The following is a 55281-nucleotide window of genomic DNA, read 5'->3' as shown; positions in this document are numbered from 1 at the left end:
TTTGTCTCACGAACACGAACATCCATAGGAGGTAAAAGTCGCGCTTTTCGGCTATCAAAAACTTGTATCTGCTCAAAACGAGTGCTCGGGGGCCCCTGAGCGAATACCATCCAGGAATACAAGATTGCTGCTGCAGTGAGTAAAAATTTTCGCATAGTTAGTCGATATGATGGGTAATATAAGCTTTTTCTTTGGAACTCGACCCGAAGTGGAGAACATTTAAAAAACAGCCGGCACCCCTACGGATGCCGGCTGAAGGATAAACTAGCTGAGTTGAACTTTACTGACCTTCTACATACAGATCCCAGTTGAGCTCTGCCTGTGGGTGAGGGAACTGTCGGAAAACGCTCCCCCCGTCGAAAGAGGTGTCGATTTCTTCCATGCGGTCGTAACGCCGTGTATCGATCCAGCGATGTCCCCATGGTTCAGCCCACAAGGAATAGCGGCGCTGATACAGGATTTCATCGATTAGTGCTTCCGTAGAGCTCGCTCCTGTATATTCCCCTATACCTGCGGCAGCACGGATCACATTGATCGCTTCGATCGCTGGACCTGCCTGGCCTAAATTCGCATGAGCCTCCGCTTTTAACAGAATAAGCTCTTCGTTTCGAATAAAAGGTACAGAGGTTTCATTTGTAGGCCAGCGCTGATCCTGGTGCGTACCCGTAAGCGGAGCTGCATCTGTCGTAATGATGACTGGATTTGTTCTTGGAAAAAACTTTTGGCGCACGCGCAAATCTCCTGCTGTCGTATCCCTTAAAACCGATGGATGCACCACAGTAAGGGTATTAATGGCGGCATCCAAGACAAAGAAGAGTGGGTTAAACAGGTCGGGTGCAGCACCATAAGGATGTGTCGGCCCCACCTGCATATCGCCATTCATATTAATAAAAGACCCTTCCAATGCGGTTAACACACCATTCCAGTCTTTTCGATAGGCATTTAAGCGTGCAGCGATCGCACGGTTTATCTGCTGTAAGCCTGCGATAGTATTAAAGCCATCAAAGCCTCGCGTCAAACGAAAGGGAAAGGGACCAGCGCCCGCAGCTTCCAAATCAGTAAAACCCTGATCCAATAAACTTTTCGCATGATCGAGCGCTTCTTCGTAGGACACAAAAGGCCCCGGGTTAAACGGGTCTGCCACATCGATACGAATACCGTTTTCAAACACGAAGTTCGCTGGAATCATAAATTGAAATCCCTGTATCGTCCGTGCAAATCCACGCGCAGAAGCACGCTCTCGATCGTTTAAGATACTAGCGTTAGTGGCCGCACCTGCTAGAACTTCTGCTTGGTTAATTGCCTGATAAGGCGCCGCCCAAGAGCCTCCTCCCGTGGCACCAAAACCAAAATAGGCGCGATCCGGCTGACGCCCCCCCTGCCCTAACCAGTCGGTTTGAAAGCGTGGGTCAGAACCGTTTAAATACCAAATCTCCCTACCGAATGTACCCCAGGAAGTGGTTACATTAAAGACATACGCTCTATGACGTGCCTCTAAACCAGTAATCAAAAACTGCACGGCTTCCCGTGAAGCATCTTCTAACACAACCTCCACGGCAGGATTATTCGGGTCGATTACCTCATCTATTTGAAGGGGATTGCAAGCCCATAGCGTTGTCGCTGCCAAAGCTGCTGCCCCTATGCTATTCATATATCTTTTCATATGCTTCTCTTGCTAAAATTAAAAGTCTATGTTAATGTGGAAAAACACACGACGTGGCGTAGGATAAGGCGTAATATCAACGTTATTCCCGATCGCCTGTGCCCCGAAGGTGGATGTCTCTGGATCATAACCTTCATAATTCGTAAACAGGAAGGCATTATTCACAGAAGTTCCTAAGCGAACTCCAGAAACCGAAGATCCGAAGGTGTTACGAACGATCTCCATAGGAACGGTGTAAAACAAACCAATCTCACGTACTTTTAAGAATGTGGCGTCTTGAACCCAGCGGCCCGCATTATTAAAAGGTGCCGGCGGACGCGGATTCAGCGTATTTGTTTCCGGATTGAAAAGGCCTGGCGTAGTTCCCCCTGAATCCGTCAAGAAGGAGGTAAGGTTAATGTTATCCCCACGGTGACGGTACTCCATCAAGAAAGATAGTTCTAGATTACGCGCAATCGTGAAATTATTCACCCAAGACATGTTGAAACGAGGCTGGGCATCTCCCCAAATGGTAAAGCCTCCTGGAACACTCGGATCCGCTGGCGTACCTACGATCGTAGTCGGAGAGAACCCTTCCGCATACAAGAACGTACCCAAAGCAGCACCAAAACCTCCACTTAAATACGTAGGAATTCCTAATCGTGTCATGTTGAGACGGTTATGCCAGTATAACACGCGGGTATTCCAACGTAAATTCGGTTTGTCCACTACTGTACCGAATAAACCTAACTCCAGACCTTTGTTCTGTAACTCTGCTTCATTACTCGGCGTAGAGTTCACGCCCGTAGAAGGAGCTAAACTTAAATTTTGGATGTTGTTTTGCGTATTTTTAATATAGTAGGTGGCCTCGATCCCAATACGGTTATTAAAGAAGCCTGCATCTACCCCAAACTCTAGCTCGGTAGCAGACTCAGGTAAAATAGCCGTATTCCCAATAGAAGTGGAAACTACCGAGCCTAAAAGGCCCCCGATATTCGTTCCACCAAGGGGCGTGAAAGTAGCCCCAAAACCCACAGGACCAGCGGTCTCGCCATAGGCGATACGTGGTTTTAAGGCTGCAATAACTGGCACATTGAACCACTCAAAATTGGCGATATTAACAGCCAAAGAGGCTCTTGGAAAGGCATAAAACTGATTGGGATCTCCATTTAGAGAAGATTTATCCCAGCGAATCCCTAAGGTTCCGATGATTTTATCGTCCCAGTTGGCCTCCTGCTGCAAGAAAACCCCTGCATCGGCCACTTCAGAGAAAAACTGCTGATTGATCTCCTGAATATTTGCCTGCTGCAAGTTGCGCTGCCCCGGAGCTAAACCCCTACCTCTATTGAACAAGACATCTTGCTGAAAATCTAAGCGAACGATACCTCCCGTGGAATTCATGTTCACATTCCCCAAGTTCCAGTTGTAAATTAACGCCGCCTGCAAATTGGTATTAAAGCTCTCCTGCTTACCCCAAAGGACATCACCTGGATTCGCCTGACCACGCTGAAACTGTAAAAACTCAGGCAGATAAACTAAGGTAGTATTTTGTAGAAAGTCTAAACCACCCGCCACCTGCGCCTTGAGAAAGCTGTTTTTCGTCTGTAAAATATCGATATCCAAACTAAAAGACTGAATAAAGCGATTGACTACGGAATTATTGATCCCATGATCCGTTACCGCTACCGGATTTTCTGCGAAATAGGGATTATCAGGGTAGGTACCATCCGGTCTTCTTCTTAGGTCAAAATAGTTCGGCACATAGGCGATATTATAACCGATAGAGGCTCCAGAGTTATTCTGGTTACCCGTAAACCCACGATCGGTATTACTGCGCACATAATTGGATGAAACGGATAGTCGGATCTTGTCTGAAATCTTCTGATCGATATTCGCACGGATCGAGTAACGCTCGAAACCTGTGTTACGCACATTACCATCTTCGCTCACTATATTTCCGCTTACAAAAAACTTGGTGCGCTCATTTCCGCCAGAAACATTAATCCGCGTATTGGAGAGCAGCGCCGTATTGTTATAGAAGAAATCCTCATAATCGATAAAATTACCCGTACGCTGCGCCTCGCGGAAGCGCTCTAACTCGATAGGTCGTCTACCTTCGGGAAAAAACACATTGATTTTCTCTTCACTCCAGTCGTCCACACCCAGAAGGCGTAAAGGCTGCGAAAACCCGATATCCTGGGATAAAGAAACTGTCGTCCTACCCTCTGCTCCACGCTTGGTAGTAATAATAATTACCCCGGCATTCGCACGCGTTCCATAAATGGCAGCAGCAGAAGGTCCTTTTAACACTTCGATAGACTCGATATCATTTGGGTTTAAATCCGCCAGCCGGTTGGCCCCATCATCCTGATTGGCACCACCAGCACCCGATACCGCTGCACGGCCCGTACGCTGAAAGGAGTTGTTAATGTATACCCCATCCAAGATAATAAGTGGCTGCGAACCTCCACCCAGCGTGGAAATACCCCGTAGCTGAATCGAAAATCCTCCTCCCGGAGCACCCGAGTTCGAACGAATGGTCGCCCCCGCGATCTTCCCGTAAAGCGCTCCATCTGTTGTCTGAAGTGTGGTCGTTCCTGTTAGCTCCTTACTCGAAACCGAAGAAACTGCATTCGCCAAGTTACTTCGTTTGACAGAGGAAGCCAGACCCGTTACCACCACTTCTTCTAAGTTCGTCGCATCCTGAGATAGGCGCACATTTAAAGTCCCCGTAGATGCATTCACATTAAAATTACGGGACACGTAACCTAAAGAAGAAACGATCAGCGTTCCCGAATCATTTCCCGGTACCGTTACAGAAAATCTGCCATCTAAATCCGTAACAGCACCGATACTCGTTCCTCGAAGTAAAATATTTGCCCCGATCAGGGGCTCCCCGGAACGATCATCCGTCACCGTCCCTGTGACTGTGTACTGCGCCATGCTCCAGCCCGTGGCTAAAAGCAGCAGCACCAAGCTCAGTGTGAACCTGTAAAATTTGTGCATAGGTAGTAGTATTAAGTTAAAGAAAAGGGTTACCTACGCGTCGACGAAAAAACCAGACAGCATGCCCGTCACTACCCTAAAAAAGAGCTCCTCGCTGAAAAACACGTCCGTTTAGTTGATCCGTTTTCACGTATACAAGCAATATAAACCAAAATAAATAGATAGCCGTGTAGAAAATGACAAAAGGAAAAAATGTTACTTGAATAAAAACACACATAAAAATAAACTTTTTCATTAATAAATTACACTATTTTACTATTCGGGAAATTTTATTTTGTACACAGCTTAGACAAACCAATACCCAATATTTTATTTTGTTTTTACCCATGATAACCAAACTTATTTTATTCTAAAAAATCTTGTATCCCACAAAAAAAAGCTAATCTTTCTCGAAAGAAGGATTAGCTTTTCAGAACTGCCGCCGCCACCGCCTCGCTCAGCTTTCTAATTCTTCAAGAAGGGTTGCGAACGCGGAATCGGCATAATTTCCTTTTGACGCCCATTCAAGTAAATCACCTGCTCACCATCCCAGTAAGCCCCCTCTTCTAACATAATGCGTACATCCTTTCCCCACTCTTCTACATACACGACTGCATTTAGCTCGATCGCATAGGCTGTCATCGGATATAACGGATAGTCCCCCGCGCCAGGCGTGTCCCCCTGATTGTCCCACATCCCGATCGTCGGCCCAGCAGCATGCCCGTGGTAGCCCATCGGATGGGAATAAATGCTCCCTCGGATGCCTGCAGCCTCCATTTTAGCGCGCGTGGCGCGCAAAATCTCATTCCCCGTCTTCCCATTCTCAAACGACTCGGTCAGGAAATCCTGAACCCGATTCCCCACCTGAAAAGCAGCGCGCAAATACGCCGGAACCTCGTCTTCCCCCGGCTTAAGCACATACGCCAACTGCTGCGTATCGGTACTTAAACGCAGATAGCTTATCCCAAAATCAATATGCAAAAGATCTCCCGGCATGATCACCGATACATCAGGGCGCTGGTCAAAAGTCCTCAAATGTTCCTTGGAGTCCGGATCCGCCCGCTGAATGTCTACCGTAGGCTGAAACCAAGTGTCCAATTTCCGCTCTTTTATCCGCTCCCGATAAAACCAAACCACGTCCTCCGTGGTCGTCACGCCGGGCGTAATCACATTTTCAGATAAACCCTCCGCTATAATTTGATTCGCAATCGACTGAATATGCCTGTACGTCGCCAACTCCGATGGCGTGCGGCGCTCTAACCAACCCACAGCCAGCTTCTCAGCCGAAACGACTCTGTCCTTCAGTCGCTTAGGTAGCTTGTCCATCAGCAAAGCATGCTCTTGGAAAGTCAGCCCATCAGCATGTCCGTAGGTATCTGAAAAGTTCAGCCCGATGCGCTCCGGATTACGCTCCTGAATGAGCGCCGCCAGGCGTGCGTACTGATCTGGCTCTGAATCGGGATCCCAAGCCTTCTTAAATCGCTTGCCTACATCATAGCGTGCCACCGCCAGCGCCTCCACAGTAGAACTCCCCTTCGGCTTGTATAACACTAAAATGGTCCTGCGGCGAGCCGCAAACCACGTCGCGGGCAAAAAGGTCCGAATGACTGGGTCTTCATTGTACTCCCGAGAAATCAGCACCCACATATCGATGCCCGTACGGTCCATTAACTCCGGAAGGACCGTGTCGATGCGCTCCTCTAACCATGCATCTAAAACTCGCGCCTGCGCGCGCTGATCTAAAACAGCGGACTGCATCTGCTGAGCTTGAAGTTGACCACTGATCAAAATCAGCCATAAAACGAAAAAGGGAATATACTTCATATCATTCATCTATAAGGTTGCGTAAAGAAAAGCAGATCAAGAAAAGGTACAAGGAAATTGTGCTAAGCGGTAAGCCTGCCGAAGAAAAAAGGGGTTCGAAACCCTCCTCCCTATGAATACTCCTGCTTTCGGGGCACCTAACGCAAAAAGGGCGGTAAAAAAGCCTCGTCCACTTCCTTACCGCCCATACGCTCCTGCTTAGCAGATCTCACGCTCGCATCTTTTTATACGCATTAATCAAGCCATTCGTAGAAGCATCATGCGTATCCACATCCTCATCGCCTGCCAACTCAGGTAAAATACGTTTGGCCAGCACCTTGCCCAGTTCTACTCCCCACTGATCGAAGCTCAAAATATTCCACAGAACCCCCTGTACGAAGATCTTATGCTCATACATGGCCACGAGCTGCCCCAGCGTATAAGGCGTGATTTTTTTCACCAAAATACTATTCGTAGGCCGCTCCCCATCAAAAACCCGATGTGGGGCGATGTTCCGAATCGTTTCCTCATCTGCTCCGGCAGCACGCATTTCAGCCTCCACAGCGGCCAGATCCTTTCCATTCATAAGGGCCTCCGTCTGCGCGAAGAAATTCGATAGTAGCTTCACATGATGGTCGCCGATAGGATTATGGCTTTGCGCTGGCGCAATGAAATCACAAGGAATCAAGTGCGTCCCCTGGTGAATCAACTGGTAGAAGGCATGCTGCCCGTTCGTCCCCGGTTCGCCCCAGATGATCGGGCCTGTGCTGTAGGAAACGCGCTCCCCAGTTCGTGTTACGTACTTGCCATTGGACTCCATGTTGCCCTGTTGGAAATAGGCAGCAAAACGGTGCAAATACTGGTCATAAGGGAGTATAGCCTCGGACGTGGCGCCAAGGAAATTACAGTTCCAAATCCCAATTAAGGCCATCAGCACCGGAATATTTTGCCCGAAGGGCGCCTCCTGAAAATGCACATCCATGCTGTACGCACCCTGAAGCAGTGCTTCAAAATTAGCAAAACCCACCGTGCAGGCGATAGGCAAGCCAATAGCGGACCATAAAGAGTAGCGTCCGCCTACCCAGTCCCAGAAGCCAAACATGTTTTCAGGAGCGATTCCGAAGGCCTCTACCGCCGCTGCATTCGTGGAAAGCGCCACAAAATGCTTTGCTACGGCCTTTTCATCCTGCGCATGGGTTAAAAACCAGTCCCGCGCCGAGTGGGCATTCGTCATGGTTTCCTGCGTCGTAAAGGTCTTCGAAGCGATAAAAAACAAGGTTGTCTCCGGATTTACCCGCTTCAGCGTCTCTGCTAAATGCGTGCCGTCGACATTAGACACGAAATGCGTCGTAATATGTGGTAACTGATACGGTTTAAGTGCTTCGGTTACCATCACAGGGCCTAAATCTGAGCCCCCGATACCGATATTTACGAGCGTGTCGATGGGCTTACCGGTGTAGCCTAGGTGCCGCTGCTGTTCGATCGCTTCAGCAAAACCCTTCATCTGCCCGAGCACCTGCCGAATATCAGGCATGACATCCTTTCCCTCCACCAGAATAGGGCGGTCGGACTGATTGCGGAGCGCGGTATGAAGAACGGCTCGACCTTCGGTCAAATTGATAGTCTCACCGCTGAACATGGCTTGAATGGCCTCAGCGAGCTTGCACTCCTCTGCCAGAGCTAGCAGCTGCTCCCGCACCGCATCGTTTATCTTGTTTTTACTGTAATCGAAAAGAAGGGACTCGAACGTCAGAGAATAATCGGAAAAACGAGCAGCATCTTGACATAACGTGCGGATACTGAGCTGCCCCGAAGTAGCGGCCAGTTGCTTAAGCGTCTTCCAAGCAGATGTGGTCGTGGGGTCGATAGCATGTAGCATAGAAAATATCTGTTTAATAGGTAGCTCAAAAGTATAAAAACAATGCCCGAAGAACAAAAATTAAATTGGTGTTTAAAAATAAATGCCGATTTTTCAGCACCTTTGCCATTATTTTAAGGAAATAGCTTATATTTAAATAATACAAACTAAACCCCACGCTGCACTTATGAACTCAGACGAGAAGCGTACCCTACTTTTAGTCGATGATGAACCGATAATCGGAATGATCGTAGAGAAGCAATTCAGTGAGGACCACCAGGTTACCATCAAACAAAATGGTGTGGAAGCACTCAGTCATATTATGAAGGGCGAAATCCCTGATGTGATCGTTATAGACCTAAACATGCCGAAAATGGGTGGCATGGAGTTTTTAGGCGAAATTAGAAAATTCCATTACCTCGAAAAAATTCCCGTCATCGTCCTCTCAGGTGAGGATAGTGTGAACGCCCGCATAGAGGCCTTTAACGCTGGGGCTGATGACTTTTTAATCAAGCCCTTTAACCCGAAAGAACTACGCGTGAGAATCAAGCGCTTTTTTGATCGTTATAAATTTCACGAGGTATGAACCCTACCCTGGCCATTATACGCCCGGATCTACTTTTTACGAAAGAAGTACGCAGCCAACTCGCTGAAAACTATCAGCTAGCGGAGGAGTTTAGCATCTTTTCCTTCATCGAAAAGTTGAAGGCGGGTAAGCTCCAAGCAGTCGGCGTATGCTTATTCGGAAAGCTCTCAGACCCTTCTTTTTTAAATACCGTAGAGACAGTTAGTGCTTTTAAATCGCTGCATGCTTTTAAAGTCATCGTGTTTAGCGATATGGTCGCGAAAGAAGATCGTGGAAATGCTGTGCGCCTGGACGTGGACGGTTTGCTTAGCGCAAAGGAATTGAAGAAAAACCATTTTCTCCAAGTCATCAGCCAGGCCCTAAAACGAGAACCCTCTAAACTAAGAGAAGAGCTCACGGACGATACGCAGACACTCGCCTCTTTTGATTACAAAACACCACTAAACAAAAGACTTTTCGATATTTTCTTTTCAGGCTTGGCACTCTTACTGCTCTCCCCTATTCTGCTGACCATCGCTGCCCTGATACGCTTGGAATCGAAAGGCCCTATCTTTTACAAATCCAAGCGTGTGGGTACCGCTTGGAAAGTCATCGACTTTTACAAGTTTCGCTCCATGGTACCCGATGCAGATAAAAAACTGAAAAGCCTCGATCACCTGAACCAATACAAGACGGGAGAGGCGGATCAGACGAAAAATAAATACATCAACAAGCGCTGTGACACCTGCCTCCGCTACGCTATTAGTTGTGAAAAACCCCTCTTTAACGACAGTGGGGACTACATCTGCGAAACCTTTTATCCTGACTTTAAAAAAGAGAGCGATAATACCTTCTTTAAAATCGCAAACGATCCACGCATCACTAAGCTGGGCGCATTTCTGCGGAATAGCAGCATCGATGAGCTACCGCAGCTCATCAATGTCTTTATCGGAGACATGTCAATCGTCGGGAATCGTCCACTCCCCATATACGAGGCTGAAAAGCTAACGACAGACAAGTATTCCAAACGCTTTATGGCACCTTCGGGCATCACGGGCCTTTGGCAGGTCACCAAGCGCGGAAAAGGTGGCCCCATGTCCGAGGAGGAGCGCATTGCACTCGATAATTATTATGCTGATAACTTTAGCTTTTGGTTGGATATGAAAATAATTTTAAAAACCTTTCCTGCCTTGTTTCAGAAGGAAAGCGTCTAAGTCACCTAATTGCAGTCCCTTTATGGATAGAAAATGGTCCTATCTTATCTTTTTTCTCCCCTTATTTTTTGGCCTTCAGGCCAAAGCACAGAACGTCCTGCCCTTTTCTGACCGGGACTCAGGAATAGAAGTATTTAATATCCTAGAAGATCTCGCCCTACAGCTGCCGCCTTTAGATGAACTCTTAGACATGGGCGAAGATTTTAACCCTACCATCAAACGAGAAGAAGCTTTAGCCAGAGCGGAAGAGCAGCGGATAAATGTGCAGAAAAGGTTATGGACTAACCATATTCGGCCCTTTGTCATTCTTTCTCAGGGCAATCAAGGCATTCTCGTTACCGGCTCCGCTGACGTCTTTACGAATACTGTGGCCAGCGGCTTTCTTTATGGCTTAAATGTAAGTATTCCGCTTTACGAATTTACCACAAGGGGAAACCGCATCAAACTGGCCACAGCAGAAAAGGAAGCTGCCCTCCACATGCGGGATGCCATGGCGATAGAAACCAGGCAGGAAATCGCTAAGGCATACTATCAACTCTTGGCTGCCCAGAAAACCATGGTGAATCACCACGAATTTTCGAAAAGCTACCACCAGTGAGCAAGTGGGGGAGCTGAAGCTGCGAGAAAATCAGCTTTCCCTAACCGATTACACGCGCTTGGCTGAAATCAATTCCCTGGCCCGAGACCGCTATTATAATGCCTATGCGGATTTTATGACGGCCTATAAAAATTTAGAAATTTTGCTGGGCATTAAATTGTCTATGTTAAAGCGATAAGCCTTAGATGTTAAAAATTAAAGAGTTATGGTGGGAGATTAAGAAATACTGGTACCTGTTTTTACTTGTACCCGGGATCTTGGCTGCGGTCGTTATTCTGATGACGCGCAATCTCGAAAAAATCTATGACTCCCATACCATTATTTATACCGGCATCTCCACCCGTAAGACCGCTGACCTCACCGAATCCCTTAAGATCGACTATTTTACATCGAATAACTTGATGGATAACATCGTCGAGTTGATTAATAGCCGGCGAACCTCTGAGCTGGTGGCGCTCAAGCTACTCTCCCAGCATCTGAGTATGGATGCTTATGATCCGAAAAGAATGGAGCGGGATACCTTCGAGCAGCTGCAGAATAATATCCCCGATTCTCTACGGAAGCTGATCGCGGTTCCTGGTGATCCTGTTCGCACCCAGCTGCGAATCGAGCGCCTGTTACGCGAAGAAGACCCTCGTATGGGACCGGTCCGCTATGTGCTGGAAAATCACAAGTATTACGGTATTTCGAACATTTCAGGGCGGGTGCGCGTGCTGCGTAAAAGGAGCTCGGATATGATCGAAATCAGCTACTATACAGATGATCCAGGAATCGTGTACCAGACCGTTCAGGCGCTCGCAGATGTGTACCTCAGCCGCTATGGAGACCTGAGGGTCAGTGAAACCAGTGGGGGAATAGACTTTTACATCCAAGAAAGAGATCGTATCTTCCAAAAACTACAAGATTCCGAAGAGCGCTTGAAGGAGTTCGTGAGTGCTAACCGCATCATGAACTTCTATGAGCAAGGAAAAAACCTGGATAATTACATCAACGAGATCGAAAAAGAAGTCATTCGGGCACGACAGGTTTCTGAAGGTGCTGACGCCAGCCTGCGAAAACTCGAGGAGAAATTACGCGTGAACGAGCTACGTGCTTCGACTATCGACTCCCTATCCTATTACCGCACGCAGGTTTCGAATAAGCGCGTCATGCTAAACACGCTCATGACCGAATTAGGCCCTGACAGTTATGAAATCATCGAGCTGAAAAAGGAAATCCGTGAGATATCAGATAAGCTCAGCGATAAAATCGCCAGTCTGTACCGACAGGATTTTGCTGTGGATGGTATTCCGCTCAATCAGATCCTGGGAGAATGGCTGAGCACCTATTTGGAAAAGGAAAGAGAGCTCAGCGCTTTAGAAATTTCCCTGAGCTCGAAACAAGAAATCTCTGACCGCATCGACCGTTTTGCCCCCTTAGGTGCAGAGCTCAAACGTCTGGAGCGGGAAGTGCAAGTAAACGAAAACGAATACCTGGCGATTCTTTCTGGTCTGAATCAGGCACGACTTCAAAGCCAGAACCTAAAGATTTCTCAGACGCAGGAAATTATCGATCCACCTTTTTTCCCAACGCAGGCTAGGGGCTCCAAGCGTAAAATCATGGTGGCTGCCTCCTTTATGTTTGGGCATATCCTTTTGATCGGCTTTTTTGCTGGAAGGCTCCTCCTCGGCGTGAATCTACACGAGCCGCAGCAGGCCGCCAAGCAGACCGGCCTACGCGTGATCGGTGCGTTCCCAGCCCCTGCCAAGGAGCTGCCTACTGCCGTGATGGCACGTCTTTTCGTTAATGAATGGAAGAAGCGACTTAAGCAGCAGCCAGCGGGTAATGGGATGCCTTTCGTGATCGGCATTCATCCGGTGAAAGAAGACAAGCGTCTCCTCCCGCTTTTAGAGGCGATCATCGCACAGACGCGCCTGCATTTTCCACAGGTCCCTGTCTTGCACCCAGAAAGCTTAAGCTCAGGGGAATACGCCTATGGCTTGGAAGCATTCCATGAAGCCTACAGTTGGGCAGACCTGCTGCCCGAGCAGCTCCGCTTCGACTGGTTCGAGCAGACCTGCAGCATCGTTATCTTTCCACCTTATCGGGCAGAAAATGCGAATTTAGACCTCATCGAAAAGGTAGATTGGCACCTCTTTGCGGCGCCAGCCGCGTATACCTGGACACGCAGCGATGTCATCCATAAGGAGTGGCTTGAAGACAGTGGAGCCCTTCAGCCGGAGCTGCTGCTCTACCAAGTGGATGTAAATTTCATTCGAGAAATTATCGGAAATCAAGCCTAAGCATGCAAGTATCGCAGGCCAAGACCCATATCGCGTTTACGGTCGGGGGCATCCTCCTCGCACTAGGCTCCGCCTTCATGATTTTGAAGATGGAAGTGCTCTTCGTGATTTTAGCGACCGTCGGCCTGCTGAGTTTCTTTTTGCTCTACTACATCCTGATGAACCCTTGCGGGGATTTTATCTTTCGCTGAGCCTGGCCTTCGTCGTAAATGGCGCCACCCGCTACCTGACCAGCCTGCCCCTGGGCCTAGGTGTGGATTTCCTGTTGGTAATCGCCCTTATCCTCGCCATCGTCAGCCCACGTCATCCACGCCTGACGCTTCTTAATAATGGCGCGATATATCTGAGCGTCATTTGGTTAGGCTTTGCTGTCCTCGAGCTTTTTAACCCCGAAGCGCCCAGTAAAGAGGCCTGGTTTTATGCTGTGCGGGCAGTCGCCTTCTACCAGCTTTTTACCGTGGTACTCATCCTGCTCTATGTAAAAACCAAAGAAGACATCTACTTTTTCACTCATTTCATCTTGATTTGGTGTGTAGCTGCCGCCTTCTGGGGCTTTAAACAGATTTTTATTGGGTTGGACAACTATGAATGGGCTTGGCTGCTGGAGGGGGCGATTAAAACACATGTGCTTCGGGGCGTCTTGCGTGCCTTTTCCTTCCTCTCCGACTCTGGCCAGTTCGGGGCTACCATGGGCTATGCTGGCATCATGAGTATTATTTTGGCGCTGGGGCCATTTGCGCTGCGCAAGCGCCTGCTTTTCCTGGTCGCCTCGCTGATTTGCTTCTACGCCATGGGACTTAGCGGTACGCGGGGAGCGCTTTTTGTGCCCGCTAGCGCGGCAATGGCCTACCTCGTGGCAACGAAAAACTTCCGCAGCGTGGCTGTGGGCCTGATCGTGCTCGGAGGAATCTTTTTCTTCCTGAAATACACCACGATCGGTAACGACAACTATACCTTGCGCAGAATGCGCTCCGCCCTGAACCCGGAAGACCCCTCGCTGAAAGTCCGCTTGGAGAACCAAAAAAAGTTCAAAGCCTACCTCAAAACCCGTCCTTTCGGCGGTGGAATCGGGACCTCTGGCACCTGGGGGCTGCGCTTTAGCCCGAACACCTTTTTAGCCCAGACTCCTAACGACTCCTGGTATGTGAAAATATGGGCAGAAACTGGCGTGATAGGCCTCACCTTGCACATTGCTATCATTTTATTCTTTATCTTTAAGGGCTTCGCAGTGATTTTTTCCCTGCAGGACCCCGTACTCAAGCACTACCTCATGGCCCTGCATTCAGGCTTTATCGGAATCGCCTTTGCCGCCTATGGCAATCCTATCCTCGGGCAGTTTCCCCTAAATCTTATGCTCTATTTACCTGGCCGCCATCTACATTATCGAGGATATCGACACCAACAGCCATGAAGAAAGCACCACAAACACTTCCGAAGGTCTCCCTGGTGACCGTCAACTTTAACACCACCGCCGTCACGCGCGAGCTCCTGTGCTCCCTGCGTGCGCAGCATTACCCGAACCTGGAAATTATCCTCGTGGATAATGGCTCTAAGGAACCCTGCGCGGTCTTAGCCGAGGAGTTTCCGGAAGTCATCTACGTAGATACTGGCCAGAACCTGGGCTTTGCCGGAGGCAATAACGCAGGCATGGAAAAGGCCACCGGAGACTATTTTCTCTGGTTAAATAATGATACCGAGGTAGCTCCCGACTTTCTTTTCCCCCTCGTGGAGCGCTTCGCGCAAAACCCCACTATCGGCATGGTATCGCCTAAAATTTACTTTTACGATGCGCCGAACACCCTGCAATTCGCCGGCTTTGGCCCCATCAGCAGCATCAGTGGCAGGGGCTTCTCCATCGGACTAGGGGAGCAAGACGAAGGGCAGTTTGAGGAAGCCCGTGCCATCAGCCGCCCCCATGGCGCCGCGATGATGTTTTCACGCGCGCTTTGGGAAAAAATCGGCCCCATGCCGGAGGTGTACTTCCTTTATTACGAAGAAATGGACTATGCCGCCATCGCCAGCCGCGCCGGATTCAGCATCTGGTACGAGCCGAAAAGCCGCGTCTGGCATAAGGAAAGCATGTCCACCGGCAAGCAGTCCCCCCTAAAAGCCTTCTACTATGGCCGTAACCGCTTGCTCTATCTCCGCCGCCATACCCGCGGCTCCAAAAACTGCTGATGTACGCCTTCTACCTCTTGGTAGCCGTACCGAAAAACCTCCTACAGATGCGTAAAAACGGAGAAAAGGAGCAAGCCGCCGCCTACTGGAAGGGCGTCAAATGGAATTTCACCTCAGCCGGTAAAGCGGCTGCTAACTGGCAGTTACCATGAACATCGGAATAGAAGCCCAGCGCATTTTTCGCCCAAAAAAGCACGGAATGGACATCGTCATCTTGGAGGCCCTTCGCGCCATGCAGCGGCGTGAAGATCTGCCTTCCGGGCAAAGGTCTTCGTCCAACCCGATGCCGATCCCTGCTTGCAGACCTACGGGCAGGTCGACGTGCAGCAGCTCGGGCCAGCAAATTACATCAAGTGGGAGCAGCGCCTTTTGCCGCAGGCGGCCAAAGAAACAGGCGTACAGCTCCTCCACACCACGAGCAATACAGGGCCTACGGGGAGTAAAATCCCCCTTATCGTGACCATTCATGATGTTATCTACTTGGAAAAATGGATGCTCAGCGAGGGCTCTTGGTACCAGCGCCTCGGCAACCTATACCGCCGGTGGAATGTCCCGAAAGTGGCCGCGCAGTGCCAGCATATACTAACCGTTAGTGCCTATGAAAAAGAGCGGATCTGCCATTACCTACGCGTACCTGAAGAAAAAGTCAGTACCGTATATAATGCCTGCAGCGCGCACTTTTTCGCCTCCCACCGCCCTGAGCAGATCCAGCAGTTTCTGAAAGAAAAAGGCCTGCCCGAACGCTATGTGCTTTACCTAGGCAATACCGATCCGAAAAAAAATCTAAAAAATGTCTTGCGCGCCCTGGATACCATCGAAAGAGCCGGAAAGCTTAGCTATAAGCTTGTCATGCCTGACCTGGAAGCCGGCTATCTGCGAAAAGAACTGGCCCTTATCGGAAATCCCCGGCTGGCAGATGCCATTCACCTAACGGGCTACCTGCCGAATCGACAGCTCCCCTACCTGTACCAAGGGGCGCTTTGCTTCCTGTACCCCTCGCTTCGGGAAAGTTTCGGTATTCCGATGCTGGAAGCCATGGCCTCTTCCTGTCCGCTGATCTGCAGTGACACCTCCGCCATGCCTGAAATCGCTGGGGATGCGGCGCTGTACGTGAACCCCCATGTTCCCGGTTCCATCGCGGAAGGCTGATGCAGCTGCTGGAGGATGAGGGCATGCGCCAAAGCCTCATCGCCAAAGGAAAAGCAAGGGCCGCGACCTTTTCCTGGGAAAATACCGCCCAAAAGATGATAGACATTTACATGAAATTTGTACCTTAGAGAAAGCCGCCTCGCGTGCGGCGCTCAGCCTATAGCGTAACCTGAAGACCATGAGCCTTTACGACCTTAAAATCAAGATTCAAAACAACTACCTGCTTCCCATCGTGCGCAAGCATCGCAAGCTGGCCGATCTTTACTATTTTCTGTTCTCGAGTGATTTTTCCCGTGAGCACCAGAAGGTGCTGGAGGGCAAATTCCTCCACCTCAGCGCCCTGCGCGCAAACCAGCCGAATGCGTTCCATTTGCGCCGCCAGGTGCACCGCCTCGAAAAAGGGCTGATTATGAAAAACCGCCGCCGTTCCTTCGCGCGCGACTACATCGGCGACACGGTTAAAAATTACATCACGCTGAGTGAAAACCGCCACCTCGGTGGAGACATCGATGAAGGGCTGCTACTCTGGGGGTACAGTGTCTTGACGGCCTACTTCGAAGCCGTAGAGCACGATGCGGAAATCCAAGCGCTCCATGCGCAGTTTGTGGCCTGCGACCACCCCCTTTCCATCCAGCAATCCCCCGTAAAGGCGGCACCCTATAAGCGAAAAGAAGCACACCGCAGCCAGGTTACTTATGAAGATTTTCTAAGTCTGACCAAGCAGCGCCGCTCCGTACGCTACTTCCTGCAGCAGGAGGTTCCGCGTGAACTTTTAGAAAAGGCCATGGCCGCTGCCACCTTCTCCCCCTCGGCCTGTAACCGACAGCCTTTTTATTTTCATGTTTTTACCGAAGAGGAGAAAAAGAACCAAGTCGGTGCCCTGCCGGCAGGTATCCGCCCCTTCTTTAAAAATATTCCCGTGATCATGGTCTTGGTGGGACGGCTCAGCGCCTACCTCAGCGAACGCGACCGCCACGTGATTTACTTGGATGGAGGTCTGGCTTCGATGAGCTTTGTGCTTGCACTCGAAACCCTCGGGCTCAGCTCGGTCACGATCAACTGGCCGGATATCGAATACCTAGAGGGCAAAATGGATGAACTGCTCCCCCTAAAGCCGGATGAGCGACCGCTCATGCTTATCGGCGTGGGCTACGCAGATCCTGAAGGCGGTATTCCATACTCGCAGAAAAAGACTCCGGACCAACTCATGCGTTTTAATGAGCTCCGGTCCTAAGTCGGCGAACATACGACCCGAAGAGTGGTTCGAGCGGGGGCACCTCATGGATAACATGAAGGAGCGCTCCGTGAAGGGAGGCTTACGTACGGTCGGTGCGCAGCTTTTTTCCTTCAGCACGAACTTGCTCACGACGATTTTTCTGGCTCGGCTCCTGCTTCCCGAGGACTACGGGATCGTGGCCATGGTGACCTCCTTTACGGGGTTTATATTGATATTTAAGGACTTAGGCATCGCGCAGGCGGTCATTTCTCAGGATGGTCTTACGCAAAGATTGGTCAGTGAGCTCTTTTGGTTTAACGTGCTCATCAGCATCGTGCTGGCCCTTTTAATCGCCGGAACGGCACCGCTGGTGGTCTGGTTTTATGGAGAAAGTCGCCTGGCACCGATCACCTTTGCCTATGCCGGAATCGCGATTTTAGGGGGCTATCCGTGCAGCATCAGGCACTGCTTAGCCGGCAGATGCAGTTTCAGCGGATTTCATCGATCACGATGCAAGCGGCATTTTTCAGCCTGCTGCCCGCACTCGCTATGGCCTACTTAGGCGCTGGCTACTGGGCACTGGTAGCTATCAGTGCACTGAATAGCCTGATTACCTGTGCCTTGCTCTGGGTAAAGTGCAGCTGGCGGCCTGACTTTCACTGGCCCTCGGCACGCATAAAATCTTTTCTGGGCTTCGGAGCGGGCATCTCCGGGTTTAATATCATCAATTATTTCAGCCGAAACCTGGACAATGTCCTCATCGGAAAGTACTTAGGGTCGGGGCCTTTGGGACTTTATTCGAAGGCCTACCAGCTGCTGATGCTCCCCATCACCCAGCTGCGCGACCCCCTGAATAGCGTAGGCATCCCCGCCATGAGCTCCCTGCGCGCAGAGCCTGGTCGCTATCGGCATTATTACAGCCAGTTTCTGTTTTTCATGGCCTTTTTCTCCATGCCCATCACGCTCTTTCTGCTGGTAAATGCAGAGGCACTTATCCTACTTTCACTGGGAGCACAGTGGGTAGAAGCCATCGGAATCTTCCAGCTGCTGGCCATCACTGCCTTTATACAGCCCGTGGCCTCCACTCGTGGGATGGTCATGATTTCCAGTGGCCTAAGCACCCGGTATTTCTACTGGGGCTTGGCTAATGCCATCGTGGTCACGCTTGCCTTCGTCATCGGAATTCGCTTCGGGCTAAGTGGAATCGCTATCGCGTATGCGATCGCCAACTACCTGATCCTCATTCCTTCGCTGTACTACTGTTTTGCTAAAACACCTGTGACCGTCGGTCAATTTCTACGGAGTATTTTGGCGCCGGCCAGCACCGCCCTTTTTGCGGCAGGCATGAATTATATGGCCCTGCGCAGCCTGGCGGTTGATTCCCTTTGGCTCCAGCTGGGCACTGGGCTACTCAGTTTTGGACTGAGCTACTTGGGGCTTTGGGCCCTTTTGCCGCCCCTGCGGCCCCGACTAAAAGAACTCCTCACCATCGCTAAATCCATTAAGAAAAAACCATGAAAGATGCCTATTTAATCGTCGGAACGAATTTTATCAACAAAGGCGCCGAGGCCATGATGAAAACGGTGGCGCATTTTATCCGCCAGCAGGATCCTGAGGCTTCCCTCCATGTCATTTGCCATGCGGAGGAAAAGGAGATCGCCGAACGACAGGGCTTCGTACCGCATTACGTTTCCAGCTCCGGTCTGCTCCACCTCATCAGCCGCGTGGAGGGCAAGGTGAAGTCCAGCTTGAAGCTAAAAACCAAGCCCTATGCCGACTATAGCCCGATGCAAAGCATCAAAAAAATCAAGCAGCTTCGCATGGTGATCGATGCGAGTGGTTTCGCCTATGGCGATAAACGAGGCTATCAGCAACCACTCGAAACGCAACTGATCATCGATTACTGCAAGCCAAAGGGCATTCCCTATTACTTTATGCCCCAGGCATGGGGAGGGTTTAAGGAGGAGGCGGTGCGCCAAAACTGCCGGCGCATGCTGGAGTCCGCAGATGGCTTTTATGCCCGCGATGATCAGTCCAGGGCCTATGTGGCGGAACTGCTGGAGCGCCCACTCGAGGAAATTCCGCTTATGCCGGACATCGCCTTTCACTTCCCTGTCCCGACCCTTGACCCAGCGACGGTGCTACCAGAATTAGCAACGATAAAGGCCTCTGGCAAGCCTCTTCTGGCCCTTTCGCCGAATATGCGCGTGCTGGAGCGGATGGGAAAGGCCGATGGCCAAAACCCGTATGTGCAGACCTTGTTAGCGCTGATTTCTTCACTCCGAACACAGTACGAGGTGCTGCTGGTGCCCAATGAAATCCGTCCTCCCGGGGCACCACAGAAGGACGATGCCTTCCTCTGCCAGCTGCTGCATGACTTGACTCCTGAGCCGGAAAAGATTTACCGCATAAAAGGGTACCGCAGCGCGGAGGAGATCAAAGCGGTTATCAAAACCTGTCACTATGTGATCGCTTCCCGCTTTCACACGCTGGTCTTTGCGCTGAGCTTAGGCATTCCCTCGCTAGCGATTTCGTGGTCGCACAAGTACCGAGAGCTCTTTAAACTCTTTCAGATGGAAAGTTTCGTGATCGAAGATAAGGAGATGGAGGCCAGTTTCATCTTGAAAAAGGTGGAAGAAGGCTTGGGCCGCCATGCCGAGCTGAGCGATCATATCCGCCGTACGGTAGAAGCACTAAAAAATACGAACCGCCCCGTTTTTGACATCTTTGAGCAGTAAGCGTGGACAGCCGGAGGAAGGGAAACTTTCAGGCTCTTTCTCCGGTTTATTTTGCGACTCCAAGCCCGCCGTGTTATGTTGCGCAAATTAAAGCAGCTCATTTTACCTTTTTTCCAACAGGGTCTTGGCCCTAAAGAGCTGGCGCTTTGTTTAAGCATTACCTTATTCATCAGTACGATCCCGCTAATAGGACCCGTTACGCTGCTGTTGACTTTCTTTATCGTCAAGTTTCGTTTGAATTTGCCTCTGGCAATGGGTTTCAGCTATGTTTTGACTCCTGTTCAACTGCTGGGGATTTTGTTTTTTATTCGTGTTGGCGAGGGGATGATGGGCCTACCTCCACTCCCATTAGACTGGGAAGGCTTACAGGTTTTACTTGGGGAAGGACCTCGAGCCGTTTTTCAAGTGCTTTCCGAGCGCATTTTCGTCGCCCTTGGGGCTTGGTTGCTGATCGCAGCGCCTGTTTCTCTTCTATTTTACTTTTTAGTTTACCAAGGTTCACGCTACTTTCTTCGGCGCAGAATGCATGGCTAAATCAGCAGGTCATTTGGATGCGATTCGACTTCACGAAAATACCTAAGAAAAAATAAGCGCATATGCCCCTACAAGCAGGAAAAGTCGATTTTCCGAGTATCCACTCAGATAGAATTTTATCATTTGACCGAAAAAAGCTGTTGAGTAAACCGTTTTTTTTCTATTTTAGGACATGATTAAAACATTGATTGTGGATGATGAGGTCCACGCCCAAGAATATTTGGCCAGCCTTCTCGAACAGTATGGTGATGACAAGTTTCAACTTATTGGCACCTGTGGTTCTGTAGATGAAGCCATCCCAGTGATCACGAAAAAAAAGCCCGACCTTGTATTTATGGACATCCAGATGCCCGGAAAAACAGGAATCGAGCTGTTCGAAACCATTAAAGACCCAGACTTTTCTGTGGTGTTTACAACTGCCCATAAGGACTATGCCATCGAAACGATTAACAAGGTACGGCCTTTTGACTATCTCTTAAAACCGATTATCGGCAGCAACTTCAAAGCCTGCCTGGAGAAATTTCTTGATTTCGTGGAGCCCAAAAAAGAGGACCAAATCAAGAATGAGAATATTTTATCCATCCACATGGAGAATCAGATTCACTTCGTTCAGACGAAAGAAATCCTCTACCTAAAGGCGAATGGAAGTTACACCGAAGTGCACAGGGAAGGGCATGAGCCGCTCCTCGCCTCCAAAAACCTCGGACAGCTGCTCGAAAAGCTCTCGCCGAAAGATTTTCTGCGCATTCATAACAAGTTTGTGGTAAACATTAATAAGGTCGTAACTTGGGACCGGCAGGATCACTTTTTAAAGCTCATCAACGGGGAAGAGATATCTGTTGCCTACCGCAAGAGTAACGAGTTGCGCCGCATGATGTGAACACCTTACGCTTCTTATCAGGCAGGTTTCAGCCCCCACCTGCGCGTTTCGCACGCTCCCAGGTGGCGGGCTGCGCTTTTTTCAGCCACCGGAAAAAGCCTAAGACCGCCGCATAATTCATTACATAGAAATAATAAGGCACAAAAAAACCCTTGATCGAAACGGGAGCGTTACGCAGCCTATATCCAAGAAAGGCTAAACCATAAAAAGCCAGCTGCCCGATGAAAAACAGCGTGTACCCCCAGCCCGCCCCCTGAACTACCAAAAGTGCATTCGTCACCAAAAGAACAGGCAGTAAAAAGGGCGCCAGTGTCCAGCGAAGCACCCGGTGGGAGACATACTGAAACCATAATTTGAAATCGTGAAAAGGATTTGCCGCCAGCGGCAAACGACTGATGCTTTGCCAGCCACCCGCCGCAATACGAATTTTACGCTTAAGCTCTTCCTCTACATTCGCACTCGCATACTCTGAAGCACGCGCCTCAGGAATATAAAGCACCCGATTGCCTTTTTCGGCGATTTTCATCGTCAGCATAAAATCATCCAAAATCGTATCATCCGGCAAAAACTCGAAGCAGGAGCGGCGATAGGACATCAACTCCCCTGCACCGCCCACTAAGGTGTTCCACTGGGCATCCATTCGCTTCAGAAAAGACTCATACTTCCAGTACACGCCCTCGCCTTTGCTGCTGGCAGCGTCGCCTTCATCCACCAAAATGTATTTTTCACCCGTCACAGCGCCCACCTGGGGGTCTGCGTAGGGGCGCACCAGCGCCTTTATGGCCTCAGGGTTTAAGACCGTGTTCGCATCGCAAAAGACCAAAATCTCTCCTTTCGCATACTCCACAGCTCGCTTCATCGCCGCCAATTTTCCCCTACGCTCGGGAGAAAAGAGCGTTGTCACCTCAGGAAAAGAGGCTGGAATGGCCTCGGAACCATCATCGCTACCATCACAGATGAAAATCAACTCCCGCCTGTCTTCCGGATAATCGAGCGCAAGGGTATTATGTACTTTTGACCGCAGGTCAGGACCTTCGTTAAAACAGGGCACGATGACGCTCACAAAAGGCAGTGGCTCGGGTAAGGGGGCCTCCTCGGGCTTGCCCTTCATTTTCGCCAGTACGGTGATCAGCAGGCCGTACCCCAAATAGGTGTACACTAAAATCGCCAAAGAAAGAAAGAAAAGAAATTCCATAGGAGTAAGATTAGCGGTAAAATAAGGTGTCGATAAGGGACCAGAAATGTGCGACACGTGCCGTCCAGGAGTTTTGAGAAGCTCGGGCATAGCGCGCCTGGATGGCTTCGGGAGACTGGTCGGCGATGGCCTTCGGCAAAGCCTCCAAAAAGGCTTCATGGTCTTCTGCCAAATAAATAGCATCTGCAAAACCAGCAATGTCCACAGAGAAATTCGTGCTCACCACGGCCCTGCCCGCTGCCAGATATTCATTGATTTTTAATGGATAAATGCCTGCGGTTAATGCGGTCTTTTCAAAAGGAATCAGCGCACAGTCCATCTGCTTAAGGTAGGCCGGCAGCTCGGCCAGCTGACGAGGGCCGACAAAGTGCACATTCGGATAATCGGCTAACCGAATGGAGGTATGCAGATGATCTTCGCGAGGCCCTACAAATACCAAGGAGGCCTTCGGAAAGCGCCGGGCGATTTTCTCGAGTAAGGCATAATCTTGGCGCTGACATACATTACCTGTGTAGCCGATAATCGGCCGAGGCAGTCCAGCAAGTGCCGACGGGCAGGGCAAGTCCTCCCGCCAGGCTTTGGCGAAAAGCTCCGTATTACCTCCATTCGCAAACACATGCACCTCGCGGCCAGCACGTGCGGAAAGGTCTTGGGCCAAGGCGCCAGAGGAGGCCAAACTAATGGCGTAATCTCCCCGGATAGCAGCGAGTTCAGCCGCCACCCCATGCTTACGCGTGTAGGCATTAATAGCACCGATGGCATCGCGTGAGTGGTAAACGCTCAAGGCAGGCTGCAGAAATTCTTTGAATGTGGATAAGTAAATTGGATTAAATGAGTTCCACAAAATGAAAGACTTATGCCCCTCCGACGCAAGTGCTGCTTGAATAGAATTCGCCAAGACCCTGTCGTTTCTCCTCTGCGCGAAGCGGTAGAGAGGCCCGGGCGGAAGCCAGTTGACCGGCCACATCAGCGGCGGTGTCAGTGCCTTCAACCGCCCGCCTAAGGCTGCGTCTCCTACCTCGCGGAGTACCTGCTCGCCACGGCTCAGCGCCGCCTGTCTATGGGCCAACTCCGGCTGCCCTTTTTCACGCTGAAAGTCCCGAAAAGTATAGGGATAGTCTACATAATACACCGGCTGCTGCTTGGCAAACTCCTGCGCCAGAGACCAGGAAGCCGAAGAGATCGGGCTGTCCCAGCGCGACATGGAGAGCATGACGATGGGAAGCTGCCGAAGTTGTTCAAGGGACCTCATGCATCCAAGTTTAAATGGTTAAAATCGGCTTTGCGCTTCTTCCAGACTTCCGCTATGGACCACACCCGATCATGGGAAGTGGCCATAAAGTCGGTCTTGGCCTGCTTAAAGCCCAGTAAAGAAAGGACCTGTCTCCCAGCAAAAATCGGGATCCAAGGCAGGGCTTCCCAAAGGATTGGAGGTGCGTGCAAGCCCCTCAGGGCTATCACCCAGCCACCTAAAAAGGCCAACCAAGCCAGCCCAAAAAGCGGTAAAAGTGTGGGAACACCGAGCAGAGACACCAAGGTCCATAAGGCCAGTCCCCCCACTAAAAACACAAAAGGGGGTGTAGCGATCATCAGCGCGAAAAAGGCCCCTCCTCGGTCGCCTTTGCGCCAACAGGCGCATCCTAAACGGATAACATCGCCTACATGATCGAAATAAGACTTTAGCCAGCGTGTCCGCTGCCGCTGCACCTGGGCACCGCTGGTACTTTTTTCATCGAAGATCAAGGCGCGCTCCTGAAAAGCGATGCGCCGGCCACTTTCCACCAGTTGCATCTGCAGCAACTTATCCTCTGCCAGCACCACCCCTTCGGTGGACAGCAGGCGGTCCAGGTAGTTTTGGAAAAAATGACGTTCGATTAGCATTCCTGAGCCGGCGATGGTGGCTGAGCTACCCAGTTTATAGGGCAGGAAACGCTGGTGGTAGGTGTAATACAGCTCTCCCAGCGCATCCAAAGCGGCTATTTTGGTGTCCATGTTTTTAGCCACCCGATTTCCCTGAACCGCCTCGAAGCCAGCAGAAAAGGCTTCCGCTAAGGCTTCCAGCGCCTGAGGATGCGCTAAATTGTCGGGATCCAGCACCAGAACAGCATGATGTTCTGACCGAAAAGCTTGGCTGGCGGCATGGAGGGACTTTAGTTTCGAATCCAAGGGCTCCTCTGGCTCGATGACCGTTAGTCGCGCATCCGAGGCTGGTAAATCTGCGGATACGCAGCGATCGGCGACAAGGTAGATATGAAAATTTTGTTCCCCATACCGCTGCCTACGAAGGGACTCGATCAGCGGAAGTGCCACATGCCCTTCTTTATAGGCCGTGATGACACAGGCGATGCTGGGCGGGGTAGCAGCAGCCGCGACAGCTGTATCGGCCTGAAATTGAAGAGAGGTGAAATTTGACCTTCGGTCAAAATGAGTTTTTCGCACCCGATAGAGGCCCTGCATGAGGGGGTATAAAAAGGCAAAAAACAACCATGGAAGGGCGAAAAGGGTTAAGATTGTGGTACTCATGCTGGGGGCTTTACAGCCTTGAAAGTATAAAATTATTTCGAAAATCCCCTTTATCTGCTTAAAAATATGTGGCGCGCTCGTATATTAAAGGGTATCTTCGACTTTACTCTTTTGATTGAGCAGATATGCAAGAAAAAACCATCACCCTGGTACGTACCAAGGCGCTAGAGAATGTGAATGCCCTACAGGTCAGCAAAGGCAGTCGGCGGCTGGCTTTTGATCGAATGAAACAAGAAATTTCCCTGCAGGCCGGGGAAAGTCTCCGCGTGCATCAGGACTGGTGCAGCAGCCCGGAATACCCTTTTGAGCGTTTAGAAGATGGGGCTACCTATGAGATTCACACTGTGCTGCGCAAACTCATCCGTGCAGCCCTTCTTATTTTCACCTTGGTCGGCCTTTACTTGACCTATAAAACCAAAAATCCACTTTTTCTTCTGCCTACCACACTCATTATCGGCTACCTCATCCTCTACCTGACCATTTGGAAGGACCGTTTTCTTTACCTCAGGCAGGTAAGTACATAAAAAATGTCCGATTCGGGCCTTACACCCCAACCGGACATGCGCTAGTTAGCACTTGAGCCACTACGCTCCAGGAGCCCGCCCAGCAAGTCGCTACTTCTTAGTCCTTAGCTAAAAACTGGCGAAGCACATAATGCAAGATGCCTCCATGGGTGTAATAGGCCACTTCTATCTGAGAATCTAAGCGGCAGCGCACCTGGAAGGTTTTACTTGAACCATCAGCAGCTACAGCCTTCACCTCCAGTACCTTTTGGGGCGAAAGCCCCTCCGCTATACCGGTCACCGTAAAGGATTCTTCACCTGTCAGGCCCAACTTTTCTGCCGACTCTCCCTCCATATATTGTACAGGGAGCACGCCCATCCCCACCAAATTACTGCGGTGGATGCGCTCGTAGGATTCAGCCAGCACCATACGGATACCCAGCAAATTAGTCCCCTTAGCGGCCCAGTCGCGGGAGGATCCGGAACCGTATTCCTTGCCCGCCAAAACAATCAGCGGGGTACCCTGCTCCCGATACTGCATGGCGGCATCATAAACAGGCATTTCCTCACCATCCGGCAAGAGACGGGTAAAGCCTCCCTCCTGCTTGGCTAAGGCATTCTTAATCCGCACATTCGCAAAGGTCCCGCGAGTCATGACCTCATCATTTCCCCTGCGCGATCCGTAGCTATTAAAATCTTTAGGGTCTACGCCGCGCTCTTGTAGGTAGCGACCCGCTGGACTATCTGGCTTAAAAGAGCCTGCTGGAGAGATATGGTCGGTGGTGATAGAGTCCCCTAAAACCAGTAAAACGCGGGCCTCCTCGATGTCCTTTGGCGCAGCCGGCTCCTCGGAGATGCCGTCGAAAAAAGGCGCCTCCTTGATGTAGGTACTGGACTCATCCCACTGATAAACAGCATCTTTAGGGGCATCCAGCGCCTTCCACTGTTCATTTCCTTCGAAAATCTCCCCATAAGAGCGGGCATAGTCCTCTGGACTGAGCACCTTGCGCATCTGCTCGTGGATTTCCTCATTCGAAGGCCAAATATCCTTCAGGTATACCGGTTGTAAGTTCGGATCATACCCGATGGGCTCCTCATTCAGATCGATGTCCACGCGGCCTGCCAGCGCATAGGCCACCACCAGCATGGGCGACATGAGGAAGTTCATCTTTACCTGTGGGTGCACACGTGCCTCAAAGTTCCTGTTGCCAGACAGCACCGAGCTGACCACCAAATCATTTTCCTCCACGGCTTTGGCGATATGCACGGGCAGCGGTCCAGAATTCCCGATACAAGAGGTGCAACCGTAGCCTACCACATGGAAGCGAAGTGCCTCTAAATCATCCAGTAAACCGGATTTTTCAAGGTAATCGGTCACCACCTTAGAACCGGGAGCCAGGGAGGTCTTCACCCAGGGCTTTACATCCAAGCCATGCTCGCGGGCTTTTTTGGCCACCAGGCCGGCCCCTAACATGACGGATGGATTCGATGTATTCGTGCAGGAGGTTATCGCAGCGATCACGACCGAACCATCATATAAGGCGAATTTCTCATTATGTAGCTTGACGATGACTGTTTTAAGCCCATCCTTCACCTTCGTTTCGTATTCCACAGCGGCTGGCGCCTGACTACTCGCGGTAGGCATCTGAGAGCCCCCCTCATCGAGCCAGCGCCCCTCTGCCTTGTCCCGATCGTCGATGGGAATATAGGTACGGCCATAATTAGCAAGCAGCAGCTCTTGAAACTTGTCTTTAAATTCACGCACGAGAATCTTATCCTGTGGACGTTTCGGGCCGGAAACGGTGGGAACGACATCGTCTAGATTCAAGGAAACCACGGTGCTGTAGCGGATTTTCTCCTCATTTTCCCGCCAAAGCATATTGGCCTTGCAGTAGGTTTCGACTAACTCGATCTGCTCAGCACTGCGGTTCGTCTTCTCCATATAGTCTACCGTGCGCTCATCGATAGGGAAAAAGGTCACCGTACAGCCGAATTCTGGACTCATATTCGAAATGGTCGCTCGATCCGGGACGCTGAGGCTGTCTAGGCCAGGCCAAAAACCTCTACGAACTTGCCCACCACGCCATGTTCCCGTAAAAGTTGGGTGATGGTCAGCACCATGTCCGTGGCCGTAGTTCCGAGGGGCAGGCTCCCACTTAATTTAAGGCCCACCACTTCTGGCAAGATAAAATAGATCGGCTGCCCAAGGATCGCGGCCTCGGCTTCGATACCGCCCACACCCCAAGCCACTACGCCGATACCATTGACCATCGGCGTATGGGAGTCAGTGCCCACTAATGTATCGGGAAAGACGGCACCATCACGGGCGATTACCCCCTGCGCGAGGTACTCCAAGTTAACCTGATGACAGATGCCCATGCCGGGAGGCACCACTGAAAAGTTATCAAAAGCCTTTTGCGCCCACTTTAAAAACTGGTAGCGCTCACCATTCCGTTCGTATTCGACATCCACATTCTTTTTATAGCTATAATGGGTGCCAAAATAGTCGACCTGCACCGAATGGTCGATGACCAGGTCCACTGGAATAAGCGGATTGATTTCCTCGGCATTCTTGCCCTTGCGCACCGCTTCCGCACGCAGCGAGGCGATATCCACCACTGCCGGAACGCCCGTAAAATCCTGCATCAGCACGCGGGCGGGCTTAAACGGAATGTCCTTATCGGATGCTTCTGGCGACCAGTTGGCCAGTGTCTTGATATGTTCCTCGGTCACCCCGAAATCGTCAAAATTCCTTAGGGCATTTTCCAGCAGAATACGTATGGAAAAAGGCAATGTCTCGATCGGATAGCCGGCTTCTTGCAGGGCCTCCAAACTCCAGTAGGTAAGCGGGCCATTTTTCGTCTCCAGTTCTCGCTTACTCTTAAAAGGATTTTGTTTCATGATGATATGGTTTAAGGTTGTTCGCTGCTTCAGACTCCCCTCACCCATTTCCCTGCCTTCCACTGTCTAAAAGTCTTTTAAATTAACGATTTAAGTCCAAAAATCATTCCTTTTCTCCTAATCCTTTTCTTTTTCAGTCGAGAAACTTGCTTTTCTCACGAAGCGGGACATACGAATAACCGTGAAGGAGCGGTGCCTACGTCCCTTTCGGGACAAAGGAAACCGAGGAGCTAGCTCAAAAAATTCCCCCCATGCCCCATTTTTTCTTTTCCGTTCTTGATTGAACACGGAAGGAGGCTTTCTTTGAAACAAGGATCTAAAGCCATACACCTTGCTAGCGGGCAGTGGGACTTCCTTCCTTAGGATAAGCTACGTTCCTTTAAACGTAGGGATTTTTAAATTTTTATAGAATGAAATTTGTAGAAAAACTAGATTCAGAAGAAATGCACAGCATTCACGGCGGCACCCTATGGAATATAGGCAGGTTTATGGATTATCTATTCAAAGCTGAAGGCATCAGACAAGCTATCAACGATTTTGTGGATGGCTTTAATGAAACGCCTTGTTCTTGTGAAGAAATAAAAGAAAATTAAATAAGCATGGTAGCAGAAATCATTAAATCTTGGCGTGAATCCCCTTCCCCTACTTCTGAATATCGCCACCTTAGACGGGGGTTAGACTCCTCTTATTTTAAAAATATCGGATTTCACTTGCTTTTAACGGGTTTTTTGATCGGTATACTTTCGCTTACAGGGGGAATCGATAGCGTAGAAGGTCTGACAAGTGAAGAAGAAATTTGGGATACATCCTATATTGTCGTTATCTGTATCGGGTTACTTTGGATTCCTTTGGATGAGTTTCTGCTACGTGCTTATTTGCATGCGCGCAAATTCCTGTGGTATTCAGGTGCTGCGGCAGCCCTCTTTTTTGTCGCAACCATTTTACTGGATGCGTCACTGCAGGAACAGGTACTCGCTGCCGGGCTACTACTTTTTTTAGGGTCTTTGGCAGTTTCAAAACGACTTTACGATTGGACTTTTTACAGTATAATCGGTAGTGCACTCTACTATGCCGGCATACGCCTATTGCTACTCCCCGAACATGAGCTTGGTTTATCCCATGCGGCTATCTCGATTGTAGCGATTCAACTCGTATGCTCTGGAATATTTACAGGCATTACCCATCTTCGCCATGGATTTTGGCTAGCGGTGCTCCATCGTACTGTCGTTCAATTTGTATTTTTATTACTTATGCTTGCATCCTTTTGGATAGCAAATTAGAAAAACTTAAATTTTTATGAAAAATCAAGAAAATGGCATGCTAATGCCTCTGTCCGAGTCGGAGTCCAATACAATAGTGGGAGGAGGCTCAATCTTTCACAGTTTTGGAGTCTTAACAAAAAAAGCGTGGTGCGCTGTAAAAGACGCTTACACGTCGTTTAAAGAAAGTCCTGGTGGTGGACAATCTGGTGTTGTTGGCATGAACACCTATGGAGGAAATTCAATAAAAGAAGCCTGATGTATCGAAGCCCTTTTAACTATAAATTAAAAGGGCTTCTTTTATAACACTGATAAAAGAATTGCTTTGCGTCCAGCCAACTACTTAGGAGAAGCAGCTTCTTCCGCTTTGGCTTTTCGCTTGAATCCCCTTCTAAATGGCCAAGTGTACTCCAGAGCATCTAGACCTGCATTTAGGGAAGTGGCGGACTCATCAAGCTTATTCACTAAACTTTTCATCGTAGCGGCGGTCTCTTCATCGTTGAGTAAAAGACCAGCTGTGTTATCCGATTGTTGCAATTTTTCTGTGATCGCGTTTAAACTTTCGGTCATGCGCTCTAATTGACCAGCGGTCGACTGAAAAGAAGCCATAGTTTCTTTTAATCCTACATACAAGGCATCGTCAGTGGTAAGGTCATGGATCAGATTGCCTTCTTTATTGAGTTCTTTCGAGAAACGATTAAGCTCTACAAGCATTTGATTGGCAGTTCTTGAACTTGATTCAAAATTCAAGAGCATCGTTTTAAAGCTTTCAGCGATTGTCGTATCCATAAGGGTGGATCCGATGATCCCTTCACCTGCCGCTATTTTTCCAGTTAGTGTTTTAAGGTCATTCGTGATGGACACCAAGTTTTGATTATTTTCCTGAAGAGTAACCATCATCTGCTCTGTATCGAGCGGCATTTCAGTCATCAGGCGATCACCATCCTCGATCACACCTGCCGCAGAAGTCCCGCCATAGAGTACAATGATTTTATTTCCAATAAGTCCATCAGAACTAATCGTAGCCTTCGAATCCTTGCGGATAAACTCTTTCGTCTTCGACTCGATGTTCATCTCGATTTCTACCTGAGAATCGCCGTAGAAGTTGATACGCCGTACATTCCCGATTTTAACTCCAGAGAACCAGACATTATTCCCTGGCTGAAGCCCCGCTACATCGTCAAAGACTGCTTTTAAGCGGATACTTTTTACAAACTTCTTTTGCTGGCCGCCAAGCGTCAGTACACCGGCGACGAGGATGGCAATTCCGATAAAAACGAAAATACCTACTATGACATTCTTTTTATTATCGTTTCTCATTATTGAATGAAGTTATAATCATAGAAAGACTTTATGCGAGGGTCAGCCTCGGCATGAAATACCTCATCGAAGGTACCCACTGCACCGAATTGGCCATCCAATAGGACAGCCATCCGGTCTCCTGTTACTTTCGCGCAAGTAAGGTCATGCGTAATGACGATGGAAGAAGTATTAAACTCCTCACGCACCTGGTTGATGAGATGATTGATTTCCATACAAGTAATCGGATCCAGACCAGCGGTAGGCTCGTCATACAGCATGATTTCTGGTTCCAAAACCAACGTCCGCGCGACTCCGATACGCTTTTTTTGACCACCGGACAATTCCGATGGCATCTGATTAGCCGTTTGTGGAAGGCCTACCGAATTCAGCAGGCGATCTATTCGGTAATCAATTTCTTTACGGGTGAGCCCTTTTACGTTACGGGTAAGTGGAAACTCCATGTTTTCACGCACCGTCATACTATCGTAAAGCGCCGAATGCTGGAAGGCAAAGCCAATGCGTAAACGTAACTTGTTTAGGGCACCGAGCTTGAGTCCTTTGATGGACTGGCCGAAGATGGTGATATCGCCAGAGTCGATCGGTAATAAGCCTACCATGATTTTAATCAAAACCGATTTTCCGGTACCTGATTTTCCTAAAACGACCAGGTTTTCTCCTTTATACAAATCCAAATCCACTCCACGGAGAACATGGTTGTCTCCGAAAGATTTGAATAAGTCACGAATTTCAACAACCTTCTCCATATTATAGTGCACGTATGGCGTTTACAATTTGTAGCGCCAACAGCTCCTCGATAAAGATGAGGAACATGGCCATTACTACCGCCGCATTCGCCGCTTTCCCTACCCCTTCTGTTCCTTTCGAAGAGTTGTAGCCCTTATAGCAGCCCACAATCCCGATCGTAAAGCCAAAGACCAAAGATTTTAAAATAGAGGAAAAGATATCCAAAAAGGAAACGGCCTCAAATACCTGTACGAAGAAAGTGGATAAGGAGACCATTTCATTCGCATTTACATTTAAAAAGGCACCCATGAGCGCCACAAAGTCCGTGTACATCACCAAAACCGGAATCATAAAGGTAGCGGCAAGGGTTCGTGTGACCACCAGATACTTGAACGGGTTGATGGCGGATACCTCCATCGCATCGATCTGCTCCGTTACCTTCATGGAGCCTATTTCTGCGCCGATACTTGACCCTACCTTACCCGCAGCGATAAGGGCAGTCACAAGGGGCCCCATGGCACGAATAATCGCGATCGATATAAGTGCCGGCAACCAGGAAGTAGCTCCAAATTCAGAAAGAGAGGGACGAGACTGGTTGGTAAATACGACACCCACGATAAATCCTGTTAGGGAGATAAGCGGTAAACTGCGGTATCCGATTTCATAACACTGGCGAGCGATCTCCTTAAACTCGTACGGCGGCTTCCATACCTCCTGAAAAAATCGCTTCACAAATAAAAAGGCGCTTGCTAAACCAATAAAAAAACGGTCAATCTTTTTACTGATTACAGGCCCCTTAGTAGCTGGCATCTGCCCCATAGTCATTTATTCTCTAAAGCTTGTAAAAACGTGTAGCGGAGCACCCACACGAAGGGGCTGCTACTGAATAGTTGTCACCGAAATATGCAGCTAAACTAACAAATAACATTCCAAAGCATGTGCTGCTGACACGAATGTGGCGAATTCTTTTCCACCCTTTGCACAAAGTTAACTTTTTCAAACGCCTTTCGGATCGGAAAGCGCTATTTTTTTGATTTAGGACAACCTAATTATTTTAGGGAAGGCTAATTTAGTCGTGTCTAAATATTATTTATAGTGCTTTTTATCAATTACTTAGATAAATAGGCTTCATTCCATACATAGGGGCTTCACGCGAGCTATAAAGTAGTTAGGCTGAGGTCGTTTTTTTGCTTCTGAACCCCTGAAAAAAACCCCGTCATGCATTTTCACGCGCAGATTTTCTGGCAGAGTCTCCTCCAATCCTGTTTCTCCCCTCTCCTTTCCGGATTAGGGATTCGAAAAAAAAGTGTATTTTCGGATCCTATATAAGAGTTACAGCATATGCAGAAGTCCCCCACTAAGGCCCGTTGGACAGACAAGCTTCAAGACATTTGGTTCTTCATTCGTGAGCGCTTCGACTTGCATGAAGGCAAAGAAGAAGAGGCCGAAACCATCGACTATATCCGGAAGAATGTGGAGTTCCGAGGCGCCAACCTTTGGATCCTGATATTTGCCATCTTGGTGGCTTCTGTAGGATTAAATGTGAACTCCACCGCAGTCATCATCGGGGCCATGTTAATTTCCCCTCTCATGGGGCCGATTATGGGGATCGGACTGGCGGCGGGTATAAATGATTTCGAGCTTGTAAAAAAGTCTTTTAAAAACTTGAGCATCGCTGTACTCATTAGTATCCTGACCTCTACCCTTTATTTCAGCTTTACCCCGCTCGATGATGCGCAGTCTGAGCTACTGGCAAGAACGGAGCCCACCATCTGGGATGTGCTCATCGCCTTCTTCGGAGGACTAGCGGGAATCGTGGCAGGGTCTCGAAAAGAAAAAAGTAATGCCATTCCCGGCGTGGCCATCGCCACCGCCCTTATGCCGCCACTCTGTACGGCTGGTTTCGGATTGGCCACGGGCAACATGTACTACTTTTTCGGAGCGTTTTACTTGTTTTTCATTAACTCTGTTTTCATCAGCATTTCTACCTACCTCATCGTGCGCTTTATGCACTTCCCTAAAAAGGAGTTTTTAGACCCGAGGAGAGAAAAGCAGGTTCGGCAGTATATCACCTTCTTTGCGCTAGCCACCATCATCCCCAGTGTTTATCTCGCGTACAACATCGTCACCCGAACGTTCTGGGAAAAGGGAGCAAGCACCTTTATCGCTACTGAATTCGATTTCGAACGCACACAGGTGATCAACACGAAGCTGTATTATGCGGCAGACAGCAGCCATATCGAAGTAGTGCTGATTGGAGATAAATTGAGTGAGGACCAACTTACCGCCATTAAAAAGAAAACGGAAGCCTTCGGATTAAAAAATACCTTTGTAAGTATCAAACAAAGTGGAGATGCGGCTGCCGATATGAACGTGCTGCGCTCAGATATTTTAAAAGATCTTTATGATCGCAACATGGCCACCCTCGAAGATAAGGACAAAAAAATAGCCCTCTTGGAAAGAGAGCTGGAAGGGTATGTGGCTACAGCTGGACAGGCCCCCCTCTACTTGCGCGAGGCCCGCGTGCACCATAAAGACCTACAGCGCTTCACCCTCAACCAGGTCTTGCTGGCGAATGCGGAAGGCAAGGTAGATACTTTACTTATGGCCTATGCAGGTTTCCAGAAGCGCCCCAGCCCAGCAGAGCTAGCGCGCTTCCAGGAATGGCTGAAGGTGCGCACGCAGGCAGACACTGTGGCGCTGATCGTCCAGTGATGGAGCAGAAGCGGTGTAAGCCTGCTCCCCACCTGCCTCATGCGCAGGGCAAGTGGGCGTACTTACCAAGTGGTAGCCTGCAGGCGGGCAAACACCCGAATCACGTCACTGATACTGATCTGACCTACTAATTGCCCAGAGGCACTGAGCACAGGGAAGCGGCGCACTTTCTCCACACGAAAAGCCTGAGCAGCCTCGAAAAGCGACATGTCCTGCTGAAGCGTGCGCACTTCACGCGTCATGTAGTTTTCTACCGTACTTGGGTACTGAGGCGTGTTCGAATACTTGCCCCGAATCACTTCCTGCAAGCAATCCCCTTCGGATATCATGCCGATTAATTTCCCCGCATCATCCACGACCGGAGCACCTGAAATTTTCTTTTGGGCGAAGACCTCCACGACCTTTAATACCGGGTCCTCCGGCCGAAAAGTAATCAACTTCGTACTCATACAGGCGCCCACCGTGAGGGCCGCCTCATTTTTTTTGGTTTCTACCACACGTACTCCTTGAAAGCTCTTGACCATAAGACATATTATTTAGATTGTGAAATGGAATTTAAGAAAAATTTTTGGGAATAACAAATCTTAAAGACCTTATTTTCAAGCATTCCCAACCTTTTTTCCCGAATTTTATCTGTATTTTCCCTCTCCCTGTCGTAAACAAAACGGCCACTAAGCCCTTTAAGCGTCACTTTTATGGAAAAAAGCATGCGCCCCAGAGAGAAATGGTGTATTTTTAGAAAAAAACAACGATATGAAGCCACGCTATCTCTTGACGCTGGTTCTGTTCTTAAGCCTAGCAGTGGGCTTTGCGCAGCAAAACACAGCGGAAAAAAATTACGTCAGCACCCACTATACCAAAAAAACCTTTAAAATCCCCATGCGGGACGGGGTGCACCTCCACACTGAGGTCTATGTCCCGAAGGACAAAAGCCGCGCTATCCCGTGGTCATGCAGCGCACCCCTTACAGCGCTGGCCCCTACGGTGAGGCCATGAAAACCAGCCTCGGCCCCTCCGAAACCATGATGAAGGAAGGCTATATTTTTGCCTACCAAGATGTGCGGGGACGCTGGATGTCGGAAGGTACCTATGACAACATGCGGCCTACACGACCTGACCGGAGTTCAAATGAAGTCATCGATGAAAGTACGGATACCTATGATACCATCGAGTTTTTACTTGAGGCTCTCGGCGAAGAGAGCAATGGACGCTTCGGGCAGTGGGGCATCTCTTACCCGGGCTTCTACTCGGCTGCCTCCCTACCCTATGCCCACCCCGCCCTGAAGGCTGTCTCCCCACAGGCACCCATCGGAGACTTCTATTTCGATGACTTCCACCATAATGGCGCCTACTTCCTGAGCTACTGGGTGGCCACCGCAGTGTTTGGCTACCAGCATGAGGGCCCTACCGATAAGCCTGGTATAAAATGGTCGATACTGGCACGAGGGATGCCTACCAGTTTTTTATGGACATGGGCTCACTGAAAAATGCAGACCAGTACTATGGCCCCGATAATTTCTTCTGGACACAGCTGAAGGAAAATCCCGACTACAACAGTTTCTGGCAGGAACGCAGCATCATCCCACACCTGAAAGAAAATATCCGCCCTGCGGTGATGACTGTGGGCGGCTGGTTCGATGCCGAAGACCTCTACGGGCCGCTGACGATTTACAAAACCATCGAAAAACATAACCCCGACACCTATAATACCCTGGTCATGGGCCCTTGGTCGCATGGAGACTGGGCACGCGAGCGCGGCAGACAGCAGGTGGCGAACATTTACTTTGGCGACAGCCTGAGCACGAACTACCAGCGCGAGATCGAGGCCACCTTTTTCCGCCACTTCCTGAAAGAAGAGGGCGATGGCAAAACCGGTCTCCCCGAGGCCTACGTTTTCGATACCGGCAAGCATGGCTGGGCCTCCTTCGAGCAGTGGCCGCCGAAAAATAGTGCTGAAATCAGCTTTTACACCCATGCGAATGGGCGGCTGAGCACTTCGCCTGCGGCAAAGGCACAAAAAGCAGCTTCATCTCGGATCCTTCCAAGCCCGTTCCCTACAGCCAGGACATTAAATTTAATTTCACCCCGAGGAAGTACATGGCCGATGACCAGCGCTTTGCCGCCAGGCGGCCAGACGTGCTCGTCTTCGAAACCGAAGTACTGGAGGAGGACATTACCCTAGTCGGCGAGGTGCTGGCCGAACTGCTTGTAAGCACCGATGCAGGAGATGCCGACTGGATCGTGAAACTGGTAGATGTCTTCCCTGCGGACACCCCCGATCATCCCCATGTACAGGCAGGAGTGCATCTGAGCAACTACCACATGATGGTGCGCTCCGAAGTGATTCGAGGACGCTACCGCGAAGACTTCAGTAGCCCGAAACCTTTCGAGGCGAATGTTCCCACCGAGGTGCCGCTCCTGCTTCAGGACGTTTTCCACACCTTTAAAAAAGGACATAAAATCCAGATCCAGATTCAGAGCACGTGGTTCCCGCTGATCGACCGCAACCCGCAGCGTTATGTGGAGAACATTTTCCAAGCGGAGGATAGCGATTTCATCCCAGCGCTCCATAGCGTGTACCATGAAGGCACGCGGATTAAAACCCGTCGCATGCAGCCCTAAACTGAGGCCCAGAATGACTGCAGTTTTTTCCCTTTTGGGCTAGGCCCAAAGTCCAGGGGCACAAAATGGAAAGGCCCCCTAAACCGCATGGTATAGGGGGCACTTTTTTGCTTCCAGCCGTGTCGGGTTCCTAAAAAATGCGTATCATACCGAAGCATGGGCCACAAAAAAATAAAGTATAAAAAATCCGACTTTCCGCCATCAGTTCAGAAGAAATGCCAATCCTTTTCTCTGTTCTGATGCTTTAAAGGTACGCAGCCCTTCGCAGGCTAATCGGTAACAAAATACTTATGATTCATTGACAGCAGATTTTTTTTCATTTCGCGAAAAACACCTTTTGTCACAGGGGGGCCATTTAAGAAATTTTCCACTAAAAAAGGTGCCTTACAGCACCTGATGAATAACCTCTGTGAGCTCCTTCGGATTGATCGGCTTCGAAACAAAGGCCGCGGCACCCTCCTCGATCGCTTTCGCGGCGATCTCATCATCCCCATAACGGGTGATCAAGATGACTTTGGCCTCGGCCTTCTCGGCACGCATGTGCTGTAAAATCTCGATTCCATTCATATCGGGCAGCCGATAATCCAATATGGCCAAGTCAAAGGTGTTTAAAGCAATCAACTCCTTCGCGTCTTTTCCGTTTTGCGCATCGCGCACCTCATAGCCCTGCTTGGACAAAAAACGTGTCAGCATCTTGCAAAACACCACATCATCTTCAACAATTAATATCTTCGCACTCATCTGATTCCTTTTTTGGTTAATTTAGTGATTCCTGTTCTTTTCTCCAAAGGTCCGGATCGCATGCTGGTCGATCGCATACACAGCCATTACAGACTGTACGAAACCTTTAATCAACTCATCCACCCCTAGCCCCAGCTGGCCGAAGTTACGAATATCGAAGAGCATCAAGCGCTCATCCGCATAGGTCCAGCCATCTTCACCCTTCACCGAGAGATTTGTGCCGTACACCTCCCAAGAGTCCATGCCCTCCGGCAGTGCCTGATTCAGCGGAAAACGCGAGCGCCGGCTATACACGGCCAGCGGGCGTACACCTTCTTCTGTCGCATGCATCATTAAACGCAAGTCAAAAGCAAAACTTCTGCCTTTCGAGTCAGGAATCGTACCGACGTGGTACCATGCATTAGAGGTATCCTGCCCGGGAACATAATTGCTTTGGATCAACTGCTGCACCAAAAAGCGATCTTCCTTATTTATAGCTTTCAGGGCGCGTGCTAATTCTTCCTCCGAAACCACGGTATAGACCCCTTGACCGGCGTTCGAATCGGGAACCTTGATGACCATGGCGCCCCCTAAGGCATGAAAATGCTCTTCTATAGCCTCATACGGCACATCACGGACAGTTTGCGGCGTAAAAATACTCAATCCTTTCGAAGCAAAGGTCTCATTAAAGGCATCATAGGCCTCACTGGCCACCTTTTTATTACGCCCACCGGACAAGCAGGCCTCTATCGGGTTTAGAAGCAGCGTTTTCGCCTGCTCCGGAATCCGCGTCCAAGGTTCCTGAGTCACATACCGGAAGGCTGCGCGGACCTCTTCCCAGCGCTCCTGCTCCCCACGAATATGAAGCTTTCCGTCGATAAACTTCGCAGGAGGATCCTGATCCGCCTTATCGAATTTCGCGATCAAAACATCCTCTCCCATCACATCAGCTATCGTAGCCGCATAACCCAAATTTTCCATCGGGTTTTTATCGTAAAGCACGGCCAGCTTACCCGTTTCCGGATGCGCATCGATCATCGGCTTGAAAGTCTTTTCGATCAACCGACGGTAGCCCCCCTGCTCCACATTTAGATCCAAAAGCGGCATGGACTTTTGGCCCGAAGGGCAAGAGTTGGTCTCTATCAGCGTCAACTTCCGATTGCCTTCATGGTTGATGACATGCATCATATCCGTTCCCGCCCAGCGGAAATACGTAGGCTGATAGCGAAATAAACCTAACAGCGCCTCCTTATCCGTCTGCGGATGGATACGATGATAGCGCTCCGCCATCTGCTCGTGACTCAAGTTGAGAAAATAGGCCACCAGTGGATGGATGTTCGAGTTCAACACCCGCGGATACCAATGGTCCGTAGCCTCGAAATCTCCCTGTTCCACCAGGTGTACATGATTGGAAATACTTAATTTCATCTTTAAATCGCTTTATGCTTGAAAGTTTTCTATAAATTCGATAACGTAATCGCGGTTTTTCCACAGCATCAGCACCCCACTGAGCACCATGCTGGCCACCACGATCTTACGGAAAAACAAGTCCGACATGCGGGCCAAAATCTTCTTGCCCACATACACCGCCAAAATGGAGGACACCCCGATCAGTAAACCGTAGGTAATCACCTCCCCCGTCACGTAACCAAAATAAGCGTAACTGATAATTTTCGTGATATGCAGCACGATTGCATTGGCACTACGCGTACCCAGCAGGCTTTCCTTGCTAATACCATAGTTCAGGTAAGCGGAATTCATCAGGGTCCCACCCCACCGATCAGGCCGGAGAGAAAGGAAACGACTAGCCCCATGGGGCAAAATGCCATGCCTTAATTTGAAATCGAGGCTTTTTTTCCTTCCGATTAAACTGGAAAATGGTTGAAACGAGTAATAAACCGATTAACACCTGCAAGAAATCTGCCGATAAGCTGGCAAACAGGCTCGCACCGAGAATGGAGCCCACGATGGTGGAGGGGAATAGCCAGGCGAAAAGCTTCCAGTCGATGTCCCGCCAGAAAAACAAGACCTTCGAAGTCGAGCTCATCCCGATGCTGATGGCCATCACGGCGCCACCGCCTTCACGCCCACCACTACCGCCACCAGCGGCATTAATAACAAGCTAGCCCCACCTCCTGTTAAGGTACTAAGAATAAAAACAACAAATGCTCCCAAGAGCACGAGAAGGAGTTGGATCATATATTTTCTTACTTAAAACTAATTCCTAAGCAATTAAAAGAAAATAGCATGCCAGTTTTCTGTTTTGCTCCCTTTTCTTAGTATCTTCATTTAAAAATAACACACTTTATGGCATTACACGAGGTAAATGTCGCCCTGCTGGGCCAACTTTGCGAAACTCCGGGCGCTCCCGGCTTTGAAAAACCTATCCGCGACTTGATTTTAAGCGAGTTAAAGGGCCTCGCCGACGAGGTGTACGTCGATAACCTGGGCTCCGTAGTGGCCGTGAAGCGCGCTGCGCAAAACCTTCGGGTAAAAAAGTGATGCTGGCCGCCCACATGGATGAGATCGGCTTTATCGTCACACACATCGACGAACAAGGTTTCGTACGCTTCCACACCTTGGGGGGCTTCGACCCCAAAACACTGACCGCCCAGCGCGTCATCATCCATGGTAAAAAGCCTCTCATCGGCGTTATGGGCTCCAAACCGATTCACGTGATGAGCCCCGAAGAGCGCAACAAACTCCCGAAAACCAGCGATTATTTTATCGATCTCGGCCTATCGAAAGAAGAGGTAGAAGCCTGCATCCAAGTAGGCGATCCCATCACCCGCGAGCGCTCCCTCATCGAAATGGGGCACTGCGTCAACTGTAAATCCATCGATAACCGCGTGGCCGTATATGTGCAGCTGGAGGCTTTGCGCCAGCTAAAAAACCCTTCTGTAGATGTCTATGCCGTATTCACCGTTCAGGAGGAAGTGGGCATCCGCGGCGCCATGGTGGCTGCCCATCACATCAATCCTGATTTTGGAATCGCGCTGGACACGACCATCGCTTTCGACGTCCCCGGTGCGCAGCCGCATGAACAAATTACAGCACTGGGGAAAGGAGCCGCGATCAAAGTCATGGATGCCATGAGCATCTGCGACTACCGCATGGTCAGTTTTATGAAACAGGTGGCCCAAGAGCAGGAAATTCCCTATCAGCTGGAAATCCTCACTGCGGGAGGCACCGATACCGCCGGGGTGCAGCGCATGGGCAAGCAGGGAGCCATCGCCGGAGCGATCTCCATACCCACACGCCACCTCCATCAGGTGATCGAAAGCGCGCATAAGGCAGACATCGTAGGCAGTGTGAACCTCCTGGTGGCGTGCTTGGAGCGCTTGCACACCTATAACTGGGAGCATTGACAGCTAATTTGCGCCGGGGCGCAAAATAAAAAGAGGGCTTCATCAGCCCTCTTTTTATTTCTTATAACCTGTAAAACAGATTGACTCTTGGTCAAGAAAGCTTTTGTAGGCTTTCCTCCAGGGCTTTGATCTTAGCCTCCGCATCTGCCTGTTTTTGTCTTTCGTTCGCCACCACCTGCTCTGGCGCACCTGCTACGAAACGCGCATTGCTCAGTTTTTTCTGAACGGAAGCCAGAAAACCTTTGGTGTACGCCAATTCTTTCTCGATCGTTTCGCGCTCTTTTTCCAGATCGATCTGTTCGCCTAAAGGCAAAAAGCACTCATCAGCCTTCACGACGAAACTGATGGCTCCCTCTACCTCTGAGCCGAATTGAACATCGGTCAGGTTTGCTAATTTCATCAAAATCGCTTTGTAGGCTGTGTAGCGCGTTTCCTGCTGGGTGTTGACCGTAAGCACAAAGGCCTCCTTCGGAGAGATTCCTTTAGCGCTGCGCACATTACGTATCTGCGTGACTACATCGAAAATTTGGGCTGCATCCTGAAGAATCGCTGGATCGAAGGTCTCTTTTTTAGGCCACGAGGCTACGATCAGGGCATCTCCCTCCTCTCGGTCGCGCAGTGCATGCCAAAGCTCCTCGGTGATAAAAGGCATAAAAGGGTGCAGGAGTTTTAACACACGCTCGAAAAAGCCGACTGTCTGCTCATACGTAACCGGGTCGATCGGCTGCTGATAGGGGGGCTTCACCATTTCCAGGTACCAAGAGCAGAAATCATCCCAGACCAACTTATACGTAGTCATTAACGCATCGGAAATGCGGAATTTTTCGAAGTGATCTTCGATTTCCGCGAGGGCTGCCTGGAAACGGTTTTCAAACCAGCTACCTGCTGCGGGGGCCTGCACTTCGGCGGTCTCACTTACCTCCCAGCCTTTTACCAGACGGAACGCATTCCAGATCTTATTCGCAAAATTACGCCCTTGCTCCACCAGTTTTTCATCGAAAGGCAGGTCATTGCCCGCAGGGCTACTGAAAAGCATGCCCGTACGTACGCCATCTGCCCCGTAATCGCGAATGAGCGCGAGAGGGTCCGGAGAATTACCGAGTGACTTCGACATCTTACGGCCCTGCTTATCGCGGACGATACCTGTGAGGTAAACATTTCTAAATGGCTTCTCTCCCGTGTATTCATAGCCTGCCATGATCATACGCGCCACCCAGAAAAATAAAATTTCAGGTGCCGTCACCAGGTCATTCGTAGGGTAGTAGTACTTGAGCTCCTCATTCGGTGCCTCTCCGCCGAAAACGCGCGTGTCGAACACCGATAGTGGCCAGAGCCAAGAGCTGAACCAGGTGTCCAGGACGTCTTCATCCTGCCGCAGGTCTTCCGGGGCAAAAGACTGTCCGTAGGTTTCTTCCGCGATACGGAGCGCCTCCTCTGCTGTTTTGGCCACGACGAATTCCCCATTGGGAAGGTAGTAAGCCGGAATACGGTGCCCCCACCACAGCTGCCTCGAAATACACCAGTCGCGCACATTTTCCATCCAGGCGCGGTACATGTTTTTAAATTTTGGAGGATGCAGCTGGATTACATCCTCCATCACATTTCGGAAAGCTGGCTGCGTGATTTCATCCATTTTCAAGAACCACTGCAGGGAAAGTCGCGGCTCCACCACGGCATCCGTGCGCTCCGAGTGCCCCACATTAGAGGTGTAAGGCTCCACCTGCAGGAGATGCCCTTCCGCCTCCAGCATTTTGGCGATTTTCTTTCGCGCCACGAAGCGATCCTCCCCGACGAGGATTTCCGCTTGTGCGTTCAGGCGGCCATCTTCGGCCAATATATCGATGACGGGCAGCTTATGCCGCAGACCGATTTCATAGTCATTTAAATCATGTGCAGGAGTTACCTTTAGGCAGCCGGTGCCGAACTCCATATCCACATAGCTGTCGGTGATGACAGGAATGCGGCGCTTGATTAGCGGGATATACACCTCTCGACCGTGCAGATGCTGAAAACGGGAATCTTCCGGATGCACGCAGATCGCCGAATCTGCCATAATCGTTTCGGGACGCGTCGTCGCGATGGTCAGAAACTCCTCACTATCTGCCAGCTGGTACCGAATGTGGTACAGATGAGACGCCACCTCTTTGGTAATCACTTCATCATCAGAGAGAGCCGTTTTTCCTGCCGGGTCCCAGTTGACCATCCGCACACCGCGATAGATTTTCCCCTTTCGGTACAGGTCGATAAACACATCGATCACCGCCCCGCTAAGGTCCTCATCCATGGTAAACTTCGTGCGCTCCCAGTCGCAGGAGGCCCCCAGTTTTTTCAGTTGTTCCAGGATAATACCGCCATACTTCTCCTTCCACTCCCAGGCATAGTGTAAAAATTCCTCACGGCTCAGGCTACTTTTTTCGATGCCTCGTTCCTTTAGCATGGCCACCACTTTCGCTTCTGTAGCGATGGAAGCATGATCAGTTCCCGGCACCCAGCAGGCGTTTTTACCCTCCATGCGTGCCTTTCGGACGAGCACATCCTGTAGCGTATTATTCAGCATGTGCCCCATGTGCAGCACACCGGTCACATTAGGAGGTGGGATAACCACAGTATAAGGCTCCCGCTCCGGATCTACAGTGGAGCGAAAAAAACCCTTTTCCTGCCAGTAGGCGTACCACTTGTTCTCCGTTGCTTCCGGTTGGTATTTCGTATCTAAAGCCATGATTCTCTCGTATAAAAACTAATTTCAAAGCGCAAAATTAAGGGAATTAACCATTTTATATGTACTTTCAGGAGCCTTTTCCTCAGGAAAGCCATCCAGATAAGGAATTACACCCCTATACAGCACTTGCCTACGGCGGGAGCTTTGGCCTTCGGCCAAAACCCAATGCCCGTAATCCATAGATTTTCTTAAATTTGCTGTTAAAAGCTATTCTTCATGACTAAATCGACTATAAACCCATTAACAAGCTGGGTAGAAATCCCCAAAAACTCTGATTTTACGATTTACAACCTCCCCTTTGGAGTTTTTAAAAACAAGCGCTTGTCTCCACGCATCGGGATCGCGATCGGGGATAAGATCGTAGATTTAGCCGTCCTGCACGATACCGGTTTTTTTTCCGACCTTAGCCAGCTACCCGCAGATATTTTCCTCCGAGACAGCCTAAATGCTTTCATCGCCTTAGGCAAGCCGGTTACGCGTCGTGTGCGTGAAAAGGTGCAGGAACTACTGTTAGCCGACAATGAAGCCCTGCGCGACCATCAGATTCGTGGGAAGGCGATGGTCAACAGAAAAGAGGCCACCATGCTCCTCCCCGTCCGCATCCAAGACTATACTGATTTTTATTCCAGCATCGAGCACGCTACGAATGTAGGGGCCATGTTTCGGGATCCGGAGAATGCATTACTGCCCAACTGGCGCCATCTTCCTGTCGGCTACCACGGCCGCGCCTCTTCCATCGTGCCTTCGGGTACCGCTATCCACCGTCCAAAAGGGCAGTACAAGGACCCTTCCATGGAAAACCCGGAGTTTGGCCCTAGCCGAAGAATGGATTTCGAACTAGAGCTGGCCTTTATCACCGGTAAAGCCACTAAGTTAGGGGATAGCATAAGCACTGCGGAGGCTGAGGAACATATTTTTGGTTTTGTGCTGTTTAATGACTGGTCCGCGCGTGACATACAGGCTTGGGAATATGTGCCTTTAGGGCCCTTTTTGGGTAAAAATTTTGGTTCCAGCATCAGTCCCTGGGTGGTCACACTCGAAGCGCTGGAGCCTTCCGCGTGGCAGGTCCGGTTCAGGATCCACCCGTTTTGCCCTACTTGCAGTGTGAGGCTCCTCATGGCTTTGACATCCAGCTGGAAGTTTATATCAAACCCAAGGATGCTGCTTCGACGAAGGTGTGCACCTCTAATTTTAAATACATGTACTGGAACATTGCCCAGCAGCTAGCGCACCACACCGTAAATGGATGTAATATCAATGTCGGCGACATGTATGCTTCTGGCACTATTTCCGGGCCTACGCCTGACAGTTATGGCTCCATGTTAGAGTTGTCCTGGAAAGGCACGAAGCCCCTAACACTTAAAGAAGGTGGTGAGCGTAAGTTTTTAGCCGATCATGATACCGTGATCATGAAGGGCTTCGCCCAAAAAGAGGGTATCCGCGTAGGTTTCGGAGAGGTAAGTAGCGAGTTACTTCCCGCCAAGGAGTAGGCAGGCGCTTCGTTTTCTACCAAGTGGGTAGATAGGGAAATAGTCTTTATCTACCCTCTCTCCACTCCCTACGTCTTATCCCGTGGGAGGCCCCTGGATATTCCGGAGCATGCTGCCCCCCTCGATGGGGGTGAAAATTTGCCCTATGAAGAAGTGAGGGGGCCCAATCAAACCGATGGGCCCAACACTCCTAATCATACGACTTCGGTGCAAAGGTCACCTTCGGTCGTTTCCTACTGATGGTAAATATCGTACAAAATGAAGCGATAAAGCAATATCAAAAATAATAAAGTCCGAATAATAGGGGGCTAGACCACCTTCCCTTGTCGTTTCCGAAATTTCCCGGATTTCTTTTAGGGATATCAGCTTTCCATAGTGCTTGGCTACGATGCGCAAGCAGGTAGGACCACAGTCCTTTGTGTCGGGTTGTTTGTAGAAGGGGAAGGAGGTTTTCAAGTTATTTTACAGAATATTGAATAAAAAAAATTTATGAAATGTTAGGCTATTCCATTAATTCTCTCATTGATTTTCAATTTTTAGCCCAACTCTAAACAACCTAATATAATCTTGCTCTTCTTCTTCATTAGGCTTCTCCATCATCCAAAGCTGTCCATCTCGGACCAACATGCTACTTGGCTCAAGACCTTCAGGCACAAAATCGTAGATTCTATTGCCTATGGAGTCCAGAACGGCGATCCTATAAGGGTATTTTAAATTCATCCTAGCATTAAATTCTAATGTTTCTTCTTTAGATTAATTAGAGAATCGCATTTCGAGATCTGCTTCATCATATCCTGGGAAATAGGCTACTAGGAAATACCCGTCAAGTTTTTTAACATTTAAAATTATCCCTGTATTAAACCTTAACCCAAAAAATGTCCAATCCGAAGAGAAACTATCAGCACCTTTGAAATGCCTATATTCTGGCAGATTAATGGGGAAACTTGTGATTAAAGAATAAGGAGGACTATTTTTGTAGACATAGATTACAGGCTCCAACCCAAAAATCACGTAGATTCGGTCATCAGCTAAATGAAATACCGGGTCCCATGCATTTCTAAAAAAACATTTTCCATTTCTGAAAATACTGCTTTCAGGAAATTGAATTATGGGGTCTTTTTCTCCCGTCTCCGAAATATCAACTAAATTAACCCGCGAAAGCGCTTTTCCATTAAAATCATATATCCAAAACGCATTGATACCATAAACCAAAAAACTCATGTCATCCAACAATCTCATAGAACTCAATAATATTCCATAAGAATCTGGAACATCTCCAAATTTTGAAAATGAGTTTATAATTTTTCCATCAAAGTCCGCCAGTACGATCTCTTGAGAATGAGCCCCCCCCCTCTTCTAAAAGCACAGTTTTAGAAATAAGATTCAAGTCATGAACTTTAAGATTGCCTATGTAATCAATTCGTATACTGTCTAATTTTTCAAATAAAATAGTTTCCTTTTCAATTTCACTAGTATTCTTTGTATGCTTCTCTTTCTCACAAGAGAGGAAACATATTGAAAATAAAATAAGAAGTCCAAAATTTTTCATGCAACACAAGAATTAATAATGTCAAAATCACTGGCTACCAAAAATAGGCAGCCAGTTTAAAACAACAAGTCATGTAAAATTACCAACCACTACCAGGACCGCAGTAACCGGTGGTACCACAGCTATCACAACACCAACGTGTGCCTGGATATTGCGAAGCTAATGCCTGAGCAGTTGCTTTATTAATTCCACAAAATCCACCCATTCCACTCCAACCACAAGTACCAGAAGTACCATATCCCCCCGTAATCTTCTTCATCTGACTTCTTCCCAATACCTCATCTGAAGTAAGTCTTAGCATTTCTAAACTTAACTTTTTCATGATTTTTTAGTTTTATTGAAAATTAAAATCTCCAGACATTTGGGTCAGCCGAAGCCTCTGACCATTCATCGCGACTGAATATTTTTTATCACCTAAAGGAGTTCTTTTAAACCAGAATATATTTTAGATCCTCCAAACTGTAAACTTTTGGCAGCTCATATCCATTAGTAAAGATTCCTGCTCGGGATGGGATGCTACTCTTGCTTTGAGATAGCCCTTTGAAAAAGGGATATCCAGTAGCAACAGAATTTTCTTCAAAATCAAAAAGGAATTCTCCATAAAACTTAAGTTTTAAAGCACCTAATTATTCTACCGATTGCTTGAAAAAATCAAAACATATTTAAAATTAATCATTATATTTTTAAATTCCAAATACGCGAAACACTGCAACCCTTTGAAAATCATTAAATTAAATTGCTACACACTAATATATCAGAATTAAATTTTATACMACACGTTTTACCCCCCCCTAATTCAAAATAATCAATACTCTAATTTACTAATTGCATAATTTAAAACTTTTTTCACTCTTTTTTATAAAAAGTAAAAGTACAATTTTATAAAAATCACATTTCTGAATGTAAGTTCACTGAAAATATCCGAAACAAGTGAAATATTGATACGGGTAGTCAGGTGGAGCAATATCCAACTTCGCAGCACTTCTGCGCTCATCCTGCCCAAAAACAGCATGATCTGGGCAAAAAGGACCAGGTAGATAAAGTTAATATCATGGTTTTGGATCCCCACATCGACAATACTCTGGGTCAGGAAAGGAAAAATCAACTGCAAGAGACTGCCTACCAGCAATCCGATGGTCAGTTGTGCAATGAGGTTTTTATAATTGAAGAGGTACTTGAAAAGGAAGCTGAGGGAACGTTGTTCATAATCCTCCCACATCATTTTCCTGAAGGCAGGGGTAGGTTCCAGCAAAAGGGTGATTCCCTCTTTGGTATTTTCATCGGCATTGTTGCCGATCCATCTGGAGATAAATTCTTCTTTGGAATACCGGATAAGGCCATAGGCAGGATCTGAAATATAGACGATATCATTTCTGATTTTATATACCACCACAAAGTGCTGCTTGTCCCAATGGGCAATCAGTGGCAGTGGCGCCTGTTTGAGTTTATCAAAACTAGGCTTGGCCCCGATAGTTTTAAAACCCATGGCTTCAGCAGCATCACTCAGTTTCAATAAGCTGCTTCTTTCCCTTGTCGTTTCCGATATCTCCCGGATTTCCTTTGATGATACCAGTTTGCCATAGTGCTTGGCTATAATGCGTAGGCAGGTGGGACCACAGTCTTTAGCATCGGGTTGTTTATAGAATGGGAAGGATTTCATTGGAAAAAGGAAGTGAACTTCTAAAACTTCATTTTTAAACTTCTCTTATAAAAAGTAATACTTAACATCTATTTCAATTTTACAATGCCAATGATGGGGTTTTGCTCTTCAAATTCTTTAGATGCATATTTTGAATTTTTAACAAAATAAAAAACATTATGAACAGTATCCAATGGACGCAACAGCACTCTATCTCCATCATCATCCAAAATTCCTAATTCAAAATTATATGCTCTTTCGTTTTTTTTATCAAAAATTAACATCATTATCTCATTTCCAGATTTAAAGTAATGAGAAGTGATATAATTGGAAGTATTTACGATGTTACAAATCCAATAAATTTTGTTTCCTTTTTCATCCTTATTAGGTTTAGGAAAGTTGAGTTTTGCAAATGGTTCCAACTTATTGTCAATATACTCAAACAGGGTATCACGAAGTATTGGTTCATTAGTTGTGACAGGAGTGTAAACAAATTTTTTCAAATTATAGCCGCTCCAATAGTGACGGTACCCTAATGTAGAAGCTGACCTTTTCTCTAAAAAAACCTTCCTTAGCATAAGGGTATCCAAAATATCCAATTCTGAATCCATGGTATATAATACTGTTTGATTAAAATATCCTCCATCTACTTTGATGTCATACATTTGGGTGATTGCTTTTAGATTTCCATCAGAGTATTCTAAAAAATCAAAATTTGTTGGTAACTTTCTCTCTATCAAAAGTTCGTGATTTTCCGAAAAAACCATCACTTTTCCACCACTGCCCAAGAAAAAGTTTCCTGTTCTACTGTCCCATGCAAATCCTGTTAGAAACCTATATTCTCCTGGACCATCTCCCTTTTTTCCCAGACTTTTTATATACTTACCATCATCATCAAAAATCAAGACCCTCCCTGTTCCATCAACCACATATAACAAGCCTCCGAAAAAATATACTTCTGATATTCGGCTTATTAAAACTTCCGAATTTGTTTCCAGTTTGACAATCTTTATTGATTTCGAAAGCATATCCAATTTTAATTCGTTGTCTATATTTTGAGGGACCTCTATATATAGCATATTTGATGTATCGGACCTATTACAGGAAGTCAAAACCAGAACCACAAATGAGATACTGAGTACAATTAAAATTTTTTTCATAATTAAATTAATAAATCATTATTTTTGCACTTAGTAATTTTTAATTAATTGACATGATGTTTAAGGTAGGGTTTAGAATCCCAAACCCTACCTAAATCCTGCTATGCTCCGTTGCAGGTAACGTCAGCTTGATCACAAACTACTTGAGCTACTTCTAGTGCCTCACTAGTATCATCGGCGGCTACTAAGAATTGGTCCCCTTGACCAGGACCACCTACATGTCCACAATAACATACCCATGATCCTCCACCTGCCCCCCCAGTAATTTTCTTCATCTGACTTCTTCCCAATACCTCATCTAAAGTAAGTCTTAACATTTCTAAGCTGAACTTTTTCATTTTCTTTGGATTTTTTTGAATATTAGACTCCCCGGACATTAAGGTCAGCCGAAGCATCTGACCATTCATCGCGACAGAATATTTTTATATCAAAATATATTTTAGATCTTCTATACTGTAAGCTTTAGGTAATTCATACCCATTGATAAAGATTGTGGGAGTGTAACTGATATTTTCCTGTTCGCACCAATTTAGCATGTCTTGTGTGCGGGATTCCTGAGTTTTCAGTTCTCCGTTCATAGGGTATTTGGCCGCAAAAGCTTCATACTCCTTCTTCTCTGGCAGGTACCAATCGTCAAGTGCCTGTATGATTTCCTCCTGATTGGCCTGAGCAGCTAATACCCAAATGATCTTTGCAAAAGAATCTGATTGCTATAATTCTTTTTTTCTGAGCTTAAATACTGAATACATGGAATGGGTGATTTCAGAATCTTCTCTGTCCTTTTCCCTCATTAGGATTTTTCCGCCACCTAAATTAAGGAGTTCGGAGTTAGGCTCGATACCGTCCGGAAAAAGCAGTTCTTTGAAGAAAGCATTTTCTCCATAAGTATAGCAAAATCGGTATAATTGAGTATCCTGTATCGGGGAATACATGGCGTTCAGCTCTTTTTTTCTTGCTAACTCCAGCTCACTCATCCCGGAATATCTAAGAATAAGGAAACCATGATCAAAAACCGGAAATAGCTTTACAGTCTTACCCTTTCCTTTATCAAACAATTCATTCTTTTCCAAAGTTATTTGCCGTTTCATATCGAAATCAAGATCCAATCCGTAGATTCCGATAGTGAGAGAGTTATCAAATGAAAGGTATAGAAGCTTGTTTTTGGAGTCAAGGTAATAAACTGGCGTAAGTTCGAATTCTTTATCTTTCGGTTTGTACTGACTGTACAGTTTAAAATCGATTGGCAGTTTCCAAATCAAATTGTCATTGGAAGAATCAAAAACCTCAATAATATGTCTATTTCCAGACTTTGATTGTATTTCGTCAAAAGGTATTTTAATATTGGGAAAAAAGGAAGTGAACACAAAAGGCTTCTTTGTATCCTCCCTAAAGTAGTAAGGGGTCTTGAATTTTGGCCCTCCATATACTGTCAAACCAAATTGGGAGCGTATTTCCATAGCTTTTTCACATCCCAATTTTCGTCATACCAAATAAGTGCATTTGAGCTTTGTAGTAGTACTCCCCCACCGACCTCATTAAATGCCGCTGCGCTAAGATTACTGTTGTATTCGTTTGGCCCCTCCCCAATTCTCTTTACTTCCTGAACGATCTGTCCTTCCTTATCTATGACCAGGAAGCTCCTCGTAATGGGATCGTATCCTAAGTAATTCCCGCTGAAGGCATGATGGTCTAAAATCCTGAAACGCGTATCTCTTCGGACAACAAAAGAGTCAACCTTTACCAAATCAATGTGATAGGCTTCTTGGTTAGTCTCTTTACCCTGACAAGCATAAAACATCAGTAGTATAACAATAGTATACTTCCCAATCCCGAAATAACCCAAATTAATTTTGCATTTCAGCGTCATGATTAAAATTAAATTTTACGAGATTTATATAGATATGATTTTTTTATTTCTTGTGAGTGGGGTTATTTCCCATCCGAAAATAACCCCAAAACTGTCAAGAACAACCCGTTTCAACACAATAAGCAGGGCCACCATTTTCAGAGCATTCAAGAGATGCATCAGTAGGACATTTGCCTGATCCGCTTGATTGGGTGCCGTCCTCACATGTTAAGGTATGACTGCAAGAAATACCCCCAGTAATCTTCTTCATCTGACTTCTTCCCCAGAATATATTTTAGATCCTCCAAACTGTAAACTTTTGGCAGCTCATAACCTTTGATAAAGATTGCTGCTCGGGATGGGATGCTACTCTTGCTTTCAGATAGCCCTTTGAAAAAGGAAGACCCAGTAGCAACAGAATTTTCTTCAAAATCAAAAAGGAATTCTCCATAAAAACTTAAGTTTTAAAGCATCTAATTATTCTACCGATTGCTTGAAAAAATAAAAGCACATTTAAAACTAATCATTATATTTTTAAATTCCAAATACGCGAAACACTGCAACCCTTTGAAAATCATTAAATTAAATTGCTACATACTAATATATCAGAATTAAATTTTATACAACACGTTTTACCCCCCCCAATTCAAAGCAATCAATAGACTAATTTACTCATTACAGAATTTAAAATTTTTTCCTCTTTTTATAAATAGTATAAATGCATCCGTTCGACGAATCCCATATTTTCTGTAGGCGTGGGATTTTGTAGTCTTGCAGAATGAAAGAAGAAGCAGAAAAGTACGATCAAGAGGCTGCGCAGTATGTCGTAGGGCAGTTGTATTTACCGATTACATCAAGCTACTGCCTTCTAACTGGGCCAAATACAGAGGCCAATTATAAATCCAATACGTAGTTCGTCGAACGGATACCCTTAATTGATTTATCTTGGAATGCTATGTTTTTCATATGAAACATTAGTTAAATAGGAGGCTTTCTAATAGAACCCTTAGCTCTTTAGAATCCGGCTTTGGCGCATTTTGATGGATCAATTTACCTTCTTTATCAAAAATAAGGTATCGGGGTATTAGATCGACATTTAATTTGTTGAGAAACTCAGATTCTTCTAAATTCATCACAACAAATGATCTATTGGGAATTGCAATATGATATTTCTCCACAACGCTTTCCCAAAATTTATTGTTTTTGTCAATGGACAAATAAACTACCTCAAACCCCAGGTCATGATAATCCTCATGCAAAGCCAATGAAGCAGGAAATGACCGGATACAAGGGATGCACCATGCTGCCCACAGATCAATGTACAGATAATTCCCTTTTTTCTGCTCTAAAACTTCCTCGAAAACAGTAAGTTTTTTCCTAGACCCATCAAGTCCATATCGGCTTTTTGTCCGATAAATGCGCTATTCATGGCCTTTAAAAAATCAAATTGGGCTTTATCAGTCAGTTCGGGCCCATACCGGTTTAACCAAACCTCTGCCTCTGCAAATGATAAAAAAGGAAGGCTTTGTTCCAGATATTTGAAGAGCATCGTCTTACCAAAGGGACTTTTGGTATCTTTTGTAAATACCGATTCCTGCCGGGACAGAACATCGGAGGCTTTTGAGGTCAATAGGAAATCCACGAAGTCATTCATGTAAACATTTTTAAAATTATACGGACTGTCCCACTCCGAACCTAGGATTGATTCAATTGCTGCCTCCGTGTCAAACTTTCCATTGTCCACATCAAAGAATTTTAACTTTTCCAGTTCAAATCTTGCCTTTGAACTATAAAATTCAGCGACCTTCTCGGACACCAACTTCGCTTTTCTCAAGGAATCGATCCAACTAAGTTCTGCATTAAGGCTATTTTTTGCCTCGTTTTTACCATGATTAAGTTCAACCTTGAGGTCTAATTGAATCACTGAGGCAACATTGGAATTCCATAAAAAGTAAAAATCCTGAAGTTTTGTATAGTTAGATGGGTAAAGTTCGCGGTTTCGCATTACTTCCATATTGTCTTGATAGGGAGTTGTCTTCCTGTTAATGGTTTTCATCCAAGGATTTCTTTGATGAATGCCCAACAACAAGGTGTCCCCTTTTGTAAACAAAAAACTGTATTGGGATTGGCTATTTTCCTTATATACCAACTCTATCATTTCCCGGTCTGTGGGGATAATCCAATGATTGGTGATGGTGTCCCCAAAAAACCGATAGTAACGGGCAATGATTCGTCATTAATATATTTCAATGAAGCTTTTTGTTGTCTCAAAAAGTCAAAAGAAAGGGTATCACTTATGATCAAAACAATTTGATTCCCCTGGTTTTCCTTTCCACTTATTTGACCACTATAATTACAAGAGCAAAAGAGTGCGATTGTAATACCCAAAAAAATCAGGGTCATGCAATTGATTTGGAATGTCAATTCAGTCTTTTGCATTGCTTTTAAATTGTTCTTCCAGACTTCGGTATCTTTCAAGACTTCTGATAATGGCAGTATCCAAGGCATGATTGTTAATCCAGACATTGTTTTCCCAAAAATCCTGTTCATACTTGAAAAGGTTTGGTTCCAAAATCTGGTCTCTTTTTTAAGATCTCCTTAAAAGGGATTCTTTTGAGCTTTTCGGTCTTCACTTCATCAAACCAAACGGTATGAATATCCATTTGATGAGCTCCAATGTTGCGATTTACAAATCGGATAGCTTTGTGGACCAGTTTTTCAGGATAGTACTTCTCTCCGAACTTTTTATATTTCATAAGGAACTGTTCATACAATTCTCTTTCTGCATCCATATACCTAGTCACCTGATACTCAACGACAGCAAAATCCCTACTGTTAACTTTGATATAGGAAGTTCCTATCGGAGGGTCTGTCGTTCCATAAGCAATGGTGTAAATGGTATCCTTATCCAAAATTTCATACCCAATAAATTTTTGATAAACAGGCTTTTCAATACTACCAAAGAATTCGTCTGAATATCCCTTTACGTTTAATGGACTACTCTCAAGGTAGTTTTTCCTGATAAAATTATTTTCATACAATTGAATTATTGGGTTATCCGGTACAACATTATAGCCGGTAAATGGCTGAGAATCCCTGAACTTTCTTAAAAACAGGAGGTAAGTAGAGTCTATTTCAGCAAAATCATCGCTGGCTCTAAAATTTTGTATTTTGACTTTCGCCCCTGTGACGTCTTTGTTATAAGCAACATCTTCTACTAATACTTGAGCTTCTACCAAATGGGTAAATTCTTCATAATTAGTAGAAACTTTCCGGTAAAGCCCTGTCATTTGATGTCTTTTTCAGGKATWATTTGGAATATTTTGAATAACCTTTAGAAGGAATCTCCGGGTAAATTTTCCTCCGGCCTTACGGTTATCTCTT

At 47.6% G+C, this 55281-nt stretch carries 55 protein-coding genes and 4 pseudogenes; 28 read left to right on the top strand and 31 right to left on the bottom strand.

The window, feature by feature from the left end; all coding sequences use genetic code 11:
* Positions 1-280: 280 nt before the first annotated feature.
* The 4 genes from A3SI_RS09995 to pgi all read right to left on the bottom strand — a co-directional run bounded on the left by A3SI_RS09995 (position 281) and on the right by pgi (position 8309).
* Entirely contained in the window at positions 281-1651 is a 1371-nt protein-coding gene (locus tag A3SI_RS09995) for a RagB/SusD family nutrient uptake outer membrane protein (RefSeq protein WP_009055586.1), read from the bottom strand.
* 30 nt (positions 1652-1681) lie between these two features.
* Positions 1682-4648 (bottom strand): SusC/RagA family TonB-linked outer membrane protein, encoded by a 2967-nt coding sequence (locus A3SI_RS09990; protein ID WP_009055583.1) that lies wholly within the window; start codon positions 4646-4648, stop codon positions 1682-1684.
* A 444-nt stretch (positions 4649-5092) separates the two neighbouring features.
* Positions 5093-6460 carry a M24 family metallopeptidase gene (locus A3SI_RS09985; protein WP_009055581.1) on the bottom strand — a complete coding sequence of 456 codons (1368 nt, stop codon included), beginning with the start codon at positions 6458-6460 and terminating at the stop codon, positions 5093-5095.
* Positions 6461-6659: 199 nt separating this feature from the next.
* Entirely contained in the window at positions 6660-8309 is a 1650-nt protein-coding gene (gene pgi, locus A3SI_RS09980) for a glucose-6-phosphate isomerase (RefSeq protein WP_009055579.1), read from the bottom strand.
* A 166-nt stretch (positions 8310-8475) separates the two neighbouring features.
* Here pgi and A3SI_RS09975 point away from each other — a divergent pair, with 166 nt between their 5' ends.
* The 16 genes and pseudogenes from A3SI_RS09975 (at position 8476) to A3SI_RS09915 (ending at position 21642) form a co-directional block, all read left to right on the top strand.
* Positions 8476-8874, top strand: coding sequence for a response regulator transcription factor (locus A3SI_RS09975; RefSeq protein ID WP_009055576.1), 399 nt, complete (start codon positions 8476-8478; stop codon positions 8872-8874).
* Positions 8871-10067 (top strand): sugar transferase, encoded by a 1197-nt coding sequence (locus A3SI_RS09970; protein WP_009055573.1) that lies wholly within the window; start codon positions 8871-8873, stop codon positions 10065-10067. Before A3SI_RS09975 ends, A3SI_RS09970 begins: the two co-directional genes overlap by 4 nt.
* 22 nt (positions 10068-10089) lie before the next feature.
* The gene (locus A3SI_RS09965; RefSeq protein WP_009055571.1) at positions 10090-10665 is read left to right on the top strand and encodes a TolC family protein; all 576 of its coding nucleotides are present in this window, start codon (positions 10090-10092) and stop codon (positions 10663-10665) included.
* A 4-nt stretch (positions 10666-10669) separates the two neighbouring features.
* The gene (locus A3SI_RS18930) at positions 10670-10843 is read left to right on the top strand and encodes a hypothetical protein (RefSeq protein ID WP_156810266.1); all 174 of its coding nucleotides are present in this window, start codon (positions 10670-10672) and stop codon (positions 10841-10843) included.
* Between the two features lie 7 nt (positions 10844-10850).
* On the top strand, positions 10851-12947 hold the full coding sequence (locus A3SI_RS09960) for a GumC family protein (RefSeq protein ID WP_009055570.1): 2097 nt from the start codon (positions 10851-10853) through the stop codon (positions 12945-12947).
* Positions 12948-12949: 2 nt separating this feature from the next.
* Positions 12950-13138 (top strand): hypothetical protein, encoded by a 189-nt coding sequence (locus tag A3SI_RS09955; RefSeq protein ID WP_009055569.1) that lies wholly within the window; start codon positions 12950-12952, stop codon positions 13136-13138.
* The gene (locus A3SI_RS09950; RefSeq protein WP_009055567.1) at positions 13114-14358 is read left to right on the top strand and encodes an O-antigen ligase family protein; all 1245 of its coding nucleotides are present in this window, start codon (positions 13114-13116) and stop codon (positions 14356-14358) included. Before A3SI_RS09955 ends, A3SI_RS09950 begins: the two co-directional genes overlap by 25 nt.
* Positions 14355-15125 (top strand): glycosyltransferase family 2 protein, encoded by a 771-nt coding sequence (locus A3SI_RS09945; RefSeq protein ID WP_009055564.1) that lies wholly within the window; start codon positions 14355-14357, stop codon positions 15123-15125. Before A3SI_RS09950 ends, A3SI_RS09945 begins: the two co-directional genes overlap by 4 nt.
* A complete protein-coding gene (locus A3SI_RS18925; protein WP_156810265.1) occupies positions 15125-15277 on the top strand; it encodes a hypothetical protein in 153 nt (50 codons plus the stop codon). Before A3SI_RS09945 ends, A3SI_RS18925 begins: the two co-directional genes overlap by 1 nt.
* A 145-nt stretch (positions 15278-15422) precedes the next feature.
* Entirely contained in the window at positions 15423-16274 is an 852-nt protein-coding gene (locus tag A3SI_RS09940; RefSeq protein WP_009055562.1) for a glycosyltransferase family 4 protein, read from the top strand.
* Positions 16274-16402 (top strand): hypothetical protein, encoded by a 129-nt coding sequence (locus tag A3SI_RS21640; protein WP_009055561.1) that lies wholly within the window; start codon positions 16274-16276, stop codon positions 16400-16402. The genes A3SI_RS09940 and A3SI_RS21640 overlap by 1 nt, the downstream gene beginning before the upstream one ends.
* A 50-nt stretch (positions 16403-16452) precedes the next feature.
* Positions 16453-17508 (top strand): nitroreductase family protein, encoded by a 1056-nt coding sequence (locus A3SI_RS09935; protein ID WP_009055560.1) that lies wholly within the window; start codon positions 16453-16455, stop codon positions 17506-17508.
* Positions 17393-19008 (top strand): annotated as a pseudogene (locus A3SI_RS17465) (lipopolysaccharide biosynthesis protein). Before A3SI_RS09935 ends, A3SI_RS17465 begins: the two are co-directional and overlap by 116 nt.
* Positions 19005-20228, top strand: coding sequence for a polysaccharide pyruvyl transferase family protein (locus A3SI_RS09925; RefSeq protein ID WP_009055559.1), 1224 nt, complete (start codon positions 19005-19007; stop codon positions 20226-20228). The pseudogene A3SI_RS17465 and the gene A3SI_RS09925 overlap by 4 nt, the downstream one beginning before the upstream one ends.
* A 75-nt stretch (positions 20229-20303) precedes the next feature.
* A complete protein-coding gene (locus A3SI_RS09920; RefSeq protein WP_009055558.1) occupies positions 20304-20762 on the top strand; it encodes a DUF2062 domain-containing protein in 459 nt (152 codons plus the stop codon).
* 172 nt (positions 20763-20934) lie between these two features.
* Positions 20935-21642 (top strand): LytR/AlgR family response regulator transcription factor, encoded by a 708-nt coding sequence (locus A3SI_RS09915; protein WP_009055556.1) that lies wholly within the window; start codon positions 20935-20937, stop codon positions 21640-21642.
* Between the two features lie 28 nt (positions 21643-21670).
* Here A3SI_RS09915 and A3SI_RS09910 read toward each other — a convergent pair whose 3' ends face one another.
* The 3 genes from A3SI_RS09910 to A3SI_RS09900 are packed head-to-tail and all read right to left on the bottom strand — an operon-like array spanning position 21671 to position 25360.
* The gene (locus tag A3SI_RS09910; protein ID WP_009055555.1) at positions 21671-22837 is read right to left on the bottom strand and encodes a glycosyltransferase family 2 protein; all 1167 of its coding nucleotides are present in this window, start codon (positions 22835-22837) and stop codon (positions 21671-21673) included.
* A 10-nt stretch (positions 22838-22847) separates the two neighbouring features.
* Positions 22848-24089, bottom strand: a complete 1242-nt coding sequence (locus A3SI_RS09905) for a glycosyltransferase (RefSeq protein WP_050977478.1) — start codon at positions 24087-24089, stop codon at positions 22848-22850.
* Positions 24086-25360, bottom strand: a complete 1275-nt coding sequence (locus A3SI_RS09900; protein ID WP_009055552.1) for a glycosyltransferase — start codon at positions 25358-25360, stop codon at positions 24086-24088. Before A3SI_RS09900 ends, A3SI_RS09905 begins: the two co-directional genes overlap by 4 nt.
* Before the next feature lie 125 nt (positions 25361-25485).
* On the opposite strand from A3SI_RS09900, the gene A3SI_RS09895 reads away from it, so the two are divergent.
* Positions 25486-25884, top strand: a complete 399-nt coding sequence (locus A3SI_RS09895; protein WP_009055550.1) for a hypothetical protein — start codon at positions 25486-25488, stop codon at positions 25882-25884.
* 97 nt (positions 25885-25981) lie between these two features.
* On the opposite strand, the pseudogene acnA reads toward A3SI_RS09895, so the two are convergent.
* Positions 25982-28764 (bottom strand): annotated as a pseudogene (acnA, locus tag A3SI_RS09890) (aconitate hydratase AcnA).
* Positions 28765-29174: 410 nt separating this feature from the next.
* On the opposite strand from acnA, the gene A3SI_RS09885 reads away from it, so the two are divergent.
* From A3SI_RS09885 to A3SI_RS09875, 3 genes are read left to right on the top strand one after another with little or no spacing between them, the layout of a single operon-like run.
* The gene (locus A3SI_RS09885) at positions 29175-29357 is read left to right on the top strand and encodes a hypothetical protein (RefSeq protein WP_009055549.1); all 183 of its coding nucleotides are present in this window, start codon (positions 29175-29177) and stop codon (positions 29355-29357) included.
* Positions 29358-29363: 6 nt separating this feature from the next.
* Positions 29364-30044, top strand: coding sequence for a hypothetical protein (locus A3SI_RS09880; RefSeq protein ID WP_009055547.1), 681 nt, complete (start codon positions 29364-29366; stop codon positions 30042-30044).
* 16 nt (positions 30045-30060) lie between these two features.
* Positions 30061-30282, top strand: a complete 222-nt coding sequence (locus tag A3SI_RS09875) for a hypothetical protein (RefSeq protein WP_009055545.1) — start codon at positions 30061-30063, stop codon at positions 30280-30282.
* Between the two features lie 80 nt (positions 30283-30362).
* Here A3SI_RS09875 and A3SI_RS09870 read toward each other — a convergent pair whose 3' ends face one another.
* From A3SI_RS09870 to A3SI_RS09860, 3 genes are read right to left on the bottom strand one after another with little or no spacing between them, the layout of a single operon-like run.
* The gene (locus A3SI_RS09870) at positions 30363-31343 is read right to left on the bottom strand and encodes an MlaD family protein (protein WP_009055543.1); all 981 of its coding nucleotides are present in this window, start codon (positions 31341-31343) and stop codon (positions 30363-30365) included.
* Positions 31343-32089, bottom strand: coding sequence for an ABC transporter ATP-binding protein (locus tag A3SI_RS09865; protein WP_040670644.1), 747 nt, complete (start codon positions 32087-32089; stop codon positions 31343-31345). The genes A3SI_RS09870 and A3SI_RS09865 overlap by 1 nt, the downstream gene beginning before the upstream one ends.
* Position 32090: 1 nt before the next feature.
* Positions 32091-32888, bottom strand: coding sequence for an MlaE family ABC transporter permease (locus tag A3SI_RS09860; RefSeq protein WP_009055540.1), 798 nt, complete (start codon positions 32886-32888; stop codon positions 32091-32093).
* Positions 32889-33410: 522 nt separating this feature from the next.
* Here A3SI_RS09860 and A3SI_RS09855 point away from each other — a divergent pair.
* Positions 33411-34784 (top strand): TIGR00341 family protein, encoded by a 1374-nt coding sequence (locus A3SI_RS09855; protein WP_009055537.1) that lies wholly within the window; start codon positions 33411-33413, stop codon positions 34782-34784.
* Positions 34785-34846: 62 nt separating this feature from the next.
* On the opposite strand, the gene A3SI_RS09850 is transcribed toward A3SI_RS09855, so the two are convergent.
* The gene (locus A3SI_RS09850; protein WP_009055535.1) at positions 34847-35308 is read right to left on the bottom strand and encodes a CBS domain-containing protein; all 462 of its coding nucleotides are present in this window, start codon (positions 35306-35308) and stop codon (positions 34847-34849) included.
* Positions 35309-35537: 229 nt separating this feature from the next.
* Here A3SI_RS09850 and A3SI_RS22650 point away from each other — a divergent pair, with 229 nt between their 5' ends.
* From A3SI_RS22650 to A3SI_RS22635, 4 genes are read left to right on the top strand one after another with little or no spacing between them, the layout of a single operon-like run.
* Positions 35538-35780: a hypothetical protein gene (locus tag A3SI_RS22650; RefSeq protein WP_009055533.1), complete on the top strand. Its 243-nt coding sequence runs from the start codon at positions 35538-35540 to the stop codon at positions 35778-35780.
* Positions 35735-36268: a CocE/NonD family hydrolase gene (locus tag A3SI_RS22645; RefSeq protein ID WP_316929160.1), complete on the top strand. Its 534-nt coding sequence runs from the start codon at positions 35735-35737 to the stop codon at positions 36266-36268. Before A3SI_RS22650 ends, A3SI_RS22645 begins: the two co-directional genes overlap by 46 nt.
* Positions 36211-36966, top strand: coding sequence for a CocE/NonD family hydrolase (locus tag A3SI_RS22640; protein WP_316929159.1), 756 nt, complete (start codon positions 36211-36213; stop codon positions 36964-36966). Before A3SI_RS22645 ends, A3SI_RS22640 begins: the two co-directional genes overlap by 58 nt.
* On the top strand, positions 36882-37406 hold the full coding sequence (locus A3SI_RS22635; RefSeq protein WP_316929158.1) for a CocE/NonD family hydrolase C-terminal non-catalytic domain-containing protein: 525 nt from the start codon (positions 36882-36884) through the stop codon (positions 37404-37406). Before A3SI_RS22640 ends, A3SI_RS22635 begins: the two co-directional genes overlap by 85 nt.
* A gap of 384 nt (positions 37407-37790) precedes the next feature.
* Here the strand turns inward: A3SI_RS22635 and A3SI_RS09840 are convergent, their stop codons facing one another.
* The 5 genes from A3SI_RS09840 to A3SI_RS21630 are packed head-to-tail and all read right to left on the bottom strand — an operon-like array spanning position 37791 to position 40325.
* Positions 37791-38147, bottom strand: coding sequence for a response regulator (locus A3SI_RS09840; protein WP_009055531.1), 357 nt, complete (start codon positions 38145-38147; stop codon positions 37791-37793).
* A gap of 21 nt (positions 38148-38168) precedes the next feature.
* The gene (locus tag A3SI_RS09835) at positions 38169-39554 is read right to left on the bottom strand and encodes an ATP-grasp domain-containing protein (protein WP_009055529.1); all 1386 of its coding nucleotides are present in this window, start codon (positions 39552-39554) and stop codon (positions 38169-38171) included.
* A gap of 12 nt (positions 39555-39566) precedes the next feature.
* Entirely contained in the window at positions 39567-39887 is a 321-nt protein-coding gene (locus tag A3SI_RS20785; protein ID WP_238531706.1) for a sulfite exporter TauE/SafE family protein, read from the bottom strand.
* A gap of 43 nt (positions 39888-39930) precedes the next feature.
* The gene (locus A3SI_RS20780; RefSeq protein WP_238531708.1) at positions 39931-40191 is read right to left on the bottom strand and encodes a sulfite exporter TauE/SafE family protein; all 261 of its coding nucleotides are present in this window, start codon (positions 40189-40191) and stop codon (positions 39931-39933) included.
* Positions 40191-40325: a hypothetical protein gene (locus tag A3SI_RS21630; RefSeq protein WP_262491773.1), complete on the bottom strand. Its 135-nt coding sequence runs from the start codon at positions 40323-40325 to the stop codon at positions 40191-40193. Before A3SI_RS21630 ends, A3SI_RS20780 begins: the two co-directional genes overlap by 1 nt.
* A gap of 108 nt (positions 40326-40433) precedes the next feature.
* Here A3SI_RS21630 and A3SI_RS09825 point away from each other — a divergent pair.
* A pseudogene (locus A3SI_RS09825) lies at positions 40434-41494 on the top strand (M42 family metallopeptidase).
* A gap of 91 nt (positions 41495-41585) precedes the next feature.
* Here A3SI_RS09825 and A3SI_RS09820 read toward each other — a convergent pair.
* Positions 41586-44213, bottom strand: a complete 2628-nt coding sequence (locus A3SI_RS09820) for a valine--tRNA ligase (protein WP_009055528.1) — start codon at positions 44211-44213, stop codon at positions 41586-41588.
* Positions 44214-44429: 216 nt separating this feature from the next.
* On the opposite strand from A3SI_RS09820, the pseudogene fahA reads away from it, so the two are divergent.
* A pseudogene (fahA, locus tag A3SI_RS09815) lies at positions 44430-45703 on the top strand (fumarylacetoacetase).
* A 216-nt stretch (positions 45704-45919) separates the two neighbouring features.
* Here the strand turns inward: fahA and A3SI_RS20775 are convergent.
* From A3SI_RS20775 to A3SI_RS09780, 9 genes are all read right to left on the bottom strand, one after another.
* Positions 45920-46159, bottom strand: a complete 240-nt coding sequence (locus A3SI_RS20775) for a cysteine peptidase family C39 domain-containing protein (protein WP_262491772.1) — start codon at positions 46157-46159, stop codon at positions 45920-45922.
* Positions 46160-46456: 297 nt separating this feature from the next.
* Complete coding sequence (locus A3SI_RS17455) at positions 46457-46924, bottom strand: hypothetical protein (RefSeq protein ID WP_009055526.1); 468 nt, start codon at positions 46922-46924, stop codon at positions 46457-46459.
* An 88-nt stretch (positions 46925-47012) separates the two neighbouring features.
* Complete coding sequence (locus A3SI_RS09805; protein ID WP_040670643.1) at positions 47013-47252, bottom strand: hypothetical protein; 240 nt, start codon at positions 47250-47252, stop codon at positions 47013-47015.
* Positions 47253-47331: 79 nt separating this feature from the next.
* Positions 47332-47574: a hypothetical protein gene (locus A3SI_RS18245; protein ID WP_083836489.1), complete on the bottom strand. Its 243-nt coding sequence runs from the start codon at positions 47572-47574 to the stop codon at positions 47332-47334.
* Between the two features lie 534 nt (positions 47575-48108).
* Positions 48109-48912: a cysteine peptidase family C39 domain-containing protein gene (locus A3SI_RS09800; RefSeq protein WP_050977476.1), complete on the bottom strand. Its 804-nt coding sequence runs from the start codon at positions 48910-48912 to the stop codon at positions 48109-48111.
* A gap of 68 nt (positions 48913-48980) precedes the next feature.
* Positions 48981-50051, bottom strand: a complete 1071-nt coding sequence (locus A3SI_RS09795; protein ID WP_009055524.1) for a 6-bladed beta-propeller — start codon at positions 50049-50051, stop codon at positions 48981-48983.
* Between the two features lie 101 nt (positions 50052-50152).
* Complete coding sequence (locus tag A3SI_RS09790; protein ID WP_009055523.1) at positions 50153-50458, bottom strand: hypothetical protein; 306 nt, start codon at positions 50456-50458, stop codon at positions 50153-50155.
* A gap of 303 nt (positions 50459-50761) precedes the next feature.
* Positions 50762-51508, bottom strand: a complete 747-nt coding sequence (locus A3SI_RS09785) for a hypothetical protein (protein ID WP_009055522.1) — start codon at positions 51506-51508, stop codon at positions 50762-50764.
* Complete coding sequence (locus A3SI_RS09780; RefSeq protein ID WP_009055521.1) at positions 51481-51918, bottom strand: hypothetical protein; 438 nt, start codon at positions 51916-51918, stop codon at positions 51481-51483. Before A3SI_RS09780 ends, A3SI_RS09785 begins: the two co-directional genes overlap by 28 nt.
* 757 nt (positions 51919-52675) lie before the next feature.
* On the opposite strand from A3SI_RS09780, the gene A3SI_RS21625 reads away from it, so the two are divergent.
* Positions 52676-52810, top strand: a complete 135-nt coding sequence (locus A3SI_RS21625) for a hypothetical protein (RefSeq protein WP_262491771.1) — start codon at positions 52676-52678, stop codon at positions 52808-52810.
* A gap of 61 nt (positions 52811-52871) precedes the next feature.
* Here the strand turns inward: A3SI_RS21625 and A3SI_RS23250 are convergent, their stop codons facing one another.
* From A3SI_RS23250 to A3SI_RS09755, 4 genes are all read right to left on the bottom strand, one after another.
* Complete coding sequence (locus A3SI_RS23250) at positions 52872-53315, bottom strand: TlpA family protein disulfide reductase (protein WP_083836487.1); 444 nt, start codon at positions 53313-53315, stop codon at positions 52872-52874.
* Positions 53243-53953: a hypothetical protein gene (locus A3SI_RS09765; RefSeq protein WP_156810263.1), complete on the bottom strand. Its 711-nt coding sequence runs from the start codon at positions 53951-53953 to the stop codon at positions 53243-53245. The genes A3SI_RS23250 and A3SI_RS09765 overlap by 73 nt, the downstream gene beginning before the upstream one ends.
* Positions 53954-54051: 98 nt before the next feature.
* Entirely contained in the window at positions 54052-54423 is a 372-nt protein-coding gene (locus A3SI_RS09760) for a hypothetical protein (protein ID WP_162098445.1), read from the bottom strand.
* A 20-nt stretch (positions 54424-54443) separates the two neighbouring features.
* Positions 54444-55187, bottom strand: a complete 744-nt coding sequence (locus tag A3SI_RS09755; protein ID WP_009055514.1) for a hypothetical protein — start codon at positions 55185-55187, stop codon at positions 54444-54446.
* Positions 55188-55281 lie beyond the last annotated feature (94 nt).

The sequence above is a fragment of the Nitritalea halalkaliphila LW7 genome (assembly GCF_000265075.1).
Taxonomy (GTDB): domain Bacteria; phylum Bacteroidota; class Bacteroidia; order Cytophagales; family Cyclobacteriaceae; genus Nitritalea; species Nitritalea halalkaliphila.
This window is presented reverse-complemented; position numbering and strand designations above follow the sequence as displayed.

What these genes read in the sequence shown, in the direction of transcription:
- A3SI_RS09995 (WP_009055586.1), bottom strand. Translation starts at nt 1,651, where the DNA reads ATGAATAGCATAGGGGCAGCAGCTTTGGCAGCGACAACGCTATGGGCT.
- A3SI_RS09990 (WP_009055583.1), bottom strand. Translation starts at nt 4,648, where the DNA reads ATGCACAAATTTTACAGGTTCACACTGAGCTTGGTGCTGCTGCTTTTA.
- A3SI_RS09985 (WP_009055581.1), bottom strand. Translation starts at nt 6,460, where the DNA reads ATGAATGATATGAAGTATATTCCCTTTTTCGTTTTATGGCTGATTTTG.
- pgi (WP_009055579.1), bottom strand. Translation starts at nt 8,309, where the DNA reads ATGCTACATGCTATCGACCCCACGACCACATCTGCTTGGAAGACGCTT.
- A3SI_RS09975 (WP_009055576.1), top strand. Translation starts at nt 8,476, where the DNA reads ATGAACTCAGACGAGAAGCGTACCCTACTTTTAGTCGATGATGAACCG.
- A3SI_RS09970 (WP_009055573.1), top strand. Translation starts at nt 8,871, where the DNA reads ATGAACCCTACCCTGGCCATTATACGCCCGGATCTACTTTTTACGAAA.
- A3SI_RS09965 (WP_009055571.1), top strand. Translation starts at nt 10,090, where the DNA reads ATGGATAGAAAATGGTCCTATCTTATCTTTTTTCTCCCCTTATTTTTT.
- A3SI_RS09960 (WP_009055570.1), top strand. Translation starts at nt 10,851, where the DNA reads ATGTTAAAAATTAAAGAGTTATGGTGGGAGATTAAGAAATACTGGTAC.
- A3SI_RS09955 (WP_009055569.1), top strand. Translation starts at nt 12,950, where the DNA reads ATGCAAGTATCGCAGGCCAAGACCCATATCGCGTTTACGGTCGGGGGC.
- A3SI_RS09945 (WP_009055564.1), top strand. Translation starts at nt 14,355, where the DNA reads ATGAAGAAAGCACCACAAACACTTCCGAAGGTCTCCCTGGTGACCGTC.
- A3SI_RS18925 (WP_156810265.1), top strand. Translation starts at nt 15,125, where the DNA reads ATGTACGCCTTCTACCTCTTGGTAGCCGTACCGAAAAACCTCCTACAG.
- A3SI_RS21640 (WP_009055561.1), top strand. Translation starts at nt 16,274, where the DNA reads ATGCAGCTGCTGGAGGATGAGGGCATGCGCCAAAGCCTCATCGCCAAA.
- A3SI_RS09935 (WP_009055560.1), top strand. Translation starts at nt 16,453, where the DNA reads ATGAGCCTTTACGACCTTAAAATCAAGATTCAAAACAACTACCTGCTT.
- A3SI_RS09925 (WP_009055559.1), top strand. Translation starts at nt 19,005, where the DNA reads ATGAAAGATGCCTATTTAATCGTCGGAACGAATTTTATCAACAAAGGC.
- A3SI_RS09920 (WP_009055558.1), top strand. Translation starts at nt 20,304, where the DNA reads ATGTTGCGCAAATTAAAGCAGCTCATTTTACCTTTTTTCCAACAGGGT.
- A3SI_RS09915 (WP_009055556.1), top strand. Translation starts at nt 20,935, where the DNA reads ATGATTAAAACATTGATTGTGGATGATGAGGTCCACGCCCAAGAATAT.
- A3SI_RS09910 (WP_009055555.1), bottom strand. Translation starts at nt 22,837, where the DNA reads ATGGAATTTCTTTTCTTTCTTTCTTTGGCGATTTTAGTGTACACCTAT.
- A3SI_RS09905 (WP_050977478.1), bottom strand. Translation starts at nt 24,089, where the DNA reads ATGAGGTCCCTTGAACAACTTCGGCAGCTTCCCATCGTCATGCTCTCC.
- A3SI_RS09900 (WP_009055552.1), bottom strand. Translation starts at nt 25,360, where the DNA reads ATGAGTACCACAATCTTAACCCTTTTCGCCCTTCCATGGTTGTTTTTT.
- A3SI_RS09895 (WP_009055550.1), top strand. Translation starts at nt 25,486, where the DNA reads ATGCAAGAAAAAACCATCACCCTGGTACGTACCAAGGCGCTAGAGAAT.
- A3SI_RS09885 (WP_009055549.1), top strand. Translation starts at nt 29,175, where the DNA reads ATGAAATTTGTAGAAAAACTAGATTCAGAAGAAATGCACAGCATTCAC.
- A3SI_RS09880 (WP_009055547.1), top strand. Translation starts at nt 29,364, where the DNA reads ATGGTAGCAGAAATCATTAAATCTTGGCGTGAATCCCCTTCCCCTACT.
- A3SI_RS09875 (WP_009055545.1), top strand. Translation starts at nt 30,061, where the DNA reads ATGAAAAATCAAGAAAATGGCATGCTAATGCCTCTGTCCGAGTCGGAG.
- A3SI_RS09870 (WP_009055543.1), bottom strand. Translation starts at nt 31,343, where the DNA reads ATGAGAAACGATAATAAAAAGAATGTCATAGTAGGTATTTTCGTTTTT.
- A3SI_RS09865 (WP_040670644.1), bottom strand. Translation starts at nt 32,089, where the DNA reads ATGGAGAAGGTTGTTGAAATTCGTGACTTATTCAAATCTTTCGGAGAC.
- A3SI_RS09860 (WP_009055540.1), bottom strand. Translation starts at nt 32,888, where the DNA reads ATGGGGCAGATGCCAGCTACTAAGGGGCCTGTAATCAGTAAAAAGATT.
- A3SI_RS09855 (WP_009055537.1), top strand. Translation starts at nt 33,411, where the DNA reads ATGCAGAAGTCCCCCACTAAGGCCCGTTGGACAGACAAGCTTCAAGAC.
- A3SI_RS09850 (WP_009055535.1), bottom strand. Translation starts at nt 35,308, where the DNA reads ATGGTCAAGAGCTTTCAAGGAGTACGTGTGGTAGAAACCAAAAAAAAT.
- A3SI_RS22650 (WP_009055533.1), top strand. Translation starts at nt 35,538, where the DNA reads ATGAAGCCACGCTATCTCTTGACGCTGGTTCTGTTCTTAAGCCTAGCA.
- A3SI_RS22645 (WP_316929160.1), top strand. Translation starts at nt 35,735, where the DNA reads ATGCAGCGCACCCCTTACAGCGCTGGCCCCTACGGTGAGGCCATGAAA.
- A3SI_RS22640 (WP_316929159.1), top strand. Translation starts at nt 36,211, where the DNA reads ATGGTCGATACTGGCACGAGGGATGCCTACCAGTTTTTTATGGACATG.
- A3SI_RS22635 (WP_316929158.1), top strand. Translation starts at nt 36,882, where the DNA reads ATGGCCGATGACCAGCGCTTTGCCGCCAGGCGGCCAGACGTGCTCGTC.
- A3SI_RS09840 (WP_009055531.1), bottom strand. Translation starts at nt 38,147, where the DNA reads ATGAGTGCGAAGATATTAATTGTTGAAGATGATGTGGTGTTTTGCAAG.
- A3SI_RS09835 (WP_009055529.1), bottom strand. Translation starts at nt 39,554, where the DNA reads ATGAAATTAAGTATTTCCAATCATGTACACCTGGTGGAACAGGGAGAT.
- A3SI_RS20785 (WP_238531706.1), bottom strand. Translation starts at nt 39,887, where the DNA reads ATGAATTCCGCTTACCTGAACTATGGTATTAGCAAGGAAAGCCTGCTG.
- A3SI_RS20780 (WP_238531708.1), bottom strand. Translation starts at nt 40,191, where the DNA reads ATGGCCATCAGCATCGGGATGAGCTCGACTTCGAAGGTCTTGTTTTTC.
- A3SI_RS21630 (WP_262491773.1), bottom strand. Translation starts at nt 40,325, where the DNA reads ATGATCCAACTCCTTCTCGTGCTCTTGGGAGCATTTGTTGTTTTTATT.
- A3SI_RS09820 (WP_009055528.1), bottom strand. Translation starts at nt 44,213, where the DNA reads ATGGCTTTAGATACGAAATACCAACCGGAAGCAACGGAGAACAAGTGG.
- A3SI_RS17455 (WP_009055526.1), bottom strand. Translation starts at nt 46,924, where the DNA reads ATGAGTTTTTTGGTTTATGGTATCAATGCGTTTTGGATATATGATTTT.
- A3SI_RS09805 (WP_040670643.1), bottom strand. Translation starts at nt 47,252, where the DNA reads ATGAAAAATTTTGGACTTCTTATTTTATTTTCAATATGTTTCCTCTCT.
- A3SI_RS18245 (WP_083836489.1), bottom strand. Translation starts at nt 47,574, where the DNA reads ATGAAAAAGTTAAGTTTAGAAATGCTAAGACTTACTTCAGATGAGGTA.
- A3SI_RS09800 (WP_050977476.1), bottom strand. Translation starts at nt 48,912, where the DNA reads ATGAAATCCTTCCCATTCTATAAACAACCCGATGCTAAAGACTGTGGT.
- A3SI_RS09795 (WP_009055524.1), bottom strand. Translation starts at nt 50,051, where the DNA reads ATGAAAAAAATTTTAATTGTACTCAGTATCTCATTTGTGGTTCTGGTT.
- A3SI_RS09790 (WP_009055523.1), bottom strand. Translation starts at nt 50,458, where the DNA reads ATGAATGGTCAGATGCTTCGGCTGACCTTAATGTCCGGGGAGTCTAAT.
- A3SI_RS09785 (WP_009055522.1), bottom strand. Translation starts at nt 51,508, where the DNA reads ATGGAAATACGCTCCCAATTTGGTTTGACAGTATATGGAGGGCCAAAA.
- A3SI_RS09780 (WP_009055521.1), bottom strand. Translation starts at nt 51,918, where the DNA reads ATGACGCTGAAATGCAAAATTAATTTGGGTTATTTCGGGATTGGGAAG.
- A3SI_RS21625 (WP_262491771.1), top strand. Translation starts at nt 52,676, where the DNA reads ATGAAAGAAGAAGCAGAAAAGTACGATCAAGAGGCTGCGCAGTATGTC.
- A3SI_RS09765 (WP_156810263.1), bottom strand. Translation starts at nt 53,953, where the DNA reads ATGAAAACCATTAACAGGAAGACAACTCCCTATCAAGACAATATGGAA.
- A3SI_RS09760 (WP_162098445.1), bottom strand. Translation starts at nt 54,423, where the DNA reads ATGTCTGGATTAACAATCATGCCTTGGATACTGCCATTATCAGAAGTC.
- A3SI_RS09755 (WP_009055514.1), bottom strand. Translation starts at nt 55,187, where the DNA reads ATGACAGGGCTTTACCGGAAAGTTTCTACTAATTATGAAGAATTTACC.